Origin of the sequence: Desulfosporosinus youngiae DSM 17734, from assembly GCF_000244895.1 — a bacterium.
In the GTDB taxonomy this organism is placed as follows: Bacteria; Bacillota; Desulfitobacteriia; order Desulfitobacteriales; family Desulfitobacteriaceae; genus Desulfosporosinus; species Desulfosporosinus youngiae.
This window is the reverse complement of sequence record NZ_CM001441.1, coordinates 1,632,226-1,689,896: the sequence shown is the minus strand read 5'-3', so window position 1 is coordinate 1,689,896 and position 57,671 is coordinate 1,632,226. Positions and strand designations below refer to the sequence as shown.

Sequence of the window (57,671 nt, the reverse complement as noted above, 5' to 3'; positions counted from 1 at the left end):
CATTAATGGTGAAGCCGCATATCCCGGCCTTGATTACCCCTGTCGCCATAAATATGCTCCTCCAAAATATGAATTAATCTGATAATTACTTCTTGATCTTGCTCTCCGGACGTTTGATCCCTAAAATAGGCGCTGAGTGGTCTTTTCCTAAGTAGAAATTAGACCATGAGGAAGTCTGATATAAATCCCAGTTAGCGGGCGGTACCGGAGGAACATCTAGAGTGTGCTCTTCCCCATACTTTTTAAGCCTTGCATACGCTCTAACCCAAACGCATTTCTTCTCTTTCGGGAAAACTTCACACCAGCCATCCAAGCTTCCGCCACAGGCTCCATTACGTTGATTTTTAGGGCATTGTGACATTGGGCAAAGATAACCTATATCCAAAATAGCGCAATCACCGCAATCCTTGCAATCGAGCATGACAACTTTGGCAATATGCTCAACTGCGTGAAGTCTCTTCTCTGCTTTTTTCTTGCCTTCCGCGGCATGATACATACTGCGCAATACAGGGAAGAGCTTCTTGTTAGGTGTAAACATTAAACTGTGCATCCCTCTCATCAGCGAGTTCATTGCACCTGCAGGAGCATCTAAGGGCCGACCCTTGCGGTTGGCTGGCCGGTCTGTATTCAGGCCGGTCTTTTCATCCTTTTCAAAGTAATAGAAACCATTGTTTTGAGGATAATCAAACTCCTTAATGTAATCCTGCCAATTCGCGCTGAGTTCTTCTCCTTTATCAATGATGTATTCCACTTGCTCGTATTTAAGATTATGCCCGCCGATATGCACACCTGCAAAACCCATGCCTTTCATAAAGGCATACATTTTAGCAGCTCTCAGCATCCGCTGACCGACCCCTTTGTCGGCGGCAGTCTTTTCTTCATTAAGTTCTGCTAACAGCTTGTCAGTGACAACACAACCAGGCAGCTTATTTTGGTTCATAACATTAGCAGCACCATAGGGGAGAACATAGATATTTCCGACAACTGGAACATCAAGTTTGTTAACTTTCAGGAACTGGAGAACTTCGTGACATTTACGTGCATCATAACCGAGTTGGGTAACGATAAATTGCGCGCCGCCTTGGATTTTCTTTTTCAGCTTATAGTACTGGATCATTTGCTCGGCCTCTGTGGATTTGAAGGGGGAAACAGCCGCGCCTGCAAAAAAATCACTGGGTGCGTGATAAGTAGGTCCCTTCATACCCGGCACTTCCAAACCCTTATTCATCTCTGTTATTAATTGCAGAGTGTTAGAGGGGTCAAGGTCAAAAACCGGCTTGGGACGTCCCTTGAATCCGGAATAGGTATAGTCTCCCGTCATAACCAGAAGATTACGAACCTTTGCACGATCTAAGGCATAGAGCTGACTCTCCATTTGGTTGCGGTTTTTATCTTTACATGTAAAATGCACTAATGGTTCAATCCCCAATTTGAGGATTTCCATTCCCAAATAATCCGCCAGAATAGCCGGGTTACCCCCGGGATTATCCGTGATGGTAAGTGCATGAATCCTGCCGCCTTTAGCAGCTTGTTCCGCCGAGGCAATCGCGGTTTGCTGGGCTTTTTCATTGGCACCTCTTCCAGGTACAAGTTCCCAGGTCACAGATAGGGTGTTCTTGTCAAGCAGCGATTCTTTGAATTTATTTTCCATTACACATTTCCTCTCCCTTATTACCAATTAGTTCTTGGACATTGCCCTTTTATTCTCTAATCATTATAACTCTTCTTGGCCAATAATTTAAGACATATTCAGTCTTTTCTCAACTTTTAATTAACTTAATCGCTCCAGGTACATGCTATTCATGAAATAATTGGAGAATTTAGCACTCCCCCCAAGTTCAATGTGACGAATTTTCTTATACAATTCTTGGGTCATATCCATTTCCTTGTGATTCAGGAGGGCCCGTATGGCTCCAACATGAGCAGCATTTCCTACCATCTTAACTTTTTCCGGAGAAATATCCGGTACCAAACCAATGTTCAAGATGTTGTCAGCCTTGAGATAGGTTGCAAAGGTTCCCGATAAAGTGACCGAATCGAGTTCCGCAACGCTGATGCCAGCCATCTCTACTAAGGTTTTAATCCCGGCACAGACTGCTCCTTTAGCCAACTGCAATTCCCCGACATCTTTTTGACTAATGGTCACATCCGCGCTTTGATCCGTTCCATAAGCTAAGACAAATTCACGACCCTTTTCGACAGATCGTATCCGTTGGCGAAGTTCATTGGAAAGTTTGTCTGCTGTTTCCGGAACACTTATTTTTCCTTGTTTATTAATGACCCCAGCCTTACGCATCTCATCGATGGCTTCAATCAGACCGGACCCGCAAATTCCAATTGGCTCCTGCTCGCCGATAACTTTACAGTCAACACCGCTTTCTGTGATGGTTACACTTTCAATGGCTCCCTGTTTCGCTCTCATGCCATAGGCTATCCCCGCCCCTTCAAAGGCCGGTCCGGCCGCTGTGGAACAAGCCAGCATCATCTTATCTGTATGCAGGAACAGTTCACAATTAGTACCTAAATCAATGAGCAAATGATTTCCTTGTCCCAGAACCTCAGGCGCTCCGACTATAGCCCCGACGGTATCCCCCCCGACAAAGCTGCCGATATTTGGCAGCAGGAAAACTTTAGCCTGGGAATTGATCTCCAGCCCTAAATCCAACGCTGAGAATTCCAACGGTCTGTTGCAAACGGAGACAAAGGGCGATACCGCCAGATGAGACACATCCAAGGCGAGTAACAGGTGATGCATGGTAGTGTTGCCTACAATGGTCATTTTAACAATCTCGTTTTTAGGCACACCGGTTTTGGACTCGATTTCTTTTAATAAGTGATTAATGGTTCTCCTAACCGCATTGCGCATTGTCAAAGCATTTTCCGAGCTTGCTTTTGCAAATGAAATCCGGGAAATTACGTCCGCACCATAAGCAGTCTGCTCATTCTCAACGGAAACAACCTTGAGCAGGTTACCGGCGATCAAATCATATAAGGCCAGCCCTACACTGGTTGTCCCGATATCCACTGCAACCCCATACAATCTCTGCGCAGTATCTCCTGGTTCGATCTCCAAAATCTCATTTTCAGAAACAGTTACAGTAAGAACAAATTGATCCGCACGCAAAACGTTGGATACCTTTCTCAGGACAGGCAAACTCGGGCGATTATAATTCCTGCCCGTGATGGCAGTCAGAGCATCCAGAACACGATCCAAGTCTGCTCTCTCATCCTCTAGTGAAGGCTTGCTGAGAGTCAGACAAAATTTTTCAATTCCAGGGTCTAACGCTGAAACTTTCATCCCTAAAAGGGCGCTTTCTTTGCGATCCTGACTTTCTACAAAATTCAGTTCGATAACCATTCCCTCTTGGGGAATCACCTTGCAAGCCAGGCGAAATCCTGCCTTAATTTCTACCTCAGTGAGATGCTCTAAATCCTGGGCACTTGGTGCGGATGGATTGCCAGTGATTCGAACTTTACACTTACCGCAGGTCCCGCGACCATTGCAAATATTCTCGACCGGCAGCTGATGACGAGTGAGGGCTTCCATTAATGTTTCATTTTCATTAGTTCTAATAACTCGGTTAGGGAGTACTTTAACTTCCATGATTACCTCCTGCCAACATTTTTACTAAAAGCTATCCATAAAACAGACTGAGTTTTGCGTGATAGTTAAAATCTAGTCCTTAGTTTAACTTTACTACTCAGGCAACGATGGGACAAAGACACTTTATCCCATTATAGGAATATTCGATCTTTACTAATGTTTTTCCTTCTTATTCGTACCTTAACAAGAAAGTCTGCAAGTTTTTTCAGGGTATTGACAAGATAATCCGGGTTAATCCCAACCCGGGATACTAAAGATACTTGCTGTATAAAATCCCCTACTCTTATCAGAGAAGGGGATTTTAGATAAATACTTGCTCAATTAAAGTATTGTTTCAGGATGGAACACATTATATTCTGCTCTCGTCGAACGGGTTCATCAGCCTAAGAAGTCAAATTGCTTATTCCGATAAGCCTTGAGATAGTTGACACAATAGTCATCTCTTCCGGCCAATGTCTCAGCAGTAACCAAACTTGCCATCATCATCTTATCCAATGGGTTGATAATGAGAGCATCCAGACCTTTGCCAATCGCCATAATTGCAAAGGCATGGTTCATGAATTTACGGACAGGAAGACCATAGGATACGTTTGACAGGCCACAAATCGTATGGACTCCTTTAAAACGAGTCATGATGGCCTCTACGGAATTAATAAATTCAACAGCAAAGGTACTATTAGTAGAGACCGGCTGAACCAAGGGATCAACATAAATGTTTTCAAGGGCCACATTGTTTTTAACGAGTCCATCAATTAGTTTTTCGGCAATTCTCAGCCGTGCATCCATTGTTTCCGGCATTCCCTCGTCACTCATACACAGCGCGACAACCTTTAAGTCTGTTCCTGCAACAATAGGGACCAAGGCATCATAGCGCTCTTTTTCCAAGGATATGGAATTAATCATTGCGATGCCTTTGTGCACAGATAAAGCAGCCTCAATAGCCTTGGGATCCGGGCTGTCGATACAACAAGGTGCGTCGACGGCTTCTTGTACATTTTTCACTAGCCATTGGAGGTATTCCGCTTCCTTTCCGACAAAAACACCTGCATTGACATCAATAAAATGGGCACCGGCTTCATATTCATCTTTAGCCACCTGCTTGATATATTCAGCGTCTTGTGCCTTGATGGCTTCTCCAATCGCCTTGCGGCTTGCATTAATTAATTCTCCGACAACTAACATGTTTTTTTCCTCCTCATATTCGGCTTAATAATAATTTTAGAACGATCATTTCATAAGTATTTGCAAATTTGATGCCAATACATCTTAGCTAATAATCCGCTGATCATTCATTAAAAACAGTCGATTTACCGCTGGAATTTCAAGTATATTTGAATAAATTCTATTATTCAAGAAAGTGATGCTCTTGTAAGTCTATTTTGACTTACACCTCCAACTACTGACTTCTAAACAAGTCAACAGGACTTAATTTAGATTTTATTCAAAACGTCTTAGAAACTTCAAAAAGATTACATGACCTTCCATCATTTGTAAGCTCAAATTACAACTCTAGATCTTTCTAAAACTATAGTATTCGTCAAATATAGCCAAAATCCTCTTATCAGATATTTAACCAATCGATAAAAGCGACTGTGAAGTGTCAATATAATATTATATTGTAATGATTTAATTAGTTTAACGATTAAAGACTAACGTCTTTAGGACTACCGGCACAACTCTTCCCCCCATAAGAGGTTTTCCAATATCAATAAAATCACAATTTTCTACTTCGAGCTGATCTATACAGACCAATTCAAGGGGGCGATTGTCTGAAGCATTTATGCACTGTCCTAAGACTTTTCCACAATCTGCTTCGATTACAAGAATGAGAGGTTTATCTCTATATAAATAGTCTTCCAGCCCCAAAAGTAATCCTTGAGCCAAACTATTGATATCTGTAAAGGACATCGTTCGGGGTCCTTTCAAGGCAATAGCCACAATTTCCTCAGAGTGTTCCACTTGAAGTCCAAGGATAACCTTTTTGACAACTTCGGCAATCTCCTGCGGCGTTTCGGGAATCGCCGATGTAAAAGGGAAAATAACCATCACATTGCGCAGCGGCAATCTAGTTTCCTGAAGATGAATAGTGCTGCCGCTCAGATTGACGGACTGAGTCCCAGTTCCGATGACGGTTGCTCGCACTGTCTCATCTGGCTTTTCTAAGACAAAACCGGATGCCTCCAAGTTCACTTTAAGCTCCCATCCCAAAAGCGGTCCAAAATCTCCAAAAGCAGTCACTTCAGCCATGGTTGCCGGTCCGGTTAAAGCATAAACATAGTCTGCTACCCCGCCGGAAATCATCACTTTTCCAATCGGGTGTTCTAACCGTAAAGGAGGTGTCATGAGAAGTTCGTTCGTTAATCCAGAGTGCACAGAAGTCTTAAGTACCTCTGCAACACATGAAGCCATCGCTTTGACAATGGGACGAAGCTGAGGAAGAGTTACCCGCTCTCCGACCTGAAGCCTTTGTCCTGTAGCGTGTAAAGCAATTTTTGCCGGTTCGGAAATGTAAGTGATCCGGTCCCCGTTCCGTTCAAACTCTATTAAGTGTCCGCCGACATTAATACAAGAAGAATCGATGGCCTTGCCCTCATGAAAGACAGCATAGTTAGATGTTCCGCCGCCCACGTCGATATTGACAACAACTTGGTGCCTCCGGGCTGAATATAAGGCAGCCCCTGATCCTTTACCTGCAAAAATCGCCTCCAAATTGGCGCCGGCAGTGGCCACGACGAAGTCACCTGCAAATCCGGCCAAAGCATCAATAATTGCTTTAGCGTTTTCTTTCTTTGCCGTTTCTCCCGTAATGATCACGGCACCTGTGTCAATCATCTCAGGAGTCAGCCCTGCAGCCTGATATTCAGTTTCCACAATCTTCGAGACCTCAACCGCATTAATTAAGTCCCGGTCTATAAGAGGCGTAAAATAAATCCCGCTGCGATGGATCACCTCTTTATCCGTGATTTCCACACGAGGAACTAAGGTTCCGGAGGCGGTATTTTCAATGGTTAATTGGCTGATCACCAGTTGGGTCGTTGTGGTTCCAATATCAATGCCCACGCTCGTGATCCTTTGATTCGTCGATTCGGGCATTTTATCACCGCCCCTATTTTTGCTGGTTCAGCTTAACACCACTTGCTTTAGCATCAAGAATTTGTTTAATAACATCTGTGAGATGGGCACCGGCTTCAGCTGGAGGGATTCCGCCTTTGTGGATATTGGAGATCACTGTACGATCAGCCTCCACAGTCTGATTATCCGGCTGATAAATCACGTAAGCGCTGAGACTCTCCGCAGTTCCCAGTCCCGGACGCTCTCCTATCAAGGAAATAATAACATCCGAATTAACGATAGAGGCTACATGATCCTGTATCCAGACTCTTCCGTTCCTCACGAAAAAAGGAGTGCCTACTTTAATTCCTGCAGATTTTAGTCCCTGCAGCAAAGCAGGTAATAAATCAGGAATATTGGCCTCAATGGCATTTGAACTTAGCCCGTCGACGATCAGAATCTGAACTTGAACATTCTTTTCACACTTCTCTGAAATTGTTTTTATTGCTTCCGCCGATAAACGCCTCCCTAGCTCCGGTCTTTGCAGAAATTCATTTTTATTGGCAGCAGCACTTTGAACAGACATCAAACTCATCCGTTGGAGGAATTCTTCGGAAACATCCAGGAATACTGCATCTTGTGCTACAGCATGATCTGCCAAAAACCTTAGCAATGACATGGTTTTAGGGCGGGCACCGGCTCTGCCAACCCCGATCCGGGCCGGAGTCAGCTTTTTCATGGCCCTAACCGCATCGGCATTAAAAGGGTTAGAAATCTGCATTTCTTCAAGTGGAGGCAACGAAACCATTTTCTCGGACTCCGGGAGAGGAACTATAGGTGTATCCATCATCGCCGCCGACATCATATGGTCTTTTCCCTTTTGGGACAGCAGCCCTTTCCTGGCCAGTTCTTCCATAACACTTTGGATAATAACTCTCTCAACTTCCTTATTTGCAGCCGCCACCTCGATTTCCTCCCTATTTATCAAAAATGGATGGGTCTCCGGCTCTCTCTGTCAAGTGACCGTCTTCTAAAATCCCCATCTTTTCCAACCATTGCTCAAACTCAGGAAGGGGTCGTAAACCTAAAATTTCCCGTGTCGTTGCATCATCATGAAAACTGGTATCCTGATAACTTAACATAACATCGTCACCGCCTGGAACTCCCATGAAGAAGTTCGAACCTGCCATGGCGCAGAGAAGGGTTCCCATTTCCTGATCATTCTGGTCCGCTTTCATATGGTTAGTATAACAAGGTGCATTTCCCATGGGTAAATTATGCAGCTTACCCATGAATAGATCCTCCAAATCTGCCCTGATTACTTCCCGCCCGGAATAGATGGTCTCCGGTCCGATAAACCCTGAAACATTGTTCGTCATAAAAGGGCGATACCCGCGTGCATAGCCGTAAGTTCTTGCTTCTAAGGTCACCATATCGACACCGAGATGAGCGTCGAGAGAGACCTCCGAACCCTGACCTGTCTCAAAGTACATCAGATTAGGCCCTGTGGCAGTACCTTGGCGCTGTGCTAAAGCAAAGGCTTCATCAAGTATGGCTTTGTTAACTCCAAAAGCATCGTTTGCCTTTTGAGTTCCGGCAATACTTTGGAAAACCAGATCAACAGGAGCGCCTTTTTCAATGGCTTTCATTTGTGTAGTTACATGGGCTAAAACGCAGTTTTGAGTCGGGATTTCCCATTTGATCATGAAATTCTTTACTGTATCCAGGAGGCGGCTGACTGTCTCTACATTATCTTCCACCGGATTGATCCCGATGACTGCATCTCCGGAACCATAAGACAATCCCTCTTTAAGAGAAGCCAGCATCCCTTCAACGCTATCTGTAGGGTGATTGGGCTGGCACCGGAAAGCCAGAGTTCCCGGTATACCAAGAGTGGTATTGCAGTGTGACTGAACACGCATCTTCTTCGCCCCAAAAACCAGGTCCATCGTGGACATCAGCTTGACCACCGCAGCAATCATTTCACTGGTTAGTCCCCGGCTAATATGAGCCAGCTTTTCTCCCGTGGTCTTATAATCCAGGATATGCTCGCGCAAATACCCGACCGTCCAGCCTTTAATCTCTTGATAGATTCTTAAATTAAGGCCGTCGTAGATCGCTCGGGTGACTTCATCCTCTTCATAGGGAATAACCGGATTATTGTAAATATCCTCAAGGGTAAGGTTACTCAGGACCAACTTAGCAGCTACCCGCTCGGAAGCCGATTTCGCGGCAATCCCGACCAGTTCATCTCCGGACTTCTCTTCATTGGCCTTAGCTAAAACTTCTTTGAGGTTTTGAAAGGCAAAAATTTTATTATAAACTTTTGCTTTTAAAATCATCTCTTATCTCCGATCTGACATAATGTCCTTATTCGCAAAAATCAGCCCAGTTCGCTGGATAAGTAGCATAAAAAACTTTGCAAAACGTTGGAGAAGAGAAGACGACTTGGCTTCCCTTCGGGATATAGACCACATCTCCTGCTTTGGCGTGGAATACATTACCCTCAACTTCAAGGACAAAATCTCCTTCAATAATGTAATCCACTTCATCATAGTTTAAAAACCAAGGCAATCTTGAGTGGTCAAACGTCATAAACCCACATGCCAGGTTACCTACTCGTGAGTCAATCACATCAAGGAGTCCGACTTTTTGACCGGGAGGAGCTTCCGGAAAGGGCTGCACGACTATGGTTTCTCCCTTAACATGAGTCGCTTTGGGGTTTTCACAAGCCGGCTTGAGAACCTCTCCAAGAATCTTTTGCACCGCTGCTTTAAGGTCATCCTTTAGGATAACCGGTTCAGATTTTACAGGTTTTTGAGTAACCTCTTTCTGTTTCTGTGCGCTTACACTCCGGCCGATGATTTCCTGCCTCCCTTTGATAATTGTAAGACCTAACTCTTTGGCCAGATCTTTAGCAGAGGGAGTCAGCACACTATCTTCTTCTAAAACTATATTTTTATCTGATTTTGCCAAATCTCTCAGCACGGCTGCCGAAATAAATCGTCCCATAATACACTCCTTATCAAAGTTCGAGATTCGAGATTCCTGGTTCGCTGCTTAATTTTTCCGTTCGAACTTCGACCCTCATGCCTTGTACCCGTTTTGATCAAACCAGGCTTTCAATAAGCTGCCTGGAGGGTCTGGGGATGATCACCTGGCGGATGAGGAGTCCCTTTTTGCCGGCAATGGCACTTCCTTCTTCTACCGCCGCTTTCACGGAGGCTACTTCTCCGGTGAGAAGGGTGTAGCTCTTGCCGCCAATGCCAAAGGCCAAATGAATAAGCACGGGCTCGACATCTCCCGCTTTTAGGGCGGCATCTGCGGCTTCAATTAGGGAAGCAACGCTAAACGTTTCGATAATCCCTAAGGCTTTGATATCGTTTAAGGTGTTGGCCCGACTGATAGCAGGTAATATGGAGGGATGAACATTGGGAATCACGAAGGAATCCACCACGGTCTCCGCTCCTATGTCGATGCCGGCATCAACAGATTGCTGTACTCCCGATACATCTCCGCTCACCAAGACGATATATTTGCCGGGACAGATGGTTTTCGCTGCCAAAATAGTCACGTCGGCTGTCTTGGTCATGATATCGGCGCATTCAATTCCTTGGGCGATACTTGTGAATTCGACCAGCCCTATGGCATGGATCATTTGGCTGCACCACCTTTTCGTATCCTTATGGTTTGAGGAGTCAATTGAACCACGGTTCCCTCGATACTGGCATGGACCTTTGCCCCCAGTCCTCCTTCAGGGATTTCCCCGATCAGCTGCCCAAGGCGAACGACGTCTCCAACTTTGACCAGGGGAGCTGAGGGGGCGCCAATGTGCTGATGGAGCTTTAGAGTGACTTCGTCCGGTTCATATACGTCTAAGGATAAGGGGGCTTCTTTGTACCATGGCCGGAGTCTCAAGCGGTCTATTAACCGTGACGACGGGATTAAGCGGTTTTTGGCCAGCGGATCTTCTTGCCCTAGTTGACCCTGATATTTAATGCCCTTGGAACGAAGCTCCGCTTTTAAGGCCATATTCACTCTCAGCGGCGAGATTCCCACCGGACAAGCATAGGCCTCACACACACCACATTCGGAACAGCTCAGAACGCTGGTTATCAAAGAGGGATCTCCAAGGTTTTTATAATTTACCGCTCGAATCAGCCGATGCGGGGATAGTTCATGCCCTATGATGTGTCTGGGACAGAGCTCGGTACAGAAACTGCACTGTTCGCAGACGGTTTTGGCAATCCGTAAAATGCTTTCGATAGTCCTGAGTTTGCGTTGGATAAGCATATGATCTTTGGGGAGAGCTATCAGTCCTCCTGTGGTTTTAGTCACCGGGGCCGACAGATCGGTGATCAGAGTCCCCATCATCGGTCCCCCCTGAATAAAAGCCAGGTCCCCGCTTCCGACTTCAGCCAATTCAAGAACCTCCTGCAGTGATGTTCCGATGGGTACTGTGACGGTGACAGGATTTTCGACGGCTCCAGTGACGGTTAGAGTCCGGGTCGTGACGGGGGTTCCATCCATAGCCTTTGCCACATTGATCAGAGTCTGTACGTTATTAACAACAACTCCGATGTTTAATGGAATTCCGCCTGGAGGGACCCTCGTTCCGGTGGTTAACCAGATAGTGATAACTTCGTCTCCGGCGGGATAGATATCCGGTATAAGGACAATCTCCAGATTATCCCTGTTGGTGATTAAGGGCTCTAAAGCCGCTATCGCTTTCTTGTATTTTGCTTTGACAGCGATAATCCCTTTCTGTGCCCCGGTGGACTCCATGGCCAGAGTCAATCCTTTAAGGAGAAGCTCCGGGCTTTGAGCTATCAGTTGTTGGTCTGTTTTCAGCAATGGCTCACATTCTGCCGCATTGACGATGACAATCTCTGCTTGAGCCGAGAGTTTTACATGAGTCGGAAATCCTGCTCCGCCTGCGCCCACAACCCCAGCTTCCAGAACCTTAGCGCTGATCTCTTTCATATTAATCTCGCTCACTTTTTCACCTGCTTAAGCTCACACTTCAAAGGTTTCTTTATCAATAATGCCTACGATAGCGGCATCAATGGGAATGTTATGGTTCACAAGACTCTGTCTGGCTGAGGAACCGCTGGCTACCATGACGATTTCGTCTTCTCCCGCACCAATTTGATCCGCTGCAATCAGGGAATTTCCAAATTCCCGAAGTCTTGGTGTTCCATCTTCATGATAAGTGAGGGTAACAGGTTGAACGACGAGAAACTTCAAGCCTCGCAGGGATTCTTCTTTTCGGGTTGACCAGACATTTCCAATGACGCGGGCTAAGATCATCGGCTTCCCTCCTCCTTCTCTATACACAGCTCAATCCGGCGCAGCTTAAGGGTATCTCGGGCGAGAGGGGAGATGACGGTCCCTGGCCTCACAAGAATTCTCGACTCTTCCGGAAATCCATAGGCTTGTTTGTCTCCAAGGAACCTCTTTGCGAAGCTGATCTCCTCACGCGGGGAAGTACTTTCTTCAAAAGAGGCGGGTATGGATGAAAATGGACATCCTGCTTCTAAAGTCGCCGACACTATTACGCCGTAAGATTGAAGCTTCTGAATATATCCTTCATAGAGCTCTCTATAGGCCAAAGGGGTTTGGGCGTTCAAGCCAAGATACTCCGTCACTAACTCAATGGAATTTCCATTGCTTATCCCACGGCCAATCATCTCACAGATGGGGTTATCTCGTATCCCTAAGGCAGCTTTTGCCAAGGTATTCGGAGAACACGCGGGCAAAATTAGTTTTTTCCAGTCTGACTTAGCCAAGGCGTCTTCAGCCCCAATCCAGGTCATGCCGGCAAGCAGGTCCGGTTTGACTCTATAAACCTGGTCACTGGGCAGGATGTTAAGGCTGTAATCTGCTCCCCAGCGCCGCCGAACTGATTTCAGGACACGCGGAAAATCTGGAGCATAGTTTAAGAGAACTAAGGCTTCGGATTTATTTGCTCTGTCACCTTCCGTACTGCTATTTCCATACAGCAGCCCTTGCAGGGAAGGGTCTGAGAGGATACGGTGCACGATTTGGCTGATTAGTTCTTCATTCATGGTTTATACCCCCATGAGTTTTCCCAGGCTCTTTGAATCGATGAGAGCCGCATTGGCTTCATCAAGATCCAGGTGCATTTCTTTATGGTATTGGTTACTGACCCGAATCAACACATCTTCATAGATCGTCGGCCGTTGGCTTTCGACTTTTACGCGCACCCGGTCTCCATCCTTTAAAGACCAATCTCTGGCATCGTCAGTGTGGAGATGAATATGCCTGCCGGCTACTATGACGCCGGCTTCAAGCTCGACGTTGCCGACCGGACCCAGGATCTTTAGACCCGGAGTTCCTTCATGCCGGCCTGAGTCTCTTATAACGGGTTTAATCCCCAGTTTAAAACAATCTGTGACGCTGAGTTCCGCTTGGGTGCTTTTTCTCACGGGGCCAAGGATGCGCACATTTTCAAATCGTCCTTTAGGACCTACTAGGGTGACGGTTTCTTTGGCGGCGAATTGGTCCGGTTGGGAAAGGGCTTTTTGGAAGGTTAATTCATGGTCTTCTCCAAACAATGCTCGTAAATCGTCCTGTGAGAGATGGACGTGCCGGTTTGAGATCCCTATGGGAACGGTTTTCCCGGCTGGATCTTGATCTTTCCGACCTTGAACTTCACAAGCCAGGATATAAAAGGCACTGGAAAGCCGGTTTAAGGCTTGGATGAGGTCCGTTCGTCTGCAGCCTCCTGTCTCATCAGTGAACGCTCGGTTGGCATAGAGTTCAACTTCCCGGCACTTTGCTCTTAAATGATGTAGTTTTGCTACGATACTCCCGTTGGTGTAGCTTAAAGGGGTGTGTTCGATCCCGAAATACTTTTTAGGATGATGGGATCGTTCCCGGAGTTCTTGGGGATTTAGGCCGATGAGGGTTTCCCAGTGAAAAGGTTCTTCTTTAACTTCACTGACCATTATTTGCCTGGCAAAAGCAGCGATCTCATCTAAGTATTGAATTAGCTTGACTTCCCCTTTTTGCTGAAAGAAGACCTGGGCTTCAACGATTTCACATTGAAAGAGGTCCAGTTGTCCTCGGTAGGCGACGACCGGGTGGACTTTAGTGACTAAGTCCCCTGAGCGCAAATGGGTCATGTGTTCCGGTTTGATGCCCTGGCCGTTCCGGGTTTGTCGTTCCGATGCCGGGCTGGGTTTTTCATTGAAACGCCTGTACCCGTTGAATTGGTTTACAAGTCCGTTTCCTTCGATTTGAACATCGATTCCTTTGGAGCGGATAAAGTCCCTGGCGGACGGGGTAATCACACTTCCAGGAGGTAATTTGATTAGTTTATCCTTAGTTTTATGCCAATTGGCTCTTAGTTCTTGCTCAGTTACGATCAATTCCTCAACTCCCTCCACAGAAGTCGGAGATCAGATGAAAGAGAACTATTTATCTCCATAACCTTTGTTGTCACCGACTGGTAAAATGTACTCAACGTCCTGATGAGGGCGTGGTATAACATGCACACTGAGGAGTGCTCCGACCCGCTGGGCTGCTGCGGCTCCTGCGTCTACGGCTGCCTTGACTGCTCCGACATCTCCCCGGACCATGACTGAGACGAGTCCTCCGGAGACATGCTCTTTTCCACACAGGGTCACATTCGCCGCCTTTAACATTTGATCCGCTGCTTCGATCGCTGGGATTAGTCCTTTTGTTTCAACCATGCCAAGTGCTACTACACTACGATCTTGTGCCATCTTTTTTCCTCCCTATTATGTTCTTCTATCCCATGTTCGCGTTTTGGGAATTATGCTCAATTCCTAAGTGTTTGATCCAAGCTTTATGACCCTGATCGCTGAACTTTGATCAAACTCTTCATCTTAAAACCTTCTGTTAACATTTAAATGTTATACATTTAAATGCTGCAGGACTTTGTCAATAATTTCTTTTAATAATCGGGCATCAACTTGTTGGTTTAGTTGTTGGGCCTGCGGCTTTTCCCAGATTCCTGCAACGCCCATGGGCTGCATGGTTTTGCGTTCAGGTATCCCTTGATGCCAGGCTACTCGCTTAATATTGATCAGGTGAAGTGGGGTCACGTTTTCTGAAACGCTTGAACCCGCCCAAGTTCCACACCCTAAGGTAAAGGATGGCGATAATCCGGTGCTTGCTCCGACTCCTCCCATGGACGCCGGGGTGTTAATAAGCAATCGGTTGACTGGTTTCTTGAGGGCAAACTCGCGAATGACCTCCTGGTTATTGCAATGCATGGCAAGACTGTGTCCCACTCCGCCTGCTTCTAAGAGTTGGAAGCAGCGTTCGCAGCCTTCATGCCAATCTGCCACCCTGTAAAAGCCCAAGACGGTGGTGAGCTTTTCATAAGATAAAGGCCACTGAGGTCCGACCCCCGACAATGGGGCCACTAAGCATTTTGTTTGATCCGGGATGACAATTCCCGCGAGCTGGGCTATGAATTTGGGCTCTTTTCCCACGACTTTGGGATTAACTCCTCCGTTCGCTGACATAACGACATTGGAGACTTTATTTACTTCCTCGGGATCGAGGAAATGGGCACCCTGTCGTTTGAGATGAGATATAAGTTCGTCAGCGATACATTCTTCGACGACAACAGCTTGCTCAGACGCGCAGATAGTTCCGTTATCAAAGGTTTTTCCCAGGACGATGTATTCCGCGGCTTTCGGCAAATCGGCACTTCTTTCCACAAAGGCAGGTACATTTCCAGGGCCGACGCCCAGGGCCGGTTTGCCGCTGCTGTAGGCAGCTTTGACCAGGGGACTTCCCCCGGTTGCCAGAATCATGGCTACACTTGGGTGTTTCATAAGTTCGTTAGTGGCGCCCATTGAAACATTCGTGATACACCCTATGACCCCTTCGGGGGCACCCGCGGCTATCGCTGCCTGATGCATGATTTTCGCAGCTTCATTTGTACAGCGTACGGCGCCAGGGTGCGGAGAGAAGACGATGGCATTGCGGGATTTAAGGGCTATCATCGCTTTGTAAATAACGGTTGAGGTGGGATTGGTCGTAGGAATAATTCCTGCGATGACACCTACAGGTTCGGCTATTTCCCATAGCTTCCGGTCGTGGTCTTCTCGAATTATTCCGACTGTTTTCATAGGTTTTATGAAGTCATAGAGAGTTCGGGAAGCAAAATAGTTCTTAAAGCATTTATCATTGTAATTTCCCATTCCCGTTTCGGAGACGGCCATCATGGCCAGGCGCGCTGCGTTAGCTTCTCCTGCTTCCCGCATCATGTCGATGATTTTGTCGACTTGTTCTTGTGTGAAGTTCATAAGAGCTTCCTGGGCTTTTCTGGCATCCCGCACTAAATTTCGGGCTTCCTGTAAGGAACATAAGTCACGATCAAGTTCCATTACGAAGTCCCACCTCCTCATTCACTAATAGTTCAGACCATTTTCCACAACATCAATGACTGAGCGTTGGAAGGCCTCGCAGGCGGATCTGCACGCGCTCTGCGACCCGGTCAGCAGCCCACCGCCAAAGTTCGTCTCAGTTGGAGGTCCGTAAAAGGCCTTCATGGTGACTTCGGCAGCTTTTAACGCGGCATCTAAGCCATACATAGCTTCGATCGGCGGTGCGATGAGGTAGGAGAGCGGTTCTCCCTCTTGAATTCCCGCAATTTTAGAAAGGTAACTTCCTGTTCGGGAAACGGTATGCGGGAACCAGGCTGTTTTTCCTCCGTCACAGGTATAGAAGAAACATTCGTTTTCCAGGTGATCTATGCAGGCGTCAACCCCAGCCCGTACTTCAGCGGGGTTTTGACCGGCTAAGATTCCGATGATTTCTCCGGATAATGGCCCTGAGGCACGTGCCGCTCCGCAATAGAAGCTTTTAGCATACACTACTTCCACTTCGGCCTTTTTGGTGGCTTCGTCTAATGCTACGTAGGCCGCATCATCAATGTCAGCTGTGATCATGCCAATCGATCGCTGGTAACCCGTGAGTCCTAATTTTTCCGCAAAATCCGGGGCCACATTAGGTATTAATCTAACGGCTAATACTTTGGGCTTAATGGGTTCTATCATGGTTACCCTCCCTATTAATGCCGGGACCTTTTTAGTTCCGACGAATTACTGCCGTTCTAGACGTTTTTATTCTTCGGCTTTTCTTCATTGGCCGGTAATGCAGGAAGGATTGCCTCGAGTTCTTGATGGGGGCGGGGAATGACGTGACAACTGACAAGCTCTCCGACACGTTCCGCTGCGGCTGCTCCGGCATCAACCGCGGCTTTAACGGCTCCGACATCTCCTCGCACCATAACAGTAACTAAGGCTCCTCCTACTTTAACTTTCCCTATCAGGGTGACATTAGCTGCTTTGACCATGGCATCAGCCGCTTCAATGGCCCCTACGACTCCTCTGGTTTCTACCATTCCTAATGCTACGAGATCCGCTCTTATAGCCATTTATGTTTTCTCCTTTCACAAATCATGCTTTTTGAAATCTACAAATCTATTATGCAAAAATTATGCCATTTAAAAATACTCCCTATTTAAAGGTACCTAACAAAATAAGCAGGTTTTAAGGCCGGGAATAACCGCAAACCTGAGTCTCAATTGACTTATTTGAGTCATAGCCGCAACTTAAAATTATAGGAACACTGGTTACTTTCATCGAAAGTAACCAGTGTTCCTATAAACGGGACCCGTAGCTTTGGTTGACAAAGGTGGATGAGTATTTTTCCAGTTTCCAGCTGGGTATTTGGCAACTGCTGCAGGCTTTAAAAAACAATTTATTTCTTAAGCAACGGGCGGCCCGGCTATTTTTTGAATTGTAAGTCTGGAATGATTCATTGCAATGAGTTACGATTTCAGCACGATTCCCTCTAATGGTCATACTTTTAATGCCATGTAAGGTCCCGCTTTTCGAGGGCCATAGTTTAAGTTTCTCTACAAACTTGAAGAAATCCACGTTTTTTCGATAATAACGCCTTTTCGACGAATCTATGGTCATCTCTTTCAACTCCAATACATCCTACAATTTCTGTGATTCGAAAACCTCCCACAGCATGGTGGCTACTCCGATTTGCAGCGGATCATGAAGCAGCCGGTCAGTAAGTCGTTGTTTTAACCCTTCCGCCTGAACCCCCAAGGGAATTCCTGGGGCCGCAATCATAGTATCCTTCGTGATATACCTGGAGTCTATAACCTTCTCAGCCGGACATGCATCAACAAAGATCTGATGTCCGGCTAATGAGCTCTCTAAATCCGTCACTATATTAACGCTGAAACCCAATCCTTCGATCACGCCGCTCAAACGTTGGCTTGCAGCAATATTTATATCAAAAACACTTACCACCGCCCCCTTACGTACAAGAGCTAAAGCCGCACTGCTTCCCACAGGACCGGCGCCGAGAAGCAGCACCTTCTTACCTTCCAGTCCATGGCACATGCACTCCAAGCCAGTTACATATCCTTTGCCGGTAGCTTCCCCGTTATCAGAAACCTTACCTGTTCTAATATTAATGGCCACAAATTGATCATCATCAGCCATGAATAAGATATCCGCGCCCTTTTTAACTGCTTCCGCAACACCGCCGGCATCGCTGTTTTTCGTAACAACCGCCTGAAAGCCCAGATAAGCAATAATCCCGGCTACGGATTCGACAAACCCTTCGATAATCCCCTGGCCGCAGGTCATAGGAATTACAGCCACGAGCGGATTCTGTTTATCGGGACAATCAATCTCCTTACCGGAAGCCAGGGCGGCTATCTCATTTAAGGAGCATCCCGTTGTTCTCACAAGCTCCTCATTATAATCCCCTAAAGCTGCCGTTATTTGGTTAACATCCTTTTCCTTAAGTCGTGTCATGATGGTTCAACTCCCTGAAGCGCATTTGATATGATAATCATCCTCTTCATACACAGGATACCGGTCAACATAATGCCGGATACCCCATTCATTCCGGATCGCTTGAATGACAGAGCAGCGCTTATCCCACGCCTCTTTCAGATCTTCTCCTGTTATGATCAGGGTAGCCGACCACTCCGTTTTACCTGGCAAATAATTAGTGAGTGCTTCATGGGTTCCGAAAAAATCCGGATAAAGATAGAGCGGACCAACATCCGACATAATATGTTCACCTGAAACTTCAAGACTGTCATTTTCCACCCGAATGTGTTCTAAAATGACACCCCGTCTTTCGCTGACCTCAAAAGCCGGCCATGGTCGATTGATGACAAAGGCTTGCCCCAGAATTTCTAACATGTTAATACCAGTCGCATGATAAACCGCGATGGGAGTTTGGCTGGGAAGACGCGCATCAATTTCAAGGACCTTTAAGTGTCCTTGATGCAGTATTGTCTCAACATCCATAATCCCATTTAAATTCAAATTCTTGGCCAAACTTAATCCGATCTTCTCAAACTCTGCTCTGAGTTGATCCGATAAATGGGCTGAGCCCGCAACTCGCTTACAATCATAGACTTGATCCATATGCAATTCCGTAATGTGCAATACTTTGTAGACCCCGGAAAAACCCATAACCTCCAGCGAATAGGACGGACCTTCCAGGTACTCTTCTATTACCCAATCTTTAAGGCCTTTTTCAAACAAACGATGAAATTGCTGACTGGACTTGAGTTTTACAACCCCTTTGCTCCCGCTGGCTCCTGATGGTTTTACTATGAGCGGAAAACCACACTCCGGCCAAGGGATTGGCGCAGGTACTCCTATGCGGGCAAACAATTCATTAGACTTGATTTTTGACGATGAAATGGCATAAGCGCCCTCATCGAACATCAGCGGCACATTTGCGGATTTGGCACTTCTTATAAGGCTGTCTAAGGCGGCTTGATTCTCCAGCGCAGGAATGATCAGATCAATATTTTTAAGAAAAGCTATCCACTCTGCAACGTTTGTGACATCCATCGGATAAAACCGGTCACAAAGTTCTGCGGCCGGAACCCAACTATCCTTATCGACCAGAACAACTTTCCAGCCAGCCTTCTTAGCTAAATAGACCGCCTCAACCCCCTGAAGTTTACCCCCTACAACTACAACCTTCATACTAATGCTCCTCCTGAAGGAATAATTAACGTCTGCCGCTGCCTGATCCACTCTGCAAAGTCATCTCTGGTTGCCAGAGCCAGTCCTTGTTCAGCAAGAACGGGGATAATTTTACTTATCGTTCGATTTCCGTCTTCAATATCCAACGAATGATTGGACACTCCAGCCAAGCCGGAATGTGGCGGTATAACTGAGGTTATGACATTCGCCCCGGCATTCAGGCGGTTGGCCAAGCCATTCAGTCCATCAACATCCAGTGAAGCCGGAATCAAGCGATCCGGAAATATTAAACGCATAACAGCGATGATCAACAATTCTCTATGCCGGGATACCGAAGTGACGTCTTGCATAGGAGTACCCTTCTGCGGAACAAAACTCATTACCCGGACCTGCTCCGCACCTAAATCCCTCATCCTCTCCAGAGAATTTACCAAGTCCTCTTCCGTGTCGCCCACGCCTGTCAGTAACCCTTCCTCAATGAGGAAGCCTAACTTATGGGCTAACTTTTTTCGTTCCATTCGTTCAGTGTAGCTTTGTCCAAGTCTGAGTTTATGATATAAATCAGGGTTATGGGTTTCTTGATAGACTGCATACCAATCAGCCCCAGCCGCTTTAAACTCCCGCAGTGCCTGCTCCGGAACAACTCCTGCCGAGATCATAATCGGAATTCCCGTTCTATCTTTGATTTGTTCCACAGTACTTATCAAATGTGCAAAGCCTGATTCCCGGTTGTCAAAATATTGAGGATCTTCTCCCATGGTCAAGTCCACTAAGTGAACGCCTGACTTCACAAGACTCGAAACGGTCTCCATAATTTCCAAGTCTGTTTTACGATACCGGTCTAAAGCGTGATTTGATCTGCGATACAGACAAAAAGCACAGTCATTGCGGCAATAAGTTGAGAAATACACAAATCCATAAATAAATAGTTTATCCTCAAAATAGCGCCTGCGAAGCTGACGAGCAAGGGTAAATACCTTAGAAAGATCACTTTCTTCTGATAATGTCAGCAAAAACTTAAGTTCCTCTCTGCTCAAAGGGTTCTCCTGCTCAGCCTTTTCCAGAATTACATCTAACATCAAGGATGTCGTGTTGATCATATAATCCCCTACTTTTTAAGTTTCTCCAGCCATATGATTTCAAAAGCGCAAATTCTATGCCAGGATCAGAGGCTTTTTAGATCCTAAAACCCGCATACACTGGGAGAGTTGTCCATATTTACTCAATTTTATAGTAAATTATTAAATATCCCGTTGATGAGGAGGTGCCTTGCCGCAATCATAGTATAGAAAGGGTTCAGTTTCGAGATCACTGAACCCTTTCTATACAGAATGATGGTGAATTAGAGGTTTTGAGAAGTGAGTGAGTATTTAATAGTAATAAGGTCCTATAATTAAGAATGCTATAGGCACTTAAAATTTTATTATGTAATTATGAATTATGCAAATTCAATGCCAACCTTAAGTTCAGCTACGGAATATTATTTTATCTATAACTGCTACTTAACTGTCGTCTTAAGGATGCTCCCCAACGCATTTTCACTTGTTTCGCTTGAATATTGTTTTATAACCAGCCTTGTTTGTTCAATTAACAAAAAGCAAGTCACAAAGGACTCTTCTCAGTCATTTGTGACTTGAATGACTTAAATGCTCTGCTTTTCCATCCCAAAAACATGACTAATCCAAGCATGAGGTCCCGACAAAAAGAGATTGCCCGAATCCGGAAGTAGTCATTGGCCTGGCACCGGCCCGGAGAAAAGCTTTGGCTCTGCGAATGGATAATTCCCTTCCTACAGCCTAATTAAAGATATCAGTTGTTAATGATTGTACCGCCATTGACGTGAAGCATCTGGCCTGACATATACGAAGAATCTTCCGAAGCCAAAAAAACATAAACCGGAGCCAGTTCTTTTGGCTGCCCGGCTCGCTGCATTGGAGTTGTGCTTCCGAACGTCGCCACATCGTTGGCTTGAAACGAGGCAGGAATCAGCGGTGTCCAAATAGGCCCCGGAGCAACCCCATTCACCCGAATCCCTAACTTACAGAGAGATTCCGACAAAGACCGGTTGAAGGAAACCACGGCACCTTTACTTGCCGAGTAATCAATGAGTTGGTCATGTCCTTCATAGGCGGTAATCGATGCAGTGTTGATAATCACACTCCCTGATTTCAGATGGGGTAAAGCTGCTTTGGTTAAATAGAAGTAACCAAAGATATTGGTTCGGAAGGTTCTTTCCAGCTGGGCACTTGTGATATCCAATAAACTGTTCTGGGGATGTTGTTCTCCGGCATTGTTGACTAAGATATCAAGTTTACCAAAGGTCTTAATGGTCTGATCGACAACTTGTTGGCAAAAGACCTCATCTCCCATATCCCCTGCCATAATTAAGCAGCGCTGACCTAATTGTTCTACGCGGACTTTTGTTTCATTGGCATCCTCATGTTCGTTTAAGTGGACAATGACTAAATCAGCACCTTCTTTAGCATAGGCTATAGACACTGCCCGTCCTATTCCGCTATCCCCTCCGGTTACGACAGCAACTTTTCCTTTTAACTTGGCACTGCCCAGATAATTCACATCTTCAGCTATTGGTTTTGGATTCATAATCGATTCGAAACCTGGTTGTCGATCTTGGTGCTGAGCCGGAAACGTAGGTTTAGGAACTGGCGCTTGAGTCATTAGCTGGCACTCCTTCCATACTTTAAACTATTGAAACCCTTTAAAACCAGTATTCTGACAATCATTTATAAAATGACCCATATTCCTATTGTATAATCATCTATTTTTTCAAGAACTTTACACTTTGATATAAAAATGATATCATATCAGTATCAAGTTTTGTTATTATTTTTAGTATTAACTAAAGGAAGCAAAACAATTATTTCTTAAGGAGGAAACTATATGACTGAAAAAAAAGCATGGGCTATCAACGGTTATCTCGCCCTGATTCTTATCCTGGCCTTATTGATCGGAGGGATCGCTTTAGTCGCGCAGCTCAACTTTGTAGGTATTCCACTGATTATCCTGGCCATTATCTCAGCAACCGGAATTTTTGTTGTGCAGCCTAATAAGTCCTATGCCCTGGTCTTTTTCGGGAGTTATCTGGGCACGATCCGCGAACCCGGTCTGTGGTTAAGCGTTCCCCTCGCCATACGCAAAGGGGTTTCTTTACGGGTTCGGAATTTCAACAGCAAAACCCTCAAGGTTAATGACATCGAGGGTAATCCGGTTGAGATTGCTGCCGTTGTCGTCTTTCGGGTCGTTGATACCGCTAAAGCAATTTTCGATGTGGAGAAATATGAAGAATTCGTTGAAATTCAAAGTGAAACCGCTTTGCGTCACGTAGCAACCCGGTACGCATACGATAACTACGAAAGTGAAGGGTTCTCCCTAAGAGGTAATCCCGAAGAGGTATCAAATGAGCTAACGAACGAACTCCAACAGCGCTTGAGCCTTGCGGGAGTGGAAGTAAGCGAAGCACGTCTTACCCACCTGGCCTATGCTACTGAAATCGCAGGCGCAATGCTGCAGAGACAGCAAGCTTCAGCGATCCTTTCCGCCCGCCAGATCATTGTGGAGGGTGCGGTTGGTATGGTCCAGATGGCTATTGAACGAATCGAAAACGACGGTGTCGTAAAGCTTGACGAAGAGCGCAAAGCCGCTATGATTAATAACCTTCTCGTATCAATTGTTTCAGAACGCGCAACCCAACCTGTCATAAATGCCGGAACCATGTATTAACATGAAAGCCTGGGCCGGCACTAAGCCAACGTACATTCCATCATGCCTAAAAAGCAGCAGTTTGACATTGGATGTGGTAAAATGGCAACTAAAAAGCAATTCCCCTTACGCCTTGATCCAAAACTTTATGCAGCTCTAGAACGCTGGGCAGCCGATGAATTTCGAAGTGCCAACGCTCACATCGAGTTTTTGCTCCGGGACGCTGTCCGGCGAGCGGGTCGCTTGAAGGATCCGGACGGTCCTAAGGATGCGGGGAATCCGAGTGAGTGAGTGAATAGACAAAGCCCGTGAACGTTCCTATTAGACGTTCACGGGCTTGTTTTATTAGTTTTGCTGCAGTTTCAATTCTGTTGCAATTTCAATACGAATTACAAAGTTTACTTGACCTCAGCAACTCCGGAAGCAAAGGCTCTTTGATTTAAGTCCAGCAGTTTGGCCGGAATCTTCGCGGCAAGAGCGTTTTGCCAGGAATCCTCAGGGAATTCCATATACTTAGAGAGAACCCCCATCAGCACTACATTGGTGGCTTTAGAATTTCCGGCCTCGTGAGCTAACTTTAAGCCGTCTAATTCGATAAAGCGCTCAACTCGGTCCTTCAGGTCGGCCAGGATAGTCTCAGGATAGGTTGCGGCTCCGATGAGTACGGGTAAGGGTGCAATCTTTTGATTGTTAACGATTAAAACCCCGTCTTTTTTCAAGTAGTGTGCCCACCGGTAGGCTTCCAACTGTTCGAAAGCAACAATAAAATCTGCTTCCCCCGGTTCAATGACAGGTGAGTAAACGTCTTTTCCTATACGAACTTGAGTTACCACTGATCCGCCTCGCTGAGCCATGCCATGAATTTCTGACATTTTCACTTCGTAGCCTTGGGCCAGAGCAACATGGGTCAGAATTTTCGAAGCCAAAATTGTTCCCTGACCACCAACTCCCACCAGTAGGACATTCATTATTTTAGACATATTATTCACCCGCCTTTCGCAAGGCATTAAATTTGCATACATTAATACATAATCCGCACCCAGTACATAGGGCCTGGTCAACCACAACTGTTTTCATTTCTTCATCAAAGGAAAGTGCCGGACAGCCTAATTTTAAGCACATTTTGCATCCGGTACAGTCTTGAACCGTAAGCGGTTTTTCATTATTTTTGATAATAAGCGCACAAGGACGCCGGGCAATAATCACGGATGACTCCGGAACGGCTACTTCTGTCTTGATTATCTCTTTAACATTATTAAGGTCAAAGGGATCAACTTCCGTGACCCGTTTTATTCCCAGGGCTTTACACAAGGCTACAACGTCCACCTGAGGCGCCGGCTGACCCATCAGGTTCTTACCTGTGGACGGGTTATCCTGGTGCCCTGTCATGGCTGTAATAGAGTTATCTAAGATGATCGTGGTCAGATTGGCCTTATTATAAACCACATCCATCAAACCGGTAATTCCTGAATGCAAAAAGGTTGAGTCACCAATCACGGCCACCATATTGCCGGCCATTTCCGGATGAGCCTTTATCATTCCTAAGCCTGCGGATATTGAGGCTCCCATGCAGATCGTGGTATCCATTGCTTCGAGGGGAGCCATGGCTCCCAGAGTGTAGCAGCCAATATCGCCGGAAACAACCAGTTTAAGCTGTTTTAAGGCGTAAAACATTCCGCGGTGCGGACATCCGGGACACATAACCGGCGGCCGGATCGGAGAGTCAAAAGCCGGCGCTACGGTTATTCCGGGCTGACCGCTGATCTTTTCCGATACCATACGCACGGAAAATTCGCCATAGGGAGGGAAGAGCTCTTTCCCGATGACATTGATGCCCAGGCGGCGGACTTCGTTTTCTATATAGGGTTCTAATTCCTCGACGACATAAAGTTTGTCCACTTTGGCAGCGAACTCTTTGATTAACCCTGAAGGTAAAGGATTGGTTAAGCCTAATTTAAGGACGGAAACCGCAGGAAGAGCTTCTTTGACATATTGATAAGAAATACCGGAGGTGATAACCCCAATGGACCGGTCTTGCAATTCGATATTATTGACTGCCACTGTTTCGCTGTATTCGGCGAGTTTATGCATTCTGTCTTCTACTACCAAACGCCTGGCCCGCGCATTCCCCGGGAGCATCACGTATTTACGCAGGTCCCGTTCATAGGTCTTAACCAGCCGTTCACAGGGATCGTTCAGCTCCACTAAACTTTGAGAGTGGGCTATTCGAGTCGTAATCCTTAGCATAACCGGCGTATCAAAGGTTTCGGAAATTTCCATAGCCAAGCCAACCATGTCTTTCGCTTCCTGGGAATTCGAGGGTTCTAAAAGCGGTATCTTAGCAAAGGCCGCATATAATCTATTGTCCTGCTCGTTTTGTGAAGAGTGCATTCCAGGATCATCGGCTGAGATCAAGACTAATCCGGCACGAACTCCGGTGTAAGCCACAGTGAAGAGCGGATCGGCAGCTACATTAACTCCCACCATTTTCATGGCAACAATCGAGCGTGCACCGGCAATAGCTGCGCCAATGCCAACTTCCATCGCTACTTTTTCATTAGGCGACCATTGAGAATAAACTTCCGGGTATTTGGCAATCGTTTCGAGGATTTCAGTGCTGGGTGTACCAGGGTAAGCTGCGGCAACGCTGACACCGTATTCGTAGACACCTCGGGCTATTGCCTCATTGCCTGTCATTAATGTTTTCATGCCTTCTTTAGTCTCCCCCCTTAATGGAAATGAGCAAAATCTTTCTAAATTTGAGTCATATAGACATTTTAACTCAGAAAATAGAAAACTGTAAAGAGGGCAAGCAGGTTCTTTCACGACAAACCCATGAACCACAATTGCCAAAAGAACCATAGAAGATTTTGGAATTAAGGGCCTATTATCAAAGTTACTAATATCCTATAAAAAAAGGGGAAAGAACCTAGAATAATATTTATAATTACACCCCATATTGCCAGAATAGTTCTATCTTTTATGATTGAGATTAAACCAATTATTATACCAATAGGAGCTATCAATAATGGTGATAAGAGTAAAGCTCCTTCCAGTTTGGTTTTATGTGTAGGTATAACCTGAAAAAACTCATTACAGATAACTATCACAAGCGTAATCGCGATGCCGATTGAAATTTTATCAAGCAATGTTCCTTTTTTAGATACTTCATTGTTGTTCAATTTTGCATTTCCTTCCAAATATTACTTTATGAATATTAAGATTTCTTAACAGGTAAGGTTTAACATATTGAGCATGATGACGGTGGGGCAATCCAAAAACGACACTGGTGTCGATTTTGACCTACACCCAGGCACTCATCCTCCTCGGAATCCCGGAAGAGAGTCTTGCATTTTTAGATTCATATTTACTTTACTTCAATTCCAAATGAGTGTGCAGACTGATGAGTTTCGTCCCATTTACCTATAACTTCATAAACATAAATACCGGGAACAGTGGCTGTTTTAAATGTCATACCGTTTAAGATCAAGCTGGACTTAATTCTCCCTTGGGTCCAGTGTATTATTTCGATTTGTTGTGGTTGATATTTGGTATCAAATTTAATCATTATATCCCTATTCTGTTCAACTGCAATGGCTTCTAGGTCCTTTGTATTCTCTTCTGGTGGAAGCGCAAGATGACTATTTCCACCTTTTCCCTTATCAAACCAATTATACATGGACTCAGTTGTTGGAATTAGTTTATTATTGTATTCGACGATTGGGACAGGTGCTTCTTTTGGAATATGATTATTGATTGTGTAGTAGGATATAATTCCAAAACATAAAAATAACAATAAGGCTATACTTAGTTTCTTTGTCAACATGTATCATCTCATTTCAGTTAATACTAAACACATTTTTCGGATAATCGTTACATGACCTTATTCAAGCTCATCTTGTTCAATCGTTTTAACCAGATTTCGCAAGAAAAGCGTAAGATTCTCAGATAAATCTTCTCTCCGCAATGCGTATTCGATAGTTGCTTCTACAAAGCCCAGCTTATCTCCCACATCATATCTCCGACCTTCAAACTCATAGGCGTGGACGTCTTGATATCGTCCAAGTTCTTTAATCCCATCAGTAAGCTGAATCTCTCCACCCTTACCCGCAGGGAGTTCCCCTAATATATGGAAAATTTCCGGATTAAGGATATACCGCCCCATGATCGCTAAACGAGTTTCCGGGGCTTCTTCCAAACGAGGCTTCTCTATCATAGTTTTAGCTCGATAAAGCCGATCCGCAAACTTTTGACCATCTACGATTCCATATTTCGGCGTATCCTGTAGTGGGACTTCTTGAACCCCCACTATGCTTGCCCCATAACGCTCATACTGATCGATCATCTGACGTATAACAGGCACCTCAGAATAAATAACATCATCCCCTAAAAGGACCGCAAAGGATTCATTGCCAATAAACTTACGCGCACTATAAATTGCATGTCCCAAGCCTAACGCTTCTTTTTGGCGGACATAGTAAATATCTGCCATACGAGCAATATCCCGTACCAAATCCAGTAATTCATCTTTAGCATTTTTCTCTAAAAACCCCTCAAGTTCCATTGATCGATCAAAGTGGTCTTCGATAGCTCGCTTATTCCGCCCTGTAACAATAACAATATCCTCGATTCCGGCGCTAATAGCTTCTTCCACTATATATTGAATGGTCGGCTTATCGACTATAGGCAGCATCTCTTTGGGCTGAGCCTTTGTGGCGGGTAAAAAACGGGTTCCCAATCCTGCTGCTGGAATTATCGCCTTACGAATTCTACGCACGCTTCATTCTCCTTCCATAACAGTCTGTGAATACTTATTTCACCGGATAAGACTCTATGATATCGGTAGGAGTCCAGTTTCTCTATGCCCTTGTTAGAAAGAACATCAATACTTATCAGATCAGCGTGACGGGGGACGGTCCTTTCGGCATATTATGTCAAAAGGACCGCCCCCCGTCACGTATTCCCTACATCGAATAGACAACCAGCACCGGACATGTTGAATAGGCTAGAACCCGCTGAGTCACACTTCCCAGGATTGCCCCGGCATTCCCGCCATAGCCGCGGCAACCCATTATTACTAAATCAAAATCTTCCTTAATTTTTTCAATAATTTCCAAGGCAGGTTTACCTGAAACATGCTTCTTGTGTAACCGGACATCCCCCACTTCGATACCCGCTAATGCTGAATCTAAGGCTTTCACTGCCAGCTCTTCCATTTCGTCGGCAGGTACTAAAGACCCATAATACCCTGTGTATTCCGAATAGGTCCTGGGGGGTTCAATGACATGAAACAGCTCAATTTCAGAATTAAATTGCTGCGCAAATTTTAAGGCAGTGATCAGGGCCTGGCGTGAGGATTTCGAAAAGTCTGTAGGAACTAAAATTTTTTTAAACATATTCATACCACCTTTCTTATCTGTCACCGATTACTCCGTTTTTAGCAGGGGCTATAAAACCAACCTTACGGCATGTTCTTCGCCGTCATCAAGCAGCTCAATATACGGCTCGGAAAATTCTAATTCTCGTCCATCAAGGGCTAACAGGCTTCCACCAGTGCACTTATGCAAGGGATTTTGAACCTGAATATGATAAGTTGTTTTTTGATACTTATAAGTTACATTATATTCGCCCCAAGCACTGGGAATACAAGGCCTCAAATACAGACGTTTTCCCCGCCTTTGTAATCCTAAAATCCATTCAAGCCCCGCTTGATACATCCAGCCGGCTGCACCCGTGTACCAAGTCCACCCCCCTCGTCCCATATGGGGTTCAACCGAGTAGACATCTGCGGCCATAACATAAGGTTCCACTTTGTAATGCAAAACCCCACTGGGAGTCAGGGCATGATTAATAGGGTTAAGCATATGAAAAAGTTCCCAGGCCTTATCCCCTTCTCCTAATTTGGCCCAAGCAATGATACTCCAGATAACGCCATGGGTATATTGTCCCCCATTTTCCCTCACCCCGGGAGGATAACCTTGAATATAGCCCGGACTGGGATCAGTATTCTTAAAAGGAGGCGTCAATAGACGTACTAAAGAGTACTCGCGGCAGACCAATTCCCGATCCAACGCCAACATAGCCTGCTTCGCTTTTTCAGGAGGTGCTGCCCCGGAAATTACTGACCAAGCCTGGGCGATAGCATCAATCCGGCATTCCTGATTCAGCTCTGAACCCAGGGGCTGACCATTATCAAAATAGGCCCTGCGGTACCATTGTCCGTCCCAAGCGTTTTCATTGAGATTACGTGCCAACTCTTGGGCAACCTGGCGATACCTTAAAGCGATATCCATATCCCCGGCTTTCCCGCGGGCACACAGTTCCGCAAATCCTTCCAGGATGGTATATAAGAACCAGCCGAGCCAGACACTTTCTCCTTTTCCCTCACGTCCAACCCTATTCATCCCATCGTTCCAGTCGCCCGTGCCCATTAAGGGAAGACCATGTGAACCAAACCGCAGCGCACGTTCGATGGCGCGCAAGCAATGTTCGAAGATCGAGGCCTGTTCCAGGGAAACCTTAGTTTCGGAATAGCGCTCATCCTCATCCGGCCCCAAGGGCAGGTCTTCTAAAAAGTTCACTTCCCGAACTAAAATTTCCTCGTCTTCAGTATGTTCCAAATAACGCAGCACACTATAGGGCAACCATAGTAAATCATCGGAAAACTTCGTGCGGATTCCCCGCTTTGTCTCTTCATGCCACCAGTGCTGCACATCCCCTTCGCGAAATTGATGGGCGGCATGGTGAAGGATTCGCTCCTTGGTAAGTTCCGGGTAAACATGCAGGAGGGCTAAACTGTCCTGGAGCTGATCCCTAAACCCGTAGGCGCCTCCGGCTTGATAATAGGCGGATCTTGCCCACATCCGGCAACAGAGGGTTTGATATAACAACCAGCCATTAAGCATCAGGTCCATACTCTTATCCGAAGTAACGACTTGAACCCCCTTCACCAGCTGGACCCAAAAGTCCCGAATCTCCTGAAATTTGTCTGAAACCAGCTGCGGTTTTGAGTAGCGGGACATCAGGCCGGCTACTTCCTCCATTGTCCGGGCTTGCCCCAGAAGCACTAAGACCTGTTTTTCTTCCCCGGGGTCTAAGCTTAGGGTTACTTGAATAGCTCCGCAGGAATTGTACATCATGCCGCTTGCCTTGGACAAAGCAACTCTGGACAAGGCAGCCGGTTTACTCAGAGACCCATAGCGCCCAATAAACTCCAGGCGATCTACGGTCCAGGTCCGCTTAGCTTCTTCCCCCTCCGTTTGAACCCCCAAAAAGGCTTTCCGGTCGGGGAATACCTCTTGGTAGGTGTTGCGTGCTATCAAAGCACCCGAAGCCTCGTCGATCTCGGTGATAATAAAGGGTGTATTAACGGCCCTTTGTACTCCTAAAACCCACTCCACATAATAGGTAAGGGAAATTTGACGAACCTCCCGGCCGGGATTTCTTAAGGTAATCTGCCAAACCTTAAGGGGATCATTAAGGGGAACAAACACTAACCCTTCCTGGACAATCCCGTGGCTTGTATGCTCGAAACGGCTGTATCCCCAACCATGATGGACTATATAGGGAGCTTCCTCCTGAATGGGCAAACAAGTCAGGGACCAAAACTCACCGTTACATTCATCACGAAGATAGCATACTTCCCCGGGAAGATCCGTAATCGGATCACCGTACAAGGGCGTTAGTTTGTTTTCCCGGCTATTTTCCGCCCAGGTATATCCCGCACCGGATTCCGAAATCTGAGTTCCGAACCAAGGATTAGCCAGGATATTCGACCAAGGCAGGGGAGTCAGCTTATGGTCATTAAGGTAGATCGCGTACTCCCTTCCCTCGGCTACAAATCCCCCCAGCCCATTAAAGAAAGCTATTTCCTTGGCATAGTCCGTGGTGTAGAAGGGTTCTGAAACCCAAGGAGATGATTCAGGCACCAAAACTGCCGGCAGGTTACTTTCTGATTTAGGTATGGCCAGTTGTTTAGCTAAACTTCTGCCGTCCGCCCGCAAAGAAATTCGCGCTACAGTAGCAAAGAGGGCTTTATCCTCTTCCGGCATAATATTCGCTGAACGAATAAAGACTCCTCCCGGCTTATCCAGAAAATCACGATCTGAGCTGGCAAAGACAAGGTGGCGCAAGGCCTCTGTCAGTGGCTGCTCATAACTCCCTTCGAAATCATTAAGAATCAGCAAGTCCACTTTAAGCCCCCGCAAGCGCCAATATTCATGGGCAGAGAGCACAGAGTCCACAAAATCCAGATTTTCCACTTCGGAAACATGGATAAGCACGATGGGTATATCTCCCGAGATACCATAATTCCATAAAGCAGATTGCCCCTTTTTATTTTTCATGATACTTTCCGCTCTTGTTATGCTTAAAGGGTTAAAATAGAAGATTTGGGAAAGCATCCACTGGTAGATGTCCGCTTGCCGGCTGGACAGGTTCAGGTATCTCAATTCAATTCTGCTTCTGGTCCAGGCTAATTCCAAGGAACGTTCGATCTGATGAGGGGCGGAAAGCTGCTGAATCATGGTCAGCACGTTTTCCTTTGTATCGGCAACGCCGATCACAAACGTCAGGCGGACTTTTTTACCGGGCGGCACTTCTACACGCCTTCTTAAGGAAATAATTGGGTCAAGCACGTCGCCAAGGGTTCCGGAGAGTCTTTGATTCTCTACCACCGCCCTCGGACGATCATAGAAATGGCCCCGTCCTAAAAAGCGCGCCCGATCCGTCTCATACTCTAAAACTCCCACAATCTTCCCTTCAACATTCACGGAATGCGCTAACCAGGGGTAACGCTCTTCCGGGGTCCTTCCTCTGCGGCTGACTACCAGGGCTTCGGGGTGATCGGAAAATTCCGTGTGTACAAAAAGCTTATTAAAAGAGGGGTGATCATCATCGGCCCTCCCCGAGGATAAAACAACCTCCGAATAACTTGTCACCTCTAAAATATGAGGCCGATCGCCATTGTTTGTAAAGGTAAGCCGACGTATCTCGGCATCCACCTCCGGCGAAACTGAAACCTCGGTTTGACAGTGAATATCATCGTTGGTTCGGTTAAAGGTTACTTTCTCTAAGGAAAAACTCATGTCATCAACCGTCTGCTGATCATGGCAAGGTTGATAGGTAGCCGACCAAATTTTGCGTTCCGTCAGGTCATTGATATAGAAAAACGTTCCCCAGGGGTCCTTATAAGGATTCTCCCGCCACCGGGATAAAGCGATCTCCCCGAAGCGGCTGAACCCGCTCCCGCTGCTTGTCAGCATGACCACATAACGGCCATTGGAGAGAATTCTGGCTTCCGGAATACGTGTATCCACACTTTGGAAATGCCGTTCAAACTCATTGTCATCTTCAGCACGAATAGGTCTTTTCGGCGTCCATTTCCAGCGGTCTATAATCAGGGGCTTTTGCGAAACTCGTTCCTGCAAAAGCAGCTCTACAGCCTGAATCCGGGGGTCTTCATGAAATCGGCTGCCCAGGGTGCGCTCTAAAAGCAAATGACTTAAAGCCACTAAGCACATACCCTGATGATGAGCCATAAAGCTCTTAATCACGACGTGCTGCTCAGCTTCAGGCAAGCGTTCCTTGGTGAAATCCAACGCTTCATAAAAACCATAGGTTCCTCTGGCACCTAACCTCTCAAGCAGATTCAGGTTTTTCAAGGCCCCCTTAAGATCAATCAAAGCGGCCAGCACAGTGGCGTAGGGAGCTATAACCCTTTCATACCCTAACCCTCGCTTGAGGCCTAAATCCGGGACCCCAAAAGCCTGATACTGATAATTCATCTGAAAATCAAAGGCGTAAAAACCCGACTCGGAAATTCCCCAAGGCAATCCCAGATTAGAAGCATAGGAAATGTGTTTTTTCACAATCGACTTGTAGGTTTCATCCCAGAGAGTATCCTCATAGCAGTTCATAAGCAATAAGGGCATGAGATATTCAAACATCGTCCCGGTCCAGGATAACAAAGCCGTGTCCCGTCCTACCATGGTTAAGGAGCGTCCTAAAGCAAACCAATGCTCTGTCGGAAGCTGACCCAGCGCCAGCGCTATAAAGCTGGCCTGCCTGGCTTCAGATGCCATCAAATCATAGTAGGCATTATCCCTTTGTTGGCTGGAAACGTTATAGCCAATGGCCAAAAACCTGATCTTATCATTATAAAGGGGACGAAAATCAGGTTCCACGATCAGCTTTTCTAAGCGAATTTGTAAAGTTTCCAGCCTTTCCGCAGCCCTGGTAAGGTTGACAAGGCCCTTTTCAAGGGTTTTCTTCCACTGTCCGGCAAACTCCCCGCTCATTTTCCCGCAAACCTGCAAGCTTGCCCGTGTAGCCTCAACAAGCTCCGGTATGGTTTGAGCCTTCGCCCAACGTAAACCTATCTCAGCTCCTTGTTCGCCAAGCTCCTTTACAACAGCGGAATCTTGTTTACATAATCGGGCGATGATCTCTATGCTGGGAATGAGTCCTTCTAATTCTTGAAGTGCCAGATTTACTCTGTGTCGGATTAAATCCGGGAAGGTTTCAACCTTTGCTTCCTTAAGTAAGCGGTACCAGCTTAAATAGGTTGACGGTTCGTTGCCGGCCTCTGTTAGCCGTTGTTTCCAGGCCCTTAATTCTGCCCCTTCCTTATGGTGAGTCTGCTCTTCCCGGGTAATTCGATCCAAGACTCCCGGAATCGTGGCTTGATCAACGAGGGGCTTCTTTCCCCATTCCTTAAGTCCTTGTTTAACCGTTAAAAGATAGGCTATCATATTACCGCTATCTACCGTCGATACATAAAGAGGCGGCAGGGGTTCGAGAGTGCAGGTATCATACCAGTTATAAAAATGTCCCTGCCAGCGCTGCATCTTCTCCAGAGAATCCAGGGTACGTTCTATACGCTCCATTAGTTCTGTCGTCGTTAAAAAGCCTAAATCCCGGGCTACCAATGTCGATCCCAAGAGCATTCCTATATTCGTGGGAGATGTCCGGTGGGCGATACCCTTGGGCGGATCAACCTGCAGATTATCCGGCGGAAGCCAATTTTCTCCGTCCTGCACGACAAGTTCAAAGAAACGCCAGGTATCATAAGCCAAAGCCCGGACATAGTCCCGCTCTTCCGTAATCATTTCTGCTTTTTTACTGGGTTGTGGTTTGCTCAGCCAATATGCCCAAAAGGGACCGAGCATCCAGATGAAACCTATCCCAAGACTGGGTACGGCTATATCCGGTTCCGAGAATAAGGTTCCCAGTATAAAGAGCACTACAAAAAGATATCCCTTACTTAAGCGGCGAATGAACACACCGACGGTTCTTGGGGTTTCTCTTTCTGCGTCGGCAGCCGTTACCCACTCCAATAAATGCCTATGGGAGATGAACAAGCGATAAAGCGTACGCATAATAGCATCCAGCAACATCGCACTGTTAAAGGGCAGCATTACGACGGTGACCATAATTTGACCTAAAACCCCCAGCAGGTTTCTCCATCTCCAGCGCCACTTCAGCCTTTGCTTAAAACTATTAAGGGAATTTATGAAAAACGGAATAGCAATCGTTGCCAGGACAATCCCCAGCCAACCCCATTTCCAACCCGGCAATCCCAAAATGCTGAAAATTATCAAACCAAATAAGACCGGACTTAGTAAGCTGCGCCGCAAATTGTCGATCATTTGCCAGCGTGTGATGATCGGGAGATCCACCCACAGACGTGTCCCCCTTCGATTCCGTACCAGGGGAGAAAACCAGCGCAAAAGCTGCCAATCCCCACGTACCCAGCGGCACATGCGTTTCAGATAAGAATAGTAATTGGAAGGAAAATCATCCAGCAGCTCAATATCGGTGACAAGGCCCGCTCGTAAAAATCCGCCTTCTAACAAATCATGGCTTAAAACCGTATTGTCCGGAAAACGCTGGCAAAGAATTTTGTCAAAAACCGCTACGTCATAAATCCCTTTGCCCGTAAAGATTCCATGCCCGAAAAGATCCTGATAAGGGTCAGAAATCGCAAAGGTATAGGGGTCGATACCCGTCACTCCGGCGAACCAATAGGACAGCCTTGAACGATACAGGCTCTCATGCTTAACCAGAATTCTGGGTTGCAGCAAGCCGTAACCGCGCACAACCCGGGTGTGCTTTTCATTAAGTATGGGGATGTTCAAGGGATGAGCTATGGTACCGATCAAACGTTTAGCGGCATCCCGGGGTAACTCCGTATCCGAATCAAGAGTGATTACATACCGTATTTTAGAAAAGATTTCCGAATCCCCAAAGATATCTGTAAAGCTAGTTGTCTGACTTCCCAATAACAGGGCGTTAAATTCAGTCAATTTACCACGTTTACGTTCCCACCCCATCCAAACCCCTTCTTTTGGATTCCAGTGACGTTTGCGTACTAATAAATAGAAGGTTGAACCCTCTTGACAGGGGTACTTTTTATTTAAGTCATCTATCCTAAGGCGCGCAATCTCCAGTATTTGATCATCCTGGGGCAATGTTTCCTCGTGGGCGTCACGAAAATCCCCCAGAATCGCAAAATGGATGTGAGTATCCTGATTGGCTAAGTGATGCACCTCAATATCATGCATCAACTTACGGACATCCGTTTCACTTGACAATAAGGTTGGAATAACCACCATAGTTGCAGACTCGGGATTGATTCCTTCCTTGAATTCTAATCTTAACAAGGGTTGGGGAGGAAAGAAACGTTGAATAAACGAATTAACAAGAGTTAAGCCCCACTCACTGGCTGGGACTGATAAGACCAAACTCAAAACGATCAATTTCCAAGGATCAAGATTCGTGAATTCTCCGATGACTAGCCAGAAAACGACTAAGGTTAGCAGCGTGAATATCGTAAACATGCTTAAAAACGTAAAGTTCGGATGTCTTTTTGGGCTTAGTGACGGATAATACCAAGCTTTACGGCGTCCCAGCAACGCCGCGTAGAGTTTATCCTTTCCCTGATCGATAAGATAATAGCCCACATGTTTTTCAGGCGCATTTTCGCCGGCATGTTTTGTCCGGAAATTATTAGCCAGTGCCACAGCTGTTTGGGCGACTGAACATTCTTGCATTTTCAGAGTTTTAGCGATGTGTTCGACTGCATGTCTTAATTGATCTCGACTGGCGAAATCCATTAAGGCATAAATTCGACCAGGATCAGTTTCCAGAATCCTTTCGACCGAGCTTAAAGATTCGAACTCCTCCTCCCATTTCCAACGGGATACATTGCGCAGACTGGTGATGAGATTTCCGGCGGCTACCTGATAGTTTGCCTGCAGCTGGTGTTCATGACCCATCAATTTCTCGATACCTTCTGTTTGCAAACCAATCTTGCGTTCAATCCATTGACTAATAGGAATGCCCTCTTCCCCATAGTCACGAAGCCTTCCTATAATATAAACCACTAAGACCTTAGGTAGAATATTCATCCCCTTCGTGGTTCGCTCTATTTCGCTAATCAGCTTATCCGGATCATTAAGATAGGGAACCCACTTTTGAAATAATTCTTCGGCCTGCTTACGATCTTCATGACGTTCACAAACTTCCTCAAATAGATCACCCAGCTCTTCCAGCAAGCTGATCCGTAAAAATAACGGAATAGCCCAAAGTTCACCCATCGTTAGGGTAGTAATCTCTTGAAAAGCCCTAATATATTGAGTAAGTGCCGGTAAACCGGCTTGTCCGCCCATGTTTTGCAGGAACTCCTTTAAGATAGCTGCAATGCGGGTTTGTGATGATTTAGCATCCCATTTGGGTAAACGTCTATAGAAAGATTGGGGAAGATTCTTCTCAACATGAAGGTACTGTTCCTTAAATAAACTTACATGATCCATCAACCATTCCATCGCCGGCAATAACGGGAATCCGGCGTTTTCATCAACTTCAGATTTATGACTATAGTCTTCAAGCTGCTTGACGATCTTTTTCAGATTACGTAAGGATACATTTCCTTGTCTGTTATAAACCGTAGTATTTTCAAGTGCAAGAGTACGGGCACGTTGTTTAAGCTCCTCCGAAATCTTAGTGTTTTGCTCGAACATTTTATATTCACCTCGTTTTCTATGCCGAGTCTGGTTTCTTACTTTTTAAATCAGACTTTTATCTAAATCAAACACACTTATTCAAGCTCAGTTTTTCTGACGAAGTGGCACATTGTTTTATCCCACTTCCAGTGTTTGGATTTTTCCGGGTCTTCAAGGAATCTATTTAATACATTGCACTCCGATTCATGCAGCGCTGTCCTAAACCACTCTTCAAGCGTTATATCGAGTGATTTACAGACCGCCTCAAGTCTAGCCCTCTCCTCTCCTTTTAACACAATGTACATCATGAAGCACCCCCTAAAAGTATGACTTAATGAAAACTCGATTCATTCTAACCTATCCGGATTATCAATCAAGGACCTCTTGCCGCAAAGCCACGGTTATTTCACTTTTATAGACCTTGCTTCTCGATAAGCTTAAAACGATATACTGCAGCAGACCAAACATAAGACAGCCTGAAATGGCAAGTATCGCAATCATAATAGGTACTGCAATAAAGAAATAAGCACAAGCGGTAACCCAAAAATTAAGTAAATCTGACATTTAATCACCTCCCTTCGTAGAATCAGGGAATTCCTCCCTGGGAAAAAGTCCCTAAGGATATTTGAAATGAGCATATCACTTTTAAATTGCATAATCTATATCCCTACAATATGGTAATAATTAAATTATTTTATTAATATCCCCGGTTATTGCTGATAAATCTTTCAAAACAAGGTCTGGAGCTTATTGTGACAATTGTTTATTTTTATGAAGAAACCCTAGCCTGGCAAGTTACTTTACGTTAACATATACTCTGATGAATAGTAAATTATCCGAAATCAGGGCAAAAAAAAGCTCATCTGCTAAATAAGCACATGAGCCTATACACGTTATCATCATCAGGTACCGCACTTTTAGAAGAATACCCTGATTTGGATTTGATACTTTTATAACAGGTATTTAGATTCATAATTTCTTTTACAGTTACTTGATCATTCGATTTAGAGCAGCCATAGTCAAAGCCATAAACTTACTGCGCGGAGTGTCACTTCTGGAGGTTAATACTATGGGAACCTGGGCCCCGAGTACAATCCCCGCCATTGTAGCCCCCGCAAAATATACCATCGATTTGCCCAGGACATTTCCAACTTCAATGGTCGGAGCCAGGATCAGATCGACGTTCCCATTGATCTTACTGCTGATTCCTTTGTGTTTTAAGGCGACTGCACTGACTGCTCCATCAAGAGCCAACGGACCTTCCACGATCGCCCCGGGAAATTCACCGTTTTGATTCATCTCTACCAAGGCCCGGGCATCTATGGTAACAGGCATTTTGGAATCTACCATTTCATTGGCGGCCAAAATCACGACATTTACCAAATCCATTCCAATGCCCTGCAAGTATAATAAGCTGTTCTCCAATATTTCCCTTTTTTGAGCTAAATTCGGAGCAATATTCATTCCTCCATCTGTGACAAACAGCAACCGAGAAAATTCGGGTACTTCAAATGCCGCTAAGTGACTGAGCAATCGCCCTGTTCGAAGCCCTCGTTCTGAGCGAAGCACCGCTCGCAAAAAGTCCGAACTATTGATCAGCCCCTTCATCAAAAAATGCGCTTGTCCATCAACAATGGCATCTACCGCTCTATGTGCAGCTTTAAGTGAATCCGGCTCATGGATCAGCTCCGCGCCGTCTAAACCTAAGCCGATTTCCAAGGCCAATTGCTTAATTTTTTCAAGATCGCCGATGAGAACAGGGATAATCAGGCCTTCTTTCTCAGCTAATTTGACGGCCTCCATAACTTCTTTATCGGCGGCCGCAGCCACAGCCACCTTTGCCCGGCCTAAACTTTTTGCCCTGTCGTATAAAGCACCAAATCCGCTAAAGCGCATTTTTACACCCCATTCTCAAAAACCATTATATCTTATAAGTCAGTGCTTCCTCTGCGCCGGAAAGGACTCTCAAAGCACCGAGAGCCAAGGCCTCCATCTCCTCTTCGCCAGGGACTACTATAACTGGGGAAATAAACGATACTCTGCGAATAATTTCCCTGGTTATAAATTCTGAATGAGCAAGCCCACCGGTCAAGACAATATTATCAACGTCTCCAGCTAAGACAGTGGCCATCCCACCGATTTCTTTAGCCACCTGATAACACAGTCCTTCTAATATATGCCTGGCATACTGGTCTCCTTCGTTCATGCGCTTCTCAGCTTCCCGGGCATCCTTTGTTCCCAGATAAGCAAACATACCGCCTTGTTTAAGGATTTTTGTTCGGAGTTCCTGCTCGGTATACTTTCCTGAATAGCAAAGTTTGACTAATTGTGAGATGGGTAAGGTTCCACAACGTTCAACAGAATACGGCCCTTCATTATTAGCATTATTGACATCAATCATTTTCCCTTTGCGGTGCGGGGCTACAGAAATCCCTCCACCGAGGTGCGCAACGATGAGATTCAGAGCATGGTAGCTTTTTCCCAGCTTACGAGCCACTTTACGAGCAACTGCCTTCATATTTAAGGCATGAGATTGACTCGAACGGGGTAATTCCGGAAACCCGGAAAGCCTGGCAAGCGGTTCAAACTCGTCAACGGAAACAGGGTCTACAATAAAGGCCGGGGAGTTGATTCTCTGACCCAAATAGTAAGCAATAATTCCGCCTAAATTTGAAGCATGTTCTCCGCCGGGCGGGTTCTGTAGGACCTTTGTCAGATACTCATCAACGATATAAGTGCCTCCGGCAAGGGGCTTGAGCATACCGCCGCGGCCTACAATTCCATTAAAAACATCCAATCGTGTATCTTTCTCTTCAAGCAGCTTCAAAATATGCCCGATCCGATAGTCACATTGATCACTTACATGAGCAAAAGCGTTGAGCTCACTTGACGGGTGGTCAATCACTTCTTTCCAAAGACAAACTTCACCCTCATAAGCTGCGATTTTCGTTGATGTTGAACCTGGATTAATGGCAAGTACTTTCAAACTCTATCACCCTTCAGAAGCCATCGGACAAAATGGCCTTTGTCATTATACCATATAATAGAACTATAACTTGTTCAGCCTAAAGCTGCTTGCCTGCCTTCAGATAAAATAGCATTGATAACCATAGTTTCCAGCACTCCGGTAAAATCTCTCCGATCTTGACTATTATAGTCTGATCTAATCAATACAATACTCTGGCCGCGGAATTACTATTTAATCATCTATCTTCTTACTAATTCAGGACATTATTGAATAGTAATTCTCCTAAATCAAAAATCTCCGGGCTAGAGATATGTTTTTCATAAAAAACCCGGCCATTAAAAAGAAGACGTTTCCTGCATCGGCAATGCATGGGGAGCGCCTTCTTTTCCGTCGGTCATAGTATGCAAACGTTTATTTTCCAATTTAAGGAGCGATAACCCGACGAGCACCCAGATATCGTTTTGACCAATAAGAGTTAGTCATGTCATCGTAGGATACGCCACCTGAAGAGGAATGAATCATGGTGTTATTCCCGGTATAGATTCCAACATGGGAAGCTCCGGAAGAGTATGTGGCAAAAAACACTAAATCACCCGGCTTCAGGTCAGATTTTTTCACGGAAACCCCATTATTAAACTGCTGTTCAGATGTTCTGCTAAGAGTAATGCCGTTATTGCGGAATACGTACTGAACATAACCTGAGCAGTCAAATCCGGAGGGAGATGTGCCTCCCCAGACATACTTTGTCCCTAAAAACTCTGCTGCATAATTTAATACTTGTTTTGCTCCGCCTGAAACCGCAACCGTACCTGCAACCCCGCTGGACGATCCTTGCTTAACTGAACCGGATGCCTTTTCCTGCTCTGCATAAGCTGCTTCAAGTTTTTCCTGTTCAATCAACTGCTGGATTCGATTAACCTTTGCTTTAGCTGATAAGGAAGTATTAAGCGCTGCTTTTTCTTCTTTGCTTAATTCGTCCAGTACCGCCTTTTGTTTATCCAGCACTTGCTGAACAGCTCGCTGGGTTTCACTCTTATCCTGTATTGTGGCCTGAATACTTACTTTTTTTTGTTCTATCTCATCCATTTGCTGATTCATGGTCTCTTTTAACTCGGCAATGTCTTTTTGAAGCTTGCTGTGATTATCGACAACCATCTGTATCTTGTCAGCCCGATCAATAAAATCGGATAAACTGGTGGCTTCAAATAAAACAGCCAAGTATGTATTCACACCATCTTCATAGTTGCTCCTTAATACTTGTCCTAATGAGTTAATATACTCCTGGCGCTTCGCCTCAAGTTTTTTTTGCTCATTCTCCAAATCCTTCAGATGCTTTTGTTCCTCATTGAGTTTAGCTTGTTCCCGGGCGATACTATTATTCAAGGCCTCAACAGATTGCTTTAAAGCCACAAGCTGTGTCGTTGCACTTGCTACTTTTTCTTTCTGAGCATTTAAGGCTCCGTTTGCCTGATTAGCTTCTTGTTGAGATTTTTTCAGCTGCTCCTGTAAGTTATCAGCACGCACAGGCAGGGACAACGAGACTAAAAGAAAGGCGCCAATGACGCTAATTAAAACTTTCTTATGCAGGGAGGGAATCCTAATCATAAACCAAACCCCTTAAATCATATTTGTTAGATTTAATTCGCCATGAACCTCTGATTTCCTTGTTTTGATCAGATTTTCTTTTTCCATTCGCCTTGCCAAACATGAAAAAAGCGCCTCTTTAACGATCATTAAAGTAAGCGCTTTATCGAAACAACGACTAAATCTTCTTCGCTCTTCTCATCTAATTCGGTTAATTGACCCCAATACCGTTTCGGCATCAATGTCATCCGGCATCTTGGGTTTTTTCTTCCTTCAATGGCAATGGTTTTATAGAATTGCTTCCATAACCGGCGGTATTCAGCCTCTGCAGAATCAAGGTTGGGCAGGGTTAACTCTTCGACATAAATCAGCTCTGCTTTTTGAGACTGGTAAACTAAAGCCATACTATGGGTTTTATCATAAATCATAAATCTCTCACTACGGTAACGATCGCAAAAATGCGGTGACAAAAGGGGTAAAACAAAGTTTTTAGGTTCTATAACCGCTACCAGCACTTCCCCGTATACCGAAAACCGGATAAAACCTTTGAACTTATGGCTTTCTGATGTGAGATGGCGTACTGCTTTCTGAAGGGAACACACGATGTCATCGGTGAGCATGGTCATGACTTTGCCCCCATGCTTAAATCCTAAACGCAGGAAATGGAAGATAAGCATTTCTTTGTTGGGAGCACAGGATAAAAAACCGAGTTTTACTAATTCCTGAGCTTGATGAGATATTTTAAAGGGGATTGAGTTGTAAACCCTGTCTGCCTTATGTTCGTCGGTTTCAATCCATTCAGCCGTATCAAAAAGGGTCTGCTGATTACCCGGGGGCCGGATCATACCCGGAATTTCTTTTCGCTCGTAGCTTGCAAAGACACAAGACATTAGTCCCTCAAAGCTTCCATCGTAGGCATAGGTCAAATCTGTCCTGTCAGGCATTGCTGCACATCCTCTCTCGTGATAAAAGGCTCCGGGAAATCTGTAAACAAGGAGAGCTGTTCAGGAGATTGTGACGGAAGTTTATACTGGTCGGCCATCAGCGCTCGGATTGCCCCATCTGAGGTTATTTTCAAACCCTCCAGGATCCTGCCTTTGCAAGTGATAAAATACTGGGCACGTTTTAGAACAACACCGATCTTTTTAAGTCCTGAAAAATCAAGCGGTCCGCTTCTTCTGGCTGTAAGAATTCGCCGGGCACTGGTTACCCCGATTCCCGGCACCCGTAAAAGCATCTCATAAGGTGCTTTATTAATCTCCAGCGGGAATTTTTCCAGATGGTTAAGCGCCCAATAACACTTGGGATCAACTTGCAGATTAAAATTGGGGTTTTGCTCATCAAGCAGTTCTTTTGCCTCAAAACCATAAAAGCGCAATAGCCAGTCGGCCTGGTAAAGCCGGTGCTCCCGTAAAAGCGGCGGTTTCGTATGCACAGAAGGCAGCAGGGAATGTTCTGCTACGGGCATATAGGCAGAAAAAAAGACCCTTTTAAGACGGTATTTTCTATATAGCCCTTCAGTCAGGGTTAATATTTTATGATCAGTATCGGGAGTTGCCCCTACTATGAGCTGTGTACTCTGTCCAGCCGGCACAAATTTCGAAGCATGCCGGTATTTTACTAGGTCTGTGCTGTTTTCCTGAATTTTATTAGTAATCAGTCCCATCGGACGCAGGATGGATTCCTTCGTCTTGTTGGGAGCCAAACGTTTCAGACTTTCCTGAGAGGGCAGCTCAATATTCACACTCATCCGATCAGCTAAACATCCTAAACGAGCAATGAGTTCACTATCCGCGCCAGGAATAGCCTTGACATGAATATAGCCATTAAAGCGGTAAGTGTTTCGCAATAACTCCAAGGCTTTAATCAATTGCTCTGTTGTATAGGCAGGGCTTTTAATCACCCCCGAACTCAAAAACAAGCCTTCTATGTAATTGCGCCGGTAGAAGTTCATGGTCAGTTCAGCCAGTTCCTGGGGCGTAAAGGCAGCCCTTTCGGTATCATTGGACACACGATTGACGCAGTATTTGCAGTCAAAGATGCAAACGTTCGTCATCAGAACTTTCAGTAAAGATATGCACCGGCCATCAGCTGAAAAGCTATGACATATGCCGGCTTTGGCAGCACTTCCAATACTGCCGGACTTCCCCTTTCGGTCTACCCCGCTGGAGGTGCAGGCCACATCATATTTAGCTGAATCTGTTAAGATTGTCAGCTTAGCAAAAATATCTATGACAAACATCTCCTACTTCGTAAGTCGTGACTATAGATCAATGATACACAAAACATATGTTCTTGTCAAGTGCAAAAGCCGAACACTTGTAAGCCTAATTACGATCTTATTTTTTCTAATATGGCAACTCCTTGTACTTCTCCAATGCCACCGTTGCCATGAATCAGCCCGTAATCCTTTGCACCATTTTTCATGACCGCAACCATCTCAATTAAACCATTTAGTGCCGGGTTGTTCCAGGGCGCTCCGGCAAAGTTCATTCCACCTGTAATAGTAATAGGGTGATTACTGAGCAATTCGGGTATCTCAATTACACTGTCAGCCATCTTTGTCGTTATTAAGAACGCCAAGGGAATGGGAGGATAACAGGTATATAGCTCCAAGATGAGATTCCCCTTTTGGAATTCCTCAATAGCATTAATTTGAGCCTGGCGTTGGGCTTCCAAAAAGGCGCTTTTTAGATGTTCAAAGATATTATCTCTATCTCCCACGATTCTATCAATATTTTCAGGAATTCCTTTAACCATACTGTACTTAACACCTGAAACCTTAACCCGTTTATTAGTATCTAATAAATCTGCCGTACCATCATTTGCAAGAATAACCCCACCTGCAAAATCGATATTAGGGTTAGCACAGTCAGTGATTCTGAATAAATCCCCGTTTCGATCCTCCAGTAATCTGCCTCTATGATCAGGAACATCTTCCCCTGATTTCTCTGCATATGTTCTAAGATAATTCTTATATAGACCGTCCGTTAATTGAAAAAAGAATTCCTTTGAAATCCCTAATTCCTGGCACAGTTTATGGGATATTAAATTGTAACACTCTAAAATACTCTTACTGCCAAATATATTCATAGCCTGTTTGATGACATCCTTACCAAGCACCAGTTTGTCTGTAAGCAATGGATCATATCCAAAGATAAACACAGCATCATACCAATCCTGATCGATCAGCTCTTTGGCATCGAAAAGTGCCTGCACAGGGCCGGCTCCACTCTTGTAAGTATTCAATTTTTCTATAACGCTGCATTCTAAGATATTAAAATAGAAGTTATTTGCTGCCTCAAAGGTTCTGATAAGTGGATCAATAAAGAAATAGGCTATCCGCTTATTATTGGCTATCAGTTTCTGATTGATGATAATTGCTTCTTTAAAAGCCTTTTTCAAACCTTCCGTTGTTATTTGATTCCCTTGCCGATCAGCTAATTTCTCTGAAAAAACGATAGTTGTCATCTTTACCCCCTCTTTCCTTTTTCTCTTGCTGATTTATGAAAAGAGACTACCTCACTGAGATAGTCCCTTGCTCTTCACCTTTCTCTTAATATCCATAGTCATTAAAAATCAAAAACTGAACTTAATTCGATTTTAAGATCAGGAAAAACCGATACTTCAACATATAAGGTATGCCATCGATAATTTCCCATCGTTCATCGTCCGGGAATTCTAGATAATCAGCATATGTAAATTTCTTTGATAATGGCATGTGACTCCCCCCAGTTATTAGGTTATTGGATAATAAATACAAGTGCCTATTTCTTAACCCTTCTCCCCCAAGGTTTGAGAATTGAAACAAAGACTACCACTATAAGCAGGGATGCCTGAAGTATACCAAAATAAAGGTTTAAATTAAAATTGCTGGCATATAGGTAATTTTCGGCGGGCTTAAAGCCAATCTCATTGGAGATGGTCAACATATTATTCAACCAGGGACCAAGAAAAAATGTTCCCATAGCTATCTGTAAAATTATCATGACCCACTTAAATATTATCCAATAAAATTTGGTGAAACCCCACTTTGTGAAACAAGAATATAAAAGTCCTGTGAATAAACACCCCATCGCGCCTGGTATAATAATAAAGTCATCAATAACTTTTAACGATAAGGTTACTGAGTATAAATCAAGACCCGAATTTGGTCGAGCTTGCGTTGCCAGAACCAAGATCATCGATAGAGCCGACCCTAACCAAGCACATGCGAACAATATATGGAAACCTTTGAGCCAAGCCTTACTTTTAACACCTAATTCCATAAAATCCTCCTTCGTTCTTCCTCTATTCTCCAGCGCAGCCATTGCCAAGATAAATCCCAGCAGACTCGTACCGGTAATATTTTTGCAGGACTGCCTCGTTTGCAATAAGAGCATCCCAACCCCATATTGGGGGCGAAAAACTATGCGCATCGAACTCGGTTGCGAGAGCGTTGGCAACATTTTTATTCGACCTTGGGGAATCAGATAATGCTAGGGTTTAGATAGTTTGTTAGACTGTTGCTGTAACTTGATTAGCTCGTCCATTTTCTCTACTAGTTGTTTATCAGTTATGGCTTTATGTTTTAAAAATTGTATAATGCTCAGCATAAAGTAAACTACGATCGCAAAAAATCCAAGAGGAAAAACAAGGGACAAAAGTAAAGAATAATCGAATTGGATTGGATTACCGCCCATAATTTACACCCCCTTTGCTTTCAATTAGGTTTCACTATATTCGTGAACGAATTTCTAAGGAATCAGTAATTACTTCGGATGTTGTTGCGATACCTTTTGTCTCCAAATAGGTTGTTGAATGAACTAACGCTATCGACCCTTATATTTATTCCATATCTTCCGCCATTTTCCTTCCTGCGAAAGCAAAATGATACTAGAAAAAGGGCAGACCGTCCGGAAAATGTCTGACCTAATATACTATGCTCATAACCCCAATAAGCTAACCTATACGCCCATTTATGGGTATAGGTGTGCCCTCGGGGCCCAATAGTATGTAGGAGTTGTAGCATTTGACAACATAAACGAAGGGGCTTTTGCACTACGAACAGAGTTCGTAGTGCAAAAGCCCCTTCGTTTGTTTACCTGGCGATACGAAAGTCTCCAGTGGAGAGTTTCGCCACATGGCACCCCGTGACGAACACTCCTGCCGTGTAGATCACGTCAACAGCGGGTTCTTTTGGACCCGCTGTTTTTTTGGGAAATAAATGAGGGGCTGATGCTCGAACACTGTTCGTTTTGCAACAGCCCCCTGACAAAGACAGTTCTTATGGGTCATTTAGCATGAGCTTAACATTTTGTTCAGCTTTTCAGGATCAATGGGATAACCAATCTCCCTGGCTGCCTCCATCATCGCTTCAATGTTTCCTAACGGCGTTTCCACAGGCAAACTGCAGCCTGACATAATGACATATCCTTTCGGGGCATCCCAAGCCTGCTGCACACACTTAAACACAGCCTCCCGCACATCGGCGGGGCTCCCGGCATACATCACAGCCGAAGGATCCACATGGCCCAGTATTTTAACCCGATCCCCAATCTGTTCCTTGCATTTTTGGAGATCCACCACATTGTCGACACTGAAGCCGGCTACACCCATAGCGACAATATCCTCCCAGATTTTTTCTGTCTTCCCGCAAATATGCATGGTCACCGGCTTGCCTTGGGCAGTAATATATTGCACCAGCTTTTTCAGATAGGGCTCAGCAAATTCACGAAAATGCTTGGGCCCCACCACCGTACAGGAAGACATGGGCTCGGAAATGGTTGGGGTCAAACCGGCATCAATGATCGCCTGGGCATATCTTAGACAAGTTTCCAGGGACACCTGACAGGCCCGGTGAACTACCTCCGGATTGGTGAAGAACAGCTTGCTCATCTTTTTAATGCCCAATAAAAAAAAGGCATTGGTAAAAGGACCGACCATCCCTCCCGCACAGGGGACTTCTGTTCCTAATTCATCGACGAGATATTTCATCGCTTCGATATGGACAGACAAACGGCCGTCCTTATAAGGATCAGCCGGCACTAAGCTGTCACTTTTTGCGATGTCGTCAAGAGCCGGAGCCGCCAGGTCGGCAGTATTGTCCTCCGGGAAATAAACTTTCGCTCCCATTGCTTCCGCCCAGGCAAACAAGTCCGTAAATATTCTTACCCCATCATAGCCAAAACGGCGGTAAGAAGCGATTTGGGCAGCGGCGATCGTCCTGGCACTACTATTAAATTCAGATATTTTACAGCCGTAAATCCGGGCAACCCCATTGGCCACATTGGGATTACAGGGGAGGCGGTCCGCCCTTTCCCCTTTGGCTATGGCCTTAGCTCTCTCAAGGGGGGTCATTTTGTCCTTCATCCTTATCCAACCTCCCGTACTAAATCTTGGGCCAGATTAGCGGCCTTTGAGGCGTCTACGGCATAATAGGCACCGATTTTAGCAGCGAAGCTTTGGGAGATGGGCCCTCCGCCGATCATAACTTTGACCTTGTCCCCCAGCTTCTCTCTGGCCAAGAGCTGCATCACTTCCTGCATGCCTTCCATTGTGGTTGTCATCAACGTGGATAAAGCGATAATATCCGCTTCGATTTCTTTGGCTTTCTCCACAAAATCTGCCGGAGGCACATCTCTTCCTAAATCCGTCACCTCAAAGCCCAGGGTTTCCAACATGATTTTAACCAGGTTCTTCCCGATATCATGGGTATCCCCTTGCACAACTCCAATCACAACTTTAAACTTTTCGCCAAGCTTATCCTGTTTTAAATGAGGTTTTAAGACGTCCAGTCCCGCATACATAGCGTCCGAACACATCAGCAGCTCGGGAATAAAGTACTCTTCTTCTTCGTATAATTGGCCTGCTCTGTCCATTCCCTGAGCTAAGCCCTGATGAATGCCTGCATGGGAATCAAAGCCATTTTCCGCATAGGTTTGGGCAAGTTCTCTGGTCATGTCCTCATCCATATTCACAACCGCATCCGCTAATTGCACCAACAACTTTTGCTTTAAATCCGGCATACCCTCACTCCTCTTCCCTTTCTAACTTTGCCAACAACAACCGCCCTCTGCTTCTCAGAACCACGTCAGGTCACGTTGATCATTTCCAGGAAGGCTTCAATCCTCACCTTTAACTGTTCCACATCGGACTCGGAGTAGTCTGTTTCAATCTGCAAAAACGGCAGCCTTCGCTTCTGCTGCAAGTATTTTTTCAGAGTATAGGACTCGATATTATAGGTATGACATCCTTGCCAGGTAAGATCGACGATACCATCCACCTTAAACTCCAGCGCTAACCGTTCCACAAGTTCAAAGCGGGCGATATTCGGGGACATACAGGAACAAGGGGTTCTCAGATATTTTTCAGCAATAGCTGAAAGAGGTTCTTTTTCTTCATCAACTTGGTCATAAACCCCTTTATACCCGCCGCAGCTTTCGAAACAAACAACGTTGCCGCCGCACTCTTCAATAATCTGAACAACCTTATGAGAGCCGATGCCCACAGGAACCCCGGTTAAGAGTATTCGGGGCGTCTGCGCCGTAAAGGGGGTCACCCCCCGGCTGAATAATTCCTTCAGCTCTAAGGTCAGGCGGTCAACCATGAGCACCGCTTCCTGTTTGTCAATGCTAAAACCCCGGTTATAAAGAACCATCAGCAAATCAACGCCGCTAATGGGTGAGGGCTTAAGTTTGGCAATATCCTGTAAGTCCTTAAGAGAACGCCGTTCTTCATTCATCAGGTGGATAGCCTCACGCAAGTCCCGCTCTGTAATGGTTACCCTGAATTCGGCTTCCAGGCGTTCTTTCAGCTTAACGATTTCTCTATACCAATACTGTAAAGCCTCTTCATCCTGCTTTTGCGGAAGCTGGAGTAAGTGCAGAGGCTTGATTTCGGAAAGCAGTTCATACATTTTTTTCTTGCCGTCACAGGTGGTTTCGGCAATAAGCAGATCCGAGGCATTAAAGTATGGGCAGGCACCGGAAGCTGCATAGCCATAACTTGATTTAATGAGAGGACAAAGATTTCTGGGCAGAACCTTTTCCGCCGCCGCAATGGGGTCCTGCTTGGTACTGCACAGGGGAATGGGAATCGCTCCGGCAGCTACCACGATTTCCATAGGCGAGTAAATACAGTACTTGCCGACAATTTTCCGGCCCTCTTCTTTAGCCGCTGTTATCGACCTGGCGCTCTTGGCGCGCAGATTCTCAAATTCACTTAAGCTATCGGCTTCCATGCTCAATCCACCCTTTACTGAAATTTTTCAAAGCCTACGATGGCAGCACCCAAGGCTCCGACAATCTGTGGCTGCCGGGGAATATTAAATTTAGCACCAAAGGCTGAGGATAAGCTGGCACAAATCTCCGGATTGTTGGCTACCCCGCCGGAAAAGGTAATTTCCTCCTGACAGGGAACCCGGGATGCCAGACTGATTATTTTATTGGCAATGGTTTGCACCACTCCTGAAGCAATGGCTTCTTTAGGCACTTCCTGGGCCAGAAGACCAATAATCTCCGACTCGGCAAAAACAGTACACATACTGTTGATGCTCACGGGTTTGCCCGCTGCTGCCATTTGCCCTAATTCTTCTAAAGTAATATCAAGAATTCCCGTCATGACTTGCAGGAACCGCCCGGTACCGGCGGCACATTTATCGTTCATGATAAAATCAGCAACCCCACCATCCTCAGCCACCGCAATGACTTTGCTGTCCTGACCGCCAATGTCTATGACCGTTCTGGTTTGGGGAAAGAGAAATTTCGCCCCCTTGGCATGACAGGTTATCTCCGTCACTTTTTTATGGATAAAGGCCAGGGACACCCGTCCATAGCCGGTCCCAACCACGGCATCGACGTCCTGCTCCTGCAGACCGGCCTTGCTCAGCGCTTCCAGAAATACAGTCCGTCCGGCTTCTTTAGGGTTCCAGCCCGTGGGCATAACAGCCGAACTTCGTATCCTTCCATCAAAAATAACTGCTTTCGTGGCAGTAGAACCCACATCAATCCCGGCGCTTATCACCGCTTCACCCCCTTCCCATTATTCAAGTAGTTAATTATTGATAGTCCAGCGCAGCATTCTGACTTTCATAATGTCGAACAGGTACATAATCCCCACCAAGACAAGGGACATAAAGATAAAGCCGGCAATGACAAGATCAAAGCGGGCAAAATCGGAATAATACTGGACAAAATAGCCCATGCCGGAGGTCGCTCCGAACATTTCCGCTACCACAAGCATGACAAAAGAGAACTTAAGGGCAATTGTGCAGCCTGAAAGTATGGTGGGAGAAGCGGCCGGCAGAATCACACGGAATAATTTTTCCCCTTCGCCTATTTCCAGAGTAGCGGCGTTTTCCAGATATCTCTTATCAATGGTCATGACTGCATTGACCGTTGTGCCCAGTGTTGGCCAGAAGGCACCCAAAAAAATAATGAATATGGACGCCGCTTTAAATGACGGAAAAATATGAATGGCAAAAGGGGTCAAAAGGGGCGCGGGAACGGCACTGAAGGCATTGATAAAGGGGGTGATATTTTTACGCAAGGGCTTTTTTAAACCGATCAGCACCCCGAGGCTGATGCCGCTGAAAGTCGCCAACACATAGGCGGGGACCAGTAAGCCTAAAGAGCTGACCAGCCCTTTCAGGAGCATGCCGTAATGGGTGCCAAACACAGGCATAACCTCACTAAGTCCCCGGAATAAAAAGGGATCCAGTATACCGAAAACATCCGTCAAAAGCTCGTAGGCAATTACTAAGCCGCTGAGGATTAGTGCTATACCTAACCTGTTTTCAATAAGTTTTTTCAAAGAAACCGCTCCTTTGGAAATGGAAATGGGAAATACAAACACAAACTGATCTAAACTGGCCAAAAAATCGTTTTAAACGGCATACCCGGCAGATAAACCCTGCCAGGTATACCGTTATTCATCAAAAAGACGCTTAGAGATTAAATTCGCTGAACTCTTTCTGCTTCTCTTTATAGAAGCTGCTGTCAGGATACTTGCCCTCTAAATAATCCAGTGCCGCCTTATAATTCGAAGTATCAATATGATCCCGGATGTCCATGGTAGGATCAACGATATAGCCAAATTTCTGCATTTTTTCCCACATCTTTACGACGCTGTTTTTATAGGGGTCCGTTTCATATTTCATGTGAGGGCTTAGCAAAAAGCTTTTGGCAGTTTCCTCTGACATATCCAAATTTTTAACAGTCAGTTCTACAACCCGGTCCATATTGGCGGGCATAATCTCTTCTGCTCTCAGATAGGCACGGAGCAATCTCTGGGCTGCTTCCGGGTTTTCTTTAAGCCAGCTGGTTTTGGCAACCATGCGGCAGCAGGAGTGATTAGGCCACAATTCATCCGGCCACATCACAATGTTCATACCCGCTTCTTTGATTTGCAGTTCAAAGCCTGTGGATACTGCGCCAAAATCTGCCTGACCACTGCGTACCGCTTCCATGACATCGGTATTCTTTTTCATTTCGACAAAAGTAACATCTTTGATGGGATCGTAGCCTGCGTCAGACAAAATACCCTTGAGCACAATATCCGGAGTTCCGCCTCTCATGATAGCAATCTTTTTGCCCAGGAGATCCTCCACACTGTTATATTTTGTACCTGGCATGGCAAAAACAGGAGTTGCACCAATAATCATATAGCCGCCGAAAATGGTGAAATCCTGACCATTGGCAATCTGAATCAGCGGTCCGCCCGTGCCATAAGTGGAAATAACATCCACCTGACCGGAACTTAAAGCGGAAAAAGCGTCTGTTGCATTGTTAATATAAACGAGATCAACATCGATACCTTCTTCTTCCAGGTATCCCTTGTCTTCTGCCATATATTGAAATACCTGACCTGAGGTTGCCTGGGCGGCTAACTTTACCTTTAACTTCTCACCAGCTGCTGCCTGGTCGCCGATGCTGCCTGTACTGGCTGCACCTTGGGAGCAGCCTGTCATCAACAGCATACCTACCACTAATAAGGAAATTAATTTTACTACTTTTTTCATTTTGTCTCTCTTCTCCTTTTGTCTATCTTCTCTATCAATGCTATAAGTACTCTTCTCCTTAAATGTTATAAGTACTTTTATAAAGCATACGACTTCATTCTAACCTCATTATGGATAATCTTAATGAGATTGTTGCGCAGCTCCATAATCCGGGGATCGTCAAGGATGGTCGTCCTGTCTGATTTCGACTTATCCTTGAATGAATAATTATAAATGACTTTGCTGGGTGATTGCCCAAAGACAAAAATGTCCGTTGCCAGAAGCAGTGCCTCATCCACATCATGGGTAACAAAGAAAATAGTCTTGCGATTTTCGGTTTCCTTATTCCACAAACTAAACACTAAATCTTGCAGCTTAGCTCGTGTTACCGCATCCAAGGCACCAAATGGCTCATCCATCAAAAGAATCGGCGGATCAATACCAAAGGCGCGGGCTATTGCGCAGCGCTGCTTCATCCCGCCGGAGAGTTCCTTCGGCAGCTTATCAAAAACAGACTCCGGCAGCTCAACATCCCTGATTCTTCTCAGTGCTTCAGCTTTACGCTCACTGAAACTCATCTTCTTAAATTTCTGTTTAAGAGCAATCATGATATTTTCCCCGGCAGTCATCCAGGGAAAAAGACCATAATCCTGAAACACAACCCCTCTTTGCAAACCCGCTTTCATGACAGGAGCATCATCCACACGAATGTCCCCAGAGCTTGGCTTTTCTAATCCTGCCAGCAAACGGAGAAACGTGCTTTTTCCACATCCGGACTGTCCAAGCAAACAGACAAACGCTCCGGCTTCCACTTTTATATTAATGTCTGCTAATATCAAATCCTTGTCATAAGAAAAGCTTACATGGTTTACCGCTACCTCCAGCATAAATTCCCTTCCTTTTCTGCTCTCACTAAACTTATGAAAATCACCCACTTAACCTGTTTCGTCCCGCGACACTTTTATAAGTATACATTATCTAATCATTATATGTCTATATAATTTTTTAGTTATTAATTTTTCTCTTAACATCTAAAAATTCTTTTAAGTTTAAAAATTAAAAAAAGCCCCACTAACTAATGAAACGAAAAGGCCATCTCATTAAGAGATGGCTTTTCGCTTACCTGGCAATAACCTGCTTTCCCAGGAGCTATGCTCCGAGTATCGTCGGCCCTGGAACGAAAGGCACGATAGTGTCCAGTGGACAGTATCGCCGAGCCACCTACCCCAAAGGAACACTTCGTGGCGAAGGAACGAGCCTTTCGCCACACTGCGACTTATAACGCACACTCCTGCAGTGTGGATTCTTAACTTCCGTGTTCGGTATACGAAGAGCACGATAGTGTCCGATGGACAGTATCGCCGAGCCACTCAACCCAAAAGGAAGACTTCGTGGCGAAGGAATGAGCTTTTCGCCACACTGCGTCCCCAAACGCACACTCCTGCAGTGTGGATCGAACGGGTGGAACCCCAAACCTCGATGCTTTCATTATCCAATATCACTGATACACGCTGATACACAGAAAGACCATCTCGTTAGAGACGGTCTTTCGCTTGTTACCTGGCGATGACCTGCTTTCCCGGGAGCTACGCTCCGAGTATCCTTGGCCCTGGAGGTCTTAACTTCCGTGTTCGGGATACGAAAAGCACGATAGTGTCCGGTGGACAGTATCGCCGAGCCACCCACCCAAAAGGAAGACTTCGTGGCGAAGGAATGAGCTTTTCGCCACACTGCGTCCCCAAACGCATACTCCTGCAGTGTGGATCGAACGGGTGGAACCCCGGACCTCGCTACTTTCATTATCCAATATCACTATCACTGATACACGCTGATACACAGAAAGACCATCTCGTTAGAGACGATCTTTCGCTTGTTTACCTGGCGATGACCTGCTTTCCCAGGAGCTATGCTCCAAGTATCCTTGGCCCTGGAGGTCTTAACTTCCGTGTTCGGTATGGGAACGGGTGGAACCCCTCCGGCATAATCACCAGATGTCTGAGATAGCCGCTTTCTTTCGAACGCTGTTCTCTCAAAACTGCACAGAGTCGTTTATCTAGTATTGTCGTTAGAATTTGAACCACTCACCTAGTCCTTAGCAATCCCGAAGTCCTTCGCCCTCAGCCTCTCCGTCCTTTCGAACCTCACGCCTCGCACTTCGAACCTCGCCTTAGGTCAAGCCCTCGACCGATTAGTACCAGTCAGCTCCACACGTCACCGTGCTTCCACACCTGGCCTATCTACCTGATCTTCCTTCAGGGGTCTTACCAGATTACTCTGTGGGAAATCTCATCTTGAGGCCGGTTTCGCGCTTAGATGCTTTCAGCGCTTATCCGCTCCGAATATAGCTACCCAGCTGTGCCTCTGGCGAGACAACTGGTACACCAGGGATTCGTCCATCCCGGTCCTCTCGTACTAGGGACAGATCCTCTCAAATTTCCTGCGCCTGCGACGGATAGGGACCGAACTGTCTCACGACGTTCTGAACCCAGCTCACGTACCGCTTTAATGGGCGAACAGCCCAACCCTTGGGACCTACTACAGCCCCAGGATGCGATGAGCCGACATCGAGGTGCCAAACCTCCCCGTCGATATGGACTCTTGGGGGAGATAAGCCTGTTATCCCCAGGGTAGCTTTTATCCGTTGAGCGATGGCCCTTCCACTCGGTACCACCGGATCACTAAGCCCTACTTTCGTACCTGCCCGACTTGTTGGTCTCGCAGTCAAGCTCCCTTTTGCCTTTACACTCTTCGCGCGATTTCCAACCGCGCTGAGGGAACCTTTGGGCGCCTCCGTTACTCTTTAGGAGGCGACCGCCCCAGTCAAACTGCCCACCTGATACTGTCCCCAACCCCGCTTCAGGGGCCTAGGTTAGAACTTCAGTACAAAAAGAGTGGTATCCCACCGTTGACTCCACCAAGGCTGGCGCCCTAGCTTCTCCGTCTCCCACCTATCCTGTACATTTTATACCAAAATCCAATGTCAAGCTGCAGTAAAGCTCCATGGGGTCTTTCTGTCCTGTCGCAGGTAACCCGCATCTTCACGGGTATTACAATTTCGCCGAGTCCCTCGTTGAGACAGTGTCCAGATCGTTACACCTTTCGTGCGGGTCAGAACTTACCTGACAAGGAATTTCGCTACCTTAGGACCGTTATAGTTACGGCCGCCGTTTACTGGGGCTTCAATTCAAAGCTTCGGGTTGCCCCTAACCTCTCCTCTTAACCTTCCAGCACCGGGCAGGTGTCAGCCCCTATACTTCTCCTTTCGGATTTGCAGGGACCTGTGTTTTTGTTAAACAGTCGCCTGGACCATTTCTCTGCGGCTCACTCTTCAGTGAGCGCCCCTTCTCCCGAAGTTACGGGGCTATTTTGCCGAGTTCCTTAACGAGGGTTTTCTCGCGCGCCTTAGGATTCTCACCCCATCTACCTGTGTCGGTTTACGGTACGGGCACCTGGTCACTCACTAGAGGTTTTTCTTGACAGCCTGGAGTCGGTTACTTCGCTACTTATGTTCGCTCCCCATCACGTCTCAGAGTCTCGCAGGGCGGATTTGCCTACCCTACCTCCTACTCGCTTGGGCGTGCTCGACCAACGGCACGCTTAACCTATCCTTCTGTGTCACCCCATTGCTCAACCATTTCCAGGTGGTACTGGAATTTCAGCCAGTTGTCCATCACCTACGCCTTTCGGCCTCGGCTTAGGTCCCGACTTACCCTGGGCGGACGAGCCTTCCCCAGGAAACCTTAGATTTTCGGCGGGAAGGATTCTCACCTTCCTTTTCGCATACTCATACCGGCATTCTCACTTCTATCCACTCCACCATTCCTTACAGAATGACTTCTCTGCTGATAGAACGCTCCCCTACCCCTGCGCATGAAGCGCAAGCCATAGCTTCGGTGATACACTTGAGCCCCGTTACATTTTCGGCGCAGAACCACTCGACCAGTGAGCTATTACGCACTCTTTAAATGGTGGCTGCTTCTGAGCCAACATCCTGGTTGTCTGTGCAATTCCACATCCTTTCCCACTTAGTGTATACTTTGGGACCTTAGCTGATGGTCTGGGCTGTTTCCCTTTCGACTATGAAGCTTATCCCCCACAGTCTGACTCCCAATCTAAATCCAATGGCATTCGGAGTTTGATAAGGTTCGGTAACCTGGTAAGGCCCCTAGCCTATTCAGTGCTCTACCGCCATCGCTCATCAATTGAGGCTAGCCCTAAAGCTATTTCGGGGAGAACCAGCTATCTCCGTGTTCGATTGGCATTTCACCCCTACCCACAGCTCATCCCCTGCCTTTTCAACGACAGTGAGTTCGGGCCTCCAGTGGGTTTTACCCCACCTTCACCCTGGCCATGGGTAGATCACACGGTTTCGGGTCTACAGCATGCAACTTTCGCCCTCTTCAGACTCGCTTTCGCTTCGGCTCCGGCTTCCCGCCTTAACCTCGCTGCATACCGTAACTCGCCGGTTCATTCTACAAAAGGCACGCCACTACACCAACGTGCTGTGACTGCTTGTAAGCGTACGGTTTCAGGTTCTTTTTCACTCCTCTTCCGAGGTGCTTTTCACCTTTCCCTCACGGTACTGGTTCGCTATCGGTCGCTAAGTAGTATTTAGCCTTGGGAGGTGGTCCTCCCTGCTTCCCACGGGGTTTCACGTGTCCCGCGGTACTCAGGATTCCCTCACAGTTTGGTTCCTTTTCGTTTACAGGGGTGTTACCTT

48 protein-coding genes and 2 rRNA genes (2 of these 50 only partly in view) are annotated in these 57,671 nt (G+C 45.9%); 2 read left to right on the top strand and 48 right to left on the bottom strand.

The features are described from left to right. The 22 genes from DESYODRAFT_RS08035 to DESYODRAFT_RS07930 all read right to left on the bottom strand — a co-directional run. A protein-coding gene (locus DESYODRAFT_RS08035; RefSeq protein WP_007781599.1) for a DUF6951 family protein crosses the window boundary here: on the bottom strand, positions 1-49 show its 5' end (the start). The gene continues 269 nt to the left of window position 1, outside the view; 49 of the gene's 318 nt are visible here — the first part of the coding sequence; the start codon lies at positions 47-49; its stop codon lies beyond the left edge, outside the window. Positions 50-85: 36 nt separating this feature from the next. Then, on the bottom strand, positions 86-1,651 hold the full coding sequence (locus tag DESYODRAFT_RS08030) for a methylenetetrahydrofolate reductase C-terminal domain-containing protein (RefSeq protein ID WP_007781596.1): 1,566 nt from the start codon (positions 1,649-1,651) through the stop codon (positions 86-88). A gap of 120 nt (positions 1,652-1,771) precedes the next feature. Next, complete coding sequence (locus DESYODRAFT_RS08025) at positions 1,772-3,604, bottom strand: ASKHA domain-containing protein (protein ID WP_007781593.1); 1,833 nt, start codon at positions 3,602-3,604, stop codon at positions 1,772-1,774. Positions 3,605-3,982: 378 nt separating this feature from the next. Then, on the bottom strand, positions 3,983-4,786 hold the full coding sequence (locus DESYODRAFT_RS08020; protein ID WP_007781590.1) for a methyltetrahydrofolate cobalamin methyltransferase: 804 nt from the start codon (positions 4,784-4,786) through the stop codon (positions 3,983-3,985). 453 nt (positions 4,787-5,239) lie between these two features. Next, positions 5,240-6,697: an ethanolamine utilization protein EutA gene (locus tag DESYODRAFT_RS08015; protein ID WP_007781588.1), complete on the bottom strand. Its 1,458-nt coding sequence runs from the start codon at positions 6,695-6,697 to the stop codon at positions 5,240-5,242. 13 nt (positions 6,698-6,710) lie between these two features. After that, the gene (gene eutC, locus DESYODRAFT_RS08010; RefSeq protein ID WP_007781585.1) at positions 6,711-7,619 is read right to left on the bottom strand and encodes an ethanolamine ammonia-lyase subunit EutC; all 909 of its coding nucleotides are present in this window, start codon (positions 7,617-7,619) and stop codon (positions 6,711-6,713) included. A 13-nt stretch (positions 7,620-7,632) separates the two neighbouring features. After that, a complete protein-coding gene (locus DESYODRAFT_RS08005) occupies positions 7,633-8,997 on the bottom strand; it encodes an ethanolamine ammonia-lyase subunit EutB (RefSeq protein WP_007781583.1) in 1,365 nt (454 codons plus the stop codon). 28 nt (positions 8,998-9,025) lie between these two features. Continuing rightward, positions 9,026-9,667, bottom strand: coding sequence for a cupin domain-containing protein (locus tag DESYODRAFT_RS08000; RefSeq protein WP_007781581.1), 642 nt, complete (start codon positions 9,665-9,667; stop codon positions 9,026-9,028). Between the two features lie 97 nt (positions 9,668-9,764). Then, on the bottom strand, positions 9,765-10,313 hold the full coding sequence (locus tag DESYODRAFT_RS07995) for a BMC domain-containing protein (RefSeq protein WP_007781579.1): 549 nt from the start codon (positions 10,311-10,313) through the stop codon (positions 9,765-9,767). Continuing rightward, positions 10,310-11,638, bottom strand: coding sequence for a 4Fe-4S dicluster domain-containing protein (locus DESYODRAFT_RS07990; RefSeq protein ID WP_157137282.1), 1,329 nt, complete (start codon positions 11,636-11,638; stop codon positions 10,310-10,312). The genes DESYODRAFT_RS07995 and DESYODRAFT_RS07990 overlap by 4 nt, the downstream gene beginning before the upstream one ends. Positions 11,639-11,671: 33 nt before the next feature. Beyond that, on the bottom strand, positions 11,672-11,965 hold the full coding sequence (locus DESYODRAFT_RS07985) for a EutN/CcmL family microcompartment protein (protein ID WP_007781572.1): 294 nt from the start codon (positions 11,963-11,965) through the stop codon (positions 11,672-11,674). Next, positions 11,962-12,723, bottom strand: coding sequence for an HFCD family protein (locus DESYODRAFT_RS07980; protein ID WP_007781570.1), 762 nt, complete (start codon positions 12,721-12,723; stop codon positions 11,962-11,964). Before DESYODRAFT_RS07980 ends, DESYODRAFT_RS07985 begins: the two co-directional genes overlap by 4 nt. Positions 12,724-12,726: 3 nt before the next feature. Beyond that, positions 12,727-14,049, bottom strand: a complete 1,323-nt coding sequence (gene pduL / locus DESYODRAFT_RS07975) for a phosphate propanoyltransferase (RefSeq protein ID WP_007781567.1) — start codon at positions 14,047-14,049, stop codon at positions 12,727-12,729. A gap of 45 nt (positions 14,050-14,094) precedes the next feature. Further along, on the bottom strand, positions 14,095-14,406 hold the full coding sequence (locus tag DESYODRAFT_RS07970; RefSeq protein WP_007781565.1) for a BMC domain-containing protein: 312 nt from the start codon (positions 14,404-14,406) through the stop codon (positions 14,095-14,097). Between the two features lie 150 nt (positions 14,407-14,556). After that, positions 14,557-16,044: an acetaldehyde dehydrogenase (acetylating) gene (locus tag DESYODRAFT_RS07965; protein WP_007781563.1), complete on the bottom strand. Its 1,488-nt coding sequence runs from the start codon at positions 16,042-16,044 to the stop codon at positions 14,557-14,559. A gap of 24 nt (positions 16,045-16,068) precedes the next feature. Next, positions 16,069-16,716, bottom strand: a complete 648-nt coding sequence (gene eutL / locus DESYODRAFT_RS07960) for an ethanolamine utilization microcompartment protein EutL (protein ID WP_007781560.1) — start codon at positions 16,714-16,716, stop codon at positions 16,069-16,071. Between the two features lie 56 nt (positions 16,717-16,772). Then, a complete protein-coding gene (locus tag DESYODRAFT_RS07955) occupies positions 16,773-17,096 on the bottom strand; it encodes a BMC domain-containing protein (protein ID WP_007781558.1) in 324 nt (107 codons plus the stop codon). A gap of 226 nt (positions 17,097-17,322) precedes the next feature. Then, the gene (gene pylSn, locus DESYODRAFT_RS07950) at positions 17,323-17,643 is read right to left on the bottom strand and encodes a pyrrolysine--tRNA(Pyl) ligase small subunit (protein WP_007781556.1); all 321 of its coding nucleotides are present in this window, start codon (positions 17,641-17,643) and stop codon (positions 17,323-17,325) included. 21 nt (positions 17,644-17,664) lie between these two features. Next, positions 17,665-18,501, bottom strand: a complete 837-nt coding sequence (gene pylD / locus DESYODRAFT_RS07945) for a 3-methylornithyl-N6-L-lysine dehydrogenase PylD (protein ID WP_007781555.1) — start codon at positions 18,499-18,501, stop codon at positions 17,665-17,667. 6 nt (positions 18,502-18,507) lie between these two features. Then, entirely contained in the window at positions 18,508-19,698 is a 1,191-nt protein-coding gene (gene pylC / locus DESYODRAFT_RS07940; RefSeq protein ID WP_007781554.1) for a 3-methylornithine--L-lysine ligase PylC, read from the bottom strand. Beyond that, positions 19,695-20,798, bottom strand: a complete 1,104-nt coding sequence (gene pylB / locus DESYODRAFT_RS07935; RefSeq protein WP_007781552.1) for a methylornithine synthase PylB — start codon at positions 20,796-20,798, stop codon at positions 19,695-19,697. The genes pylC and pylB overlap by 4 nt, the downstream gene beginning before the upstream one ends. Positions 20,799-21,507: 709 nt before the next feature. Next, a complete protein-coding gene (locus tag DESYODRAFT_RS07930) occupies positions 21,508-22,377 on the bottom strand; it encodes an SDR family oxidoreductase (RefSeq protein ID WP_007781549.1) in 870 nt (289 codons plus the stop codon). 222 nt (positions 22,378-22,599) lie between these two features. Here DESYODRAFT_RS07930 and DESYODRAFT_RS07925 point away from each other — a divergent pair, with 222 nt between their 5' ends. Together DESYODRAFT_RS07925 and DESYODRAFT_RS07920 are read left to right on the top strand one after the other, a co-directional pair. Beyond that, positions 22,600-23,439 (top strand): SPFH domain-containing protein, encoded by an 840-nt coding sequence (locus DESYODRAFT_RS07925; RefSeq protein WP_007781546.1) that lies wholly within the window; start codon positions 22,600-22,602, stop codon positions 23,437-23,439. Positions 23,440-23,520: 81 nt separating this feature from the next. Continuing rightward, a complete protein-coding gene (locus DESYODRAFT_RS07920; protein WP_007781543.1) occupies positions 23,521-23,709 on the top strand; it encodes a type II toxin-antitoxin system antitoxin in 189 nt (62 codons plus the stop codon). Positions 23,710-23,816: 107 nt separating this feature from the next. Here the strand turns inward: DESYODRAFT_RS07920 and DESYODRAFT_RS07915 are convergent, their stop codons facing one another. The 26 genes from DESYODRAFT_RS07915 to DESYODRAFT_RS07785 form a co-directional block, all read right to left on the bottom strand. After that, positions 23,817-24,398, bottom strand: coding sequence for an indolepyruvate oxidoreductase subunit beta (locus DESYODRAFT_RS07915; RefSeq protein WP_007781541.1), 582 nt, complete (start codon positions 24,396-24,398; stop codon positions 23,817-23,819). A gap of 1 nt (position 24,399) precedes the next feature. Beyond that, positions 24,400-26,127 carry an indolepyruvate ferredoxin oxidoreductase subunit alpha gene (gene iorA, locus DESYODRAFT_RS07910; protein WP_007781538.1) on the bottom strand — a complete coding sequence of 576 codons (1,728 nt, stop codon included), beginning with the start codon at positions 26,125-26,127 and terminating at the stop codon, positions 24,400-24,402. A 167-nt stretch (positions 26,128-26,294) separates the two neighbouring features. Next, a complete protein-coding gene (locus DESYODRAFT_RS07905; RefSeq protein ID WP_007781536.1) occupies positions 26,295-26,600 on the bottom strand; it encodes a hypothetical protein in 306 nt (101 codons plus the stop codon). A gap of 185 nt (positions 26,601-26,785) precedes the next feature. Beyond that, a complete protein-coding gene (locus DESYODRAFT_RS07900) occupies positions 26,786-27,244 on the bottom strand; it encodes a hypothetical protein (RefSeq protein ID WP_007781534.1) in 459 nt (152 codons plus the stop codon). A gap of 57 nt (positions 27,245-27,301) precedes the next feature. After that, positions 27,302-28,195 carry a UTP--glucose-1-phosphate uridylyltransferase GalU gene (galU, locus tag DESYODRAFT_RS07895; protein ID WP_007781531.1) on the bottom strand — a complete coding sequence of 298 codons (894 nt, stop codon included), beginning with the start codon at positions 28,193-28,195 and terminating at the stop codon, positions 27,302-27,304. A 187-nt stretch (positions 28,196-28,382) separates the two neighbouring features. Then, positions 28,383-28,814, bottom strand: a complete 432-nt coding sequence (locus DESYODRAFT_RS07890) for a universal stress protein (protein WP_007781528.1) — start codon at positions 28,812-28,814, stop codon at positions 28,383-28,385. Between the two features lie 51 nt (positions 28,815-28,865). Beyond that, a complete protein-coding gene (locus DESYODRAFT_RS07885) occupies positions 28,866-37,439 on the bottom strand; it encodes a GH36-type glycosyl hydrolase domain-containing protein (RefSeq protein ID WP_007781527.1) in 8,574 nt (2,857 codons plus the stop codon). A gap of 77 nt (positions 37,440-37,516) precedes the next feature. Next, positions 37,517-37,729 carry a hypothetical protein gene (locus tag DESYODRAFT_RS07880; RefSeq protein WP_007781525.1) on the bottom strand — a complete coding sequence of 71 codons (213 nt, stop codon included), beginning with the start codon at positions 37,727-37,729 and terminating at the stop codon, positions 37,517-37,519. A 61-nt stretch (positions 37,730-37,790) separates the two neighbouring features. Further along, the gene (locus DESYODRAFT_RS07875; protein WP_007781523.1) at positions 37,791-37,985 is read right to left on the bottom strand and encodes a hypothetical protein; all 195 of its coding nucleotides are present in this window, start codon (positions 37,983-37,985) and stop codon (positions 37,791-37,793) included. Between the two features lie 423 nt (positions 37,986-38,408). Beyond that, on the bottom strand, positions 38,409-39,317 hold the full coding sequence (locus DESYODRAFT_RS07870; RefSeq protein ID WP_007781520.1) for a bifunctional enoyl-CoA hydratase/phosphate acetyltransferase: 909 nt from the start codon (positions 39,315-39,317) through the stop codon (positions 38,409-38,411). 25 nt (positions 39,318-39,342) lie between these two features. Continuing rightward, the gene (buk, locus tag DESYODRAFT_RS07865) at positions 39,343-40,407 is read right to left on the bottom strand and encodes a butyrate kinase (protein WP_007781518.1); all 1,065 of its coding nucleotides are present in this window, start codon (positions 40,405-40,407) and stop codon (positions 39,343-39,345) included. A 405-nt stretch (positions 40,408-40,812) separates the two neighbouring features. Further along, positions 40,813-41,994, bottom strand: a complete 1,182-nt coding sequence (locus DESYODRAFT_RS07860) for a C40 family peptidase (protein ID WP_007781514.1) — start codon at positions 41,992-41,994, stop codon at positions 40,813-40,815. 128 nt (positions 41,995-42,122) lie between these two features. Beyond that, complete coding sequence (locus DESYODRAFT_RS07855; RefSeq protein ID WP_007781512.1) at positions 42,123-42,917, bottom strand: TIGR03915 family putative DNA repair protein; 795 nt, start codon at positions 42,915-42,917, stop codon at positions 42,123-42,125. Next, complete coding sequence (locus tag DESYODRAFT_RS07850; RefSeq protein WP_042339482.1) at positions 42,896-44,206, bottom strand: putative DNA modification/repair radical SAM protein; 1,311 nt, start codon at positions 44,204-44,206, stop codon at positions 42,896-42,898. Before DESYODRAFT_RS07850 ends, DESYODRAFT_RS07855 begins: the two co-directional genes overlap by 22 nt. A gap of 98 nt (positions 44,207-44,304) precedes the next feature. Beyond that, on the bottom strand, positions 44,305-45,444 hold the full coding sequence (locus DESYODRAFT_RS07845) for a hypothetical protein (RefSeq protein WP_007781506.1): 1,140 nt from the start codon (positions 45,442-45,444) through the stop codon (positions 44,305-44,307). A 121-nt stretch (positions 45,445-45,565) separates the two neighbouring features. Beyond that, a complete protein-coding gene (locus DESYODRAFT_RS29500) occupies positions 45,566-45,694 on the bottom strand; it encodes a hypothetical protein (protein WP_007781503.1) in 129 nt (42 codons plus the stop codon). Between the two features lie 46 nt (positions 45,695-45,740). Then, positions 45,741-46,241 carry a hypothetical protein gene (locus DESYODRAFT_RS07840; protein WP_007781502.1) on the bottom strand — a complete coding sequence of 167 codons (501 nt, stop codon included), beginning with the start codon at positions 46,239-46,241 and terminating at the stop codon, positions 45,741-45,743. A 1,009-nt stretch (positions 46,242-47,250) separates the two neighbouring features. Continuing rightward, the gene (locus tag DESYODRAFT_RS07830; RefSeq protein WP_007781498.1) at positions 47,251-48,324 is read right to left on the bottom strand and encodes a uroporphyrinogen decarboxylase family protein; all 1,074 of its coding nucleotides are present in this window, start codon (positions 48,322-48,324) and stop codon (positions 47,251-47,253) included. A 2-nt stretch (positions 48,325-48,326) separates the two neighbouring features. Then, positions 48,327-48,980, bottom strand: a complete 654-nt coding sequence (locus tag DESYODRAFT_RS07825) for a corrinoid protein (RefSeq protein WP_007781496.1) — start codon at positions 48,978-48,980, stop codon at positions 48,327-48,329. A gap of 65 nt (positions 48,981-49,045) precedes the next feature. Then, positions 49,046-50,194 carry a double-cubane-cluster-containing anaerobic reductase gene (locus DESYODRAFT_RS07820; RefSeq protein WP_007781494.1) on the bottom strand — a complete coding sequence of 383 codons (1,149 nt, stop codon included), beginning with the start codon at positions 50,192-50,194 and terminating at the stop codon, positions 49,046-49,048. A 14-nt stretch (positions 50,195-50,208) separates the two neighbouring features. Then, positions 50,209-50,976: an acyl-CoA dehydratase activase gene (locus DESYODRAFT_RS07815; RefSeq protein WP_007781492.1), complete on the bottom strand. Its 768-nt coding sequence runs from the start codon at positions 50,974-50,976 to the stop codon at positions 50,209-50,211. Positions 50,977-51,006: 30 nt separating this feature from the next. Beyond that, positions 51,007-51,765, bottom strand: coding sequence for an ABC transporter permease (locus DESYODRAFT_RS07810; RefSeq protein WP_007781490.1), 759 nt, complete (start codon positions 51,763-51,765; stop codon positions 51,007-51,009). 133 nt (positions 51,766-51,898) lie between these two features. After that, positions 51,899-52,972, bottom strand: a complete 1,074-nt coding sequence (locus DESYODRAFT_RS07805; protein WP_007781487.1) for an ABC transporter substrate-binding protein — start codon at positions 52,970-52,972, stop codon at positions 51,899-51,901. 77 nt (positions 52,973-53,049) lie between these two features. Further along, positions 53,050-53,838, bottom strand: a complete 789-nt coding sequence (locus DESYODRAFT_RS07800; RefSeq protein WP_007781485.1) for an ABC transporter ATP-binding protein — start codon at positions 53,836-53,838, stop codon at positions 53,050-53,052. 989 nt (positions 53,839-54,827) lie between these two features. Next, positions 54,828-54,943, bottom strand: a 5S ribosomal RNA gene (rrf, locus tag DESYODRAFT_RS07790). A gap of 176 nt (positions 54,944-55,119) precedes the next feature. Beyond that, positions 55,120-57,671 (bottom strand): 23S ribosomal RNA (locus DESYODRAFT_RS07785) (it continues 357 nt past the right edge of the window).

Coding starts and splice junctions, on each gene's coding strand:
- DESYODRAFT_RS07970 (WP_007781565.1), bottom strand. CDS start 14,406: ATGGCACAAGATCGTAGTGTAGTAGCACTTGGCATGGTTGAAACAAAA.
- DESYODRAFT_RS07855 (WP_007781512.1), bottom strand. CDS start 42,917: ATGCCTGACAGGACAGATTTGACCTATGCCTACGATGGAAGCTTTGAG.
- pylSn (WP_007781556.1), bottom strand. CDS start 17,643: ATGACCATAGATTCGTCGAAAAGGCGTTATTATCGAAAAAACGTGGAT.
- DESYODRAFT_RS07990 (WP_157137282.1), bottom strand. CDS start 11,638: ATGAAAGAGATCAGCGCTAAGGTTCTGGAAGCTGGGGTTGTGGGCGCA.
- DESYODRAFT_RS07830 (WP_007781498.1), bottom strand. CDS start 48,324: ATGAAGGACAAAATGACCCCCCTTGAGAGAGCTAAGGCCATAGCCAAA.
- DESYODRAFT_RS07875 (WP_007781523.1), bottom strand. CDS start 37,985: ATGTCAGATTTACTTAATTTTTGGGTTACCGCTTGTGCTTATTTCTTT.
- pylC (WP_007781554.1), bottom strand. CDS start 19,698: ATGAAGGTTGTAGTTGTAGGGGGTAAACTTCAGGGGGTTGAGGCGGTC.
- DESYODRAFT_RS07870 (WP_007781520.1), bottom strand. CDS start 39,317: ATGCGCTTTAGCGGATTTGGTGCTTTATACGACAGGGCAAAAAGTTTA.
- DESYODRAFT_RS08015 (WP_007781588.1), bottom strand. CDS start 6,697: ATGCCCGAATCGACGAATCAAAGGATCACGAGCGTGGGCATTGATATT.
- pylD (WP_007781555.1), bottom strand. CDS start 18,501: ATGACACGACTTAAGGAAAAGGATGTTAACCAAATAACGGCAGCTTTA.
- DESYODRAFT_RS07800 (WP_007781485.1), bottom strand. CDS start 53,838: ATGCTGGAGGTAGCGGTAAACCATGTAAGCTTTTCTTATGACAAGGAT.
- DESYODRAFT_RS07915 (WP_007781541.1), bottom strand. CDS start 24,398: ATGTCTAAAATAATGAATGTCCTACTGGTGGGAGTTGGTGGTCAGGGA.
- DESYODRAFT_RS29500 (WP_007781503.1), bottom strand. CDS start 45,694: ATGCCATTATCAAAGAAATTTACATATGCTGATTATCTAGAATTCCCG.
- DESYODRAFT_RS07805 (WP_007781487.1), bottom strand. CDS start 52,972: ATGAAAAAAGTAGTAAAATTAATTTCCTTATTAGTGGTAGGTATGCTG.
- DESYODRAFT_RS07980 (WP_007781570.1), bottom strand. CDS start 12,723: ATGAATGAAGAACTAATCAGCCAAATCGTGCACCGTATCCTCTCAGAC.
- DESYODRAFT_RS07885 (WP_007781527.1), bottom strand. CDS start 37,439: ATGTTCGAGCAAAACACTAAGATTTCGGAGGAGCTTAAACAACGTGCC.
- DESYODRAFT_RS07955 (WP_007781558.1), bottom strand. CDS start 17,096: ATGGCTATAAGAGCGGATCTCGTAGCATTAGGAATGGTAGAAACCAGA.
- DESYODRAFT_RS08000 (WP_007781581.1), bottom strand. CDS start 9,667: ATGGGACGATTTATTTCGGCAGCCGTGCTGAGAGATTTGGCAAAATCA.
- DESYODRAFT_RS08005 (WP_007781583.1), bottom strand. CDS start 8,997: ATGATTTTAAAAGCAAAAGTTTATAATAAAATTTTTGCCTTTCAAAAC.
- DESYODRAFT_RS07965 (WP_007781563.1), bottom strand. CDS start 16,044: ATGGAACTTGATCGTGACTTATGTTCCTTACAGGAAGCCCGAAATTTA.
- pylB (WP_007781552.1), bottom strand. CDS start 20,798: ATGATCAACACGACATCCTTGATGTTAGATGTAATTCTGGAAAAGGCT.
- DESYODRAFT_RS07840 (WP_007781502.1), bottom strand. CDS start 46,241: ATGGAATTAGGTGTTAAAAGTAAGGCTTGGCTCAAAGGTTTCCATATA.
- iorA (WP_007781538.1), bottom strand. CDS start 26,127: ATGAAAACATTAATGACAGGCAATGAGGCAATAGCCCGAGGTGTCTAC.
- DESYODRAFT_RS07995 (WP_007781579.1), bottom strand. CDS start 10,313: ATGATCCATGCCATAGGGCTGGTCGAATTCACAAGTATCGCCCAAGGA.
- DESYODRAFT_RS07985 (WP_007781572.1), bottom strand. CDS start 11,965: ATGATCTTAGCCCGCGTCATTGGAAATGTCTGGTCAACCCGAAAAGAA.
- DESYODRAFT_RS07930 (WP_007781549.1), bottom strand. CDS start 22,377: ATGACTCAAGCGCCAGTTCCTAAACCTACGTTTCCGGCTCAGCACCAA.
- DESYODRAFT_RS07820 (WP_007781494.1), bottom strand. CDS start 50,194: ATGGAAGCCGATAGCTTAAGTGAATTTGAGAATCTGCGCGCCAAGAGC.
- DESYODRAFT_RS08020 (WP_007781590.1), bottom strand. CDS start 4,786: ATGTTAGTTGTCGGAGAATTAATTAATGCAAGCCGCAAGGCGATTGGA.
- DESYODRAFT_RS08030 (WP_007781596.1), bottom strand. CDS start 1,651: ATGGAAAATAAATTCAAAGAATCGCTGCTTGACAAGAACACCCTATCT.
- DESYODRAFT_RS07825 (WP_007781496.1), bottom strand. CDS start 48,980: ATGCCGGATTTAAAGCAAAAGTTGTTGGTGCAATTAGCGGATGCGGTT.
- DESYODRAFT_RS07925 (WP_007781546.1), top strand. CDS start 22,600: ATGACTGAAAAAAAAGCATGGGCTATCAACGGTTATCTCGCCCTGATT.
- DESYODRAFT_RS07880 (WP_007781525.1), bottom strand. CDS start 37,729: ATGATGTACATTGTGTTAAAAGGAGAGGAGAGGGCTAGACTTGAGGCG.
- eutL (WP_007781560.1), bottom strand. CDS start 16,716: ATGATAGAACCCATTAAGCCCAAAGTATTAGCCGTTAGATTAATACCT.
- DESYODRAFT_RS08025 (WP_007781593.1), bottom strand. CDS start 3,604: ATGGAAGTTAAAGTACTCCCTAACCGAGTTATTAGAACTAATGAAAAT.
- DESYODRAFT_RS07860 (WP_007781514.1), bottom strand. CDS start 41,994: ATGATTAGGATTCCCTCCCTGCATAAGAAAGTTTTAATTAGCGTCATT.
- DESYODRAFT_RS07845 (WP_007781506.1), bottom strand. CDS start 45,444: ATGACAACTATCGTTTTTTCAGAGAAATTAGCTGATCGGCAAGGGAAT.
- DESYODRAFT_RS07920 (WP_007781543.1), top strand. CDS start 23,521: ATGGCAACTAAAAAGCAATTCCCCTTACGCCTTGATCCAAAACTTTAT.
- DESYODRAFT_RS07900 (WP_007781534.1), bottom strand. CDS start 27,244: ATGTTGACAAAGAAACTAAGTATAGCCTTATTGTTATTTTTATGTTTT.
- DESYODRAFT_RS07890 (WP_007781528.1), bottom strand. CDS start 28,814: ATGTTTAAAAAAATTTTAGTTCCTACAGACTTTTCGAAATCCTCACGC.